General features: G+C 39.8%; 46 protein-coding genes and 4 pseudogenes (1 of these 50 running past the window's edge). 14 read left to right on the top strand and 36 right to left on the bottom strand.

The annotated features are described in order from the left end of the window. Positions 1 to 369: pseudogene (locus tag H5123_RS16225) on the top strand (transposase); the annotation flags it as partial. 186 nt (positions 370 to 555) lie between these two features. Here the strand turns inward: H5123_RS16225 and H5123_RS16220 are convergent. From H5123_RS16220 to H5123_RS16200, 5 genes are all read right to left on the bottom strand, one after another. Then, positions 556 to 765, bottom strand: a complete 210-nt coding sequence (locus H5123_RS16220; protein ID WP_182698636.1) for a hypothetical protein — start codon at positions 763 to 765, stop codon at positions 556 to 558. Positions 766 to 886: 121 nt separating this feature from the next. After that, a complete protein-coding gene (locus tag H5123_RS16215; protein ID WP_182698635.1) occupies positions 887 to 1,507 on the bottom strand; it encodes a hypothetical protein in 621 nt (206 codons plus the stop codon). Between the two features lie 125 nt (positions 1,508 to 1,632). Continuing rightward, positions 1,633 to 1,926 carry a hypothetical protein gene (locus tag H5123_RS16210; RefSeq protein WP_182698634.1) on the bottom strand — a complete coding sequence of 98 codons (294 nt, stop codon included), beginning with the start codon at positions 1,924 to 1,926 and terminating at the stop codon, positions 1,633 to 1,635. A 127-nt stretch (positions 1,927 to 2,053) separates the two neighbouring features. Next, positions 2,054 to 2,407, bottom strand: coding sequence for a hypothetical protein (locus tag H5123_RS16205; RefSeq protein WP_182698633.1), 354 nt, complete (start codon positions 2,405 to 2,407; stop codon positions 2,054 to 2,056). A gap of 149 nt (positions 2,408 to 2,556) precedes the next feature. Beyond that, positions 2,557 to 2,970, bottom strand: a complete 414-nt coding sequence (locus H5123_RS16200) for a DUF1090 domain-containing protein (RefSeq protein WP_220487668.1) — start codon at positions 2,968 to 2,970, stop codon at positions 2,557 to 2,559. A gap of 458 nt (positions 2,971 to 3,428) precedes the next feature. Between H5123_RS16200 and H5123_RS16195 the strand changes: the two are divergent. Both H5123_RS16195 and H5123_RS16190 read left to right on the top strand, forming a co-directional pair. After that, a pseudogene (locus H5123_RS16195) lies at positions 3,429 to 3,653 on the top strand (tyrosine-type recombinase/integrase); the annotation flags it as partial. An 867-nt stretch (positions 3,654 to 4,520) separates the two neighbouring features. Then, on the top strand, positions 4,521 to 5,561 hold the full coding sequence (locus H5123_RS16190) for an IS481 family transposase (RefSeq protein WP_182698632.1): 1,041 nt from the start codon (positions 4,521 to 4,523) through the stop codon (positions 5,559 to 5,561). Between the two features lie 121 nt (positions 5,562 to 5,682). On the opposite strand, the gene H5123_RS16185 is transcribed toward H5123_RS16190, so the two are convergent. The 9 genes and pseudogenes from H5123_RS16185 to H5123_RS16150 form a co-directional block, all read right to left on the bottom strand. Next, positions 5,683 to 6,306 carry a hypothetical protein gene (locus H5123_RS16185; RefSeq protein WP_182698631.1) on the bottom strand — a complete coding sequence of 208 codons (624 nt, stop codon included), beginning with the start codon at positions 6,304 to 6,306 and terminating at the stop codon, positions 5,683 to 5,685. Positions 6,307 to 6,351: 45 nt separating this feature from the next. After that, entirely contained in the window at positions 6,352 to 7,131 is a 780-nt protein-coding gene (locus H5123_RS16180; RefSeq protein ID WP_182698630.1) for a DUF2971 domain-containing protein, read from the bottom strand. Between the two features lie 581 nt (positions 7,132 to 7,712). Further along, positions 7,713 to 8,825 carry a hypothetical protein gene (locus H5123_RS16175; RefSeq protein WP_182698629.1) on the bottom strand — a complete coding sequence of 371 codons (1,113 nt, stop codon included), beginning with the start codon at positions 8,823 to 8,825 and terminating at the stop codon, positions 7,713 to 7,715. After that, positions 8,822 to 9,460, bottom strand: coding sequence for a hypothetical protein (locus tag H5123_RS16170; RefSeq protein ID WP_220487667.1), 639 nt, complete (start codon positions 9,458 to 9,460; stop codon positions 8,822 to 8,824). The genes H5123_RS16175 and H5123_RS16170 overlap by 4 nt, the downstream gene beginning before the upstream one ends. Positions 9,461 to 10,313: 853 nt before the next feature. Further along, the gene (locus tag H5123_RS16165) at positions 10,314 to 11,570 is read right to left on the bottom strand and encodes a Y-family DNA polymerase (RefSeq protein WP_182698628.1); all 1,257 of its coding nucleotides are present in this window, start codon (positions 11,568 to 11,570) and stop codon (positions 10,314 to 10,316) included. Then, a pseudogene (locus tag H5123_RS20690) lies at positions 11,571 to 11,693 on the bottom strand (S24 family peptidase); the annotation flags it as partial. It abuts the gene before it with no gap. 85 nt (positions 11,694 to 11,778) lie between these two features. Further along, positions 11,779 to 12,537 carry an IS21-like element ISShfr5 family helper ATPase IstB gene (gene istB, locus H5123_RS16160; RefSeq protein ID WP_182698627.1) on the bottom strand — a complete coding sequence of 253 codons (759 nt, stop codon included), beginning with the start codon at positions 12,535 to 12,537 and terminating at the stop codon, positions 11,779 to 11,781. 28 nt (positions 12,538 to 12,565) lie between these two features. Then, on the bottom strand, positions 12,566 to 14,110 hold the full coding sequence (gene istA / locus H5123_RS16155; RefSeq protein ID WP_182698642.1) for an IS21-like element ISShfr5 family transposase: 1,545 nt from the start codon (positions 14,108 to 14,110) through the stop codon (positions 12,566 to 12,568). A gap of 213 nt (positions 14,111 to 14,323) precedes the next feature. Continuing rightward, positions 14,324 to 14,617, bottom strand: a pseudogene (locus H5123_RS16150) (S24 family peptidase); the annotation flags it as partial. 186 nt (positions 14,618 to 14,803) lie between these two features. On the opposite strand from H5123_RS16150, the gene H5123_RS16145 reads away from it, so the two are divergent. Then, positions 14,804 to 15,070 (top strand): hypothetical protein, encoded by a 267-nt coding sequence (locus H5123_RS16145; RefSeq protein WP_182698625.1) that lies wholly within the window; start codon positions 14,804 to 14,806, stop codon positions 15,068 to 15,070. 588 nt (positions 15,071 to 15,658) lie between these two features. Continuing rightward, positions 15,659 to 15,910, top strand: a complete 252-nt coding sequence (locus H5123_RS16140; RefSeq protein ID WP_182698624.1) for a hypothetical protein — start codon at positions 15,659 to 15,661, stop codon at positions 15,908 to 15,910. A 111-nt stretch (positions 15,911 to 16,021) separates the two neighbouring features. Here H5123_RS16140 and H5123_RS16135 read toward each other — a convergent pair whose 3' ends face one another. From H5123_RS16135 to H5123_RS16075, 13 genes are all read right to left on the bottom strand, one after another. Then, positions 16,022 to 16,285 carry a hypothetical protein gene (locus H5123_RS16135; protein ID WP_182698646.1) on the bottom strand — a complete coding sequence of 88 codons (264 nt, stop codon included), beginning with the start codon at positions 16,283 to 16,285 and terminating at the stop codon, positions 16,022 to 16,024. Positions 16,286 to 16,672: 387 nt separating this feature from the next. Continuing rightward, positions 16,673 to 17,071: a hypothetical protein gene (locus H5123_RS16130; protein WP_182698623.1), complete on the bottom strand. Its 399-nt coding sequence runs from the start codon at positions 17,069 to 17,071 to the stop codon at positions 16,673 to 16,675. Continuing rightward, a complete protein-coding gene (locus tag H5123_RS16125; RefSeq protein ID WP_182698622.1) occupies positions 17,071 to 18,975 on the bottom strand; it encodes a site-specific integrase in 1,905 nt (634 codons plus the stop codon). Before H5123_RS16125 ends, H5123_RS16130 begins: the two co-directional genes overlap by 1 nt. 3 nt (positions 18,976 to 18,978) lie before the next feature. Next, positions 18,979 to 20,724 carry a hypothetical protein gene (locus tag H5123_RS16120; RefSeq protein WP_182698621.1) on the bottom strand — a complete coding sequence of 582 codons (1,746 nt, stop codon included), beginning with the start codon at positions 20,722 to 20,724 and terminating at the stop codon, positions 18,979 to 18,981. Further along, positions 20,721 to 21,926, bottom strand: coding sequence for a site-specific integrase (locus tag H5123_RS16115; RefSeq protein WP_182698620.1), 1,206 nt, complete (start codon positions 21,924 to 21,926; stop codon positions 20,721 to 20,723). Before H5123_RS16115 ends, H5123_RS16120 begins: the two co-directional genes overlap by 4 nt. A 199-nt stretch (positions 21,927 to 22,125) precedes the next feature. Further along, positions 22,126 to 22,896, bottom strand: a complete 771-nt coding sequence (locus H5123_RS16110) for an ABC transporter permease (protein WP_124017379.1) — start codon at positions 22,894 to 22,896, stop codon at positions 22,126 to 22,128. Next, on the bottom strand, positions 22,896 to 23,831 hold the full coding sequence (locus H5123_RS16105; protein ID WP_124017378.1) for an ABC transporter ATP-binding protein: 936 nt from the start codon (positions 23,829 to 23,831) through the stop codon (positions 22,896 to 22,898). Before H5123_RS16105 ends, H5123_RS16110 begins: the two co-directional genes overlap by 1 nt. 67 nt (positions 23,832 to 23,898) lie before the next feature. Continuing rightward, positions 23,899 to 24,429 carry a hypoxanthine phosphoribosyltransferase gene (gene hpt, locus H5123_RS16100; protein ID WP_124017377.1) on the bottom strand — a complete coding sequence of 177 codons (531 nt, stop codon included), beginning with the start codon at positions 24,427 to 24,429 and terminating at the stop codon, positions 23,899 to 23,901. Between the two features lie 7 nt (positions 24,430 to 24,436). Further along, positions 24,437 to 25,096, bottom strand: a complete 660-nt coding sequence (locus tag H5123_RS16095; RefSeq protein ID WP_124017376.1) for a flavin prenyltransferase UbiX — start codon at positions 25,094 to 25,096, stop codon at positions 24,437 to 24,439. A gap of 26 nt (positions 25,097 to 25,122) precedes the next feature. After that, positions 25,123 to 26,562, bottom strand: coding sequence for a UDP-N-acetylmuramate:L-alanyl-gamma-D-glutamyl-meso-diaminopimelate ligase (mpl, locus tag H5123_RS16090; RefSeq protein WP_182698619.1), 1,440 nt, complete (start codon positions 26,560 to 26,562; stop codon positions 25,123 to 25,125). 97 nt (positions 26,563 to 26,659) lie between these two features. Continuing rightward, the gene (locus tag H5123_RS16085) at positions 26,660 to 26,962 is read right to left on the bottom strand and encodes an AzlD domain-containing protein (protein WP_124017374.1); all 303 of its coding nucleotides are present in this window, start codon (positions 26,960 to 26,962) and stop codon (positions 26,660 to 26,662) included. Further along, complete coding sequence (locus tag H5123_RS16080; RefSeq protein WP_273058286.1) at positions 26,959 to 27,798, bottom strand: AzlC family ABC transporter permease; 840 nt, start codon at positions 27,796 to 27,798, stop codon at positions 26,959 to 26,961. The genes H5123_RS16085 and H5123_RS16080 overlap by 4 nt, the downstream gene beginning before the upstream one ends. Positions 27,799 to 28,859: 1,061 nt before the next feature. Continuing rightward, complete coding sequence (locus H5123_RS16075; protein ID WP_124017373.1) at positions 28,860 to 29,819, bottom strand: LysR family transcriptional regulator; 960 nt, start codon at positions 29,817 to 29,819, stop codon at positions 28,860 to 28,862. Between the two features lie 489 nt (positions 29,820 to 30,308). Between H5123_RS16075 and H5123_RS16070 the strand changes: the two genes are divergently transcribed. The 4 genes from H5123_RS16070 to nrfD all read left to right on the top strand — a co-directional run bounded on the left by H5123_RS16070 (position 30,309) and on the right by nrfD (position 32,940). Beyond that, positions 30,309 to 30,773 (top strand): hypothetical protein, encoded by a 465-nt coding sequence (locus H5123_RS16070; protein WP_182698618.1) that lies wholly within the window; start codon positions 30,309 to 30,311, stop codon positions 30,771 to 30,773. Between the two features lie 75 nt (positions 30,774 to 30,848). After that, positions 30,849 to 31,313, top strand: a complete 465-nt coding sequence (locus H5123_RS16065; RefSeq protein WP_182698617.1) for a cytochrome c3 family protein — start codon at positions 30,849 to 30,851, stop codon at positions 31,311 to 31,313. 2 nt (positions 31,314 to 31,315) lie between these two features. Next, positions 31,316 to 32,002 (top strand): 4Fe-4S dicluster domain-containing protein, encoded by a 687-nt coding sequence (locus H5123_RS16060; protein WP_124017370.1) that lies wholly within the window; start codon positions 31,316 to 31,318, stop codon positions 32,000 to 32,002. After that, a complete protein-coding gene (gene nrfD, locus H5123_RS16055) occupies positions 31,999 to 32,940 on the top strand; it encodes an NrfD/PsrC family molybdoenzyme membrane anchor subunit (RefSeq protein ID WP_182698616.1) in 942 nt (313 codons plus the stop codon). Before H5123_RS16060 ends, nrfD begins: the two co-directional genes overlap by 4 nt. A gap of 251 nt (positions 32,941 to 33,191) precedes the next feature. Here the strand turns inward: nrfD and H5123_RS16050 are convergent, their stop codons facing one another. The 6 genes from H5123_RS16050 to H5123_RS16025 form a co-directional block, all read right to left on the bottom strand. Then, positions 33,192 to 33,872 (bottom strand): Fe2+-dependent dioxygenase, encoded by a 681-nt coding sequence (locus H5123_RS16050; protein ID WP_124017368.1) that lies wholly within the window; start codon positions 33,870 to 33,872, stop codon positions 33,192 to 33,194. Between the two features lie 14 nt (positions 33,873 to 33,886). Then, on the bottom strand, positions 33,887 to 36,217 hold the full coding sequence (locus tag H5123_RS16045; protein ID WP_404948322.1) for a TonB-dependent receptor: 2,331 nt from the start codon (positions 36,215 to 36,217) through the stop codon (positions 33,887 to 33,889). Between the two features lie 212 nt (positions 36,218 to 36,429). Continuing rightward, positions 36,430 to 36,816: a VOC family protein gene (locus tag H5123_RS16040; RefSeq protein WP_124017366.1), complete on the bottom strand. Its 387-nt coding sequence runs from the start codon at positions 36,814 to 36,816 to the stop codon at positions 36,430 to 36,432. Positions 36,817 to 37,002: 186 nt separating this feature from the next. Next, positions 37,003 to 39,072 (bottom strand): PhoX family phosphatase, encoded by a 2,070-nt coding sequence (locus tag H5123_RS16035; RefSeq protein ID WP_124017365.1) that lies wholly within the window; start codon positions 39,070 to 39,072, stop codon positions 37,003 to 37,005. 227 nt (positions 39,073 to 39,299) lie between these two features. Beyond that, positions 39,300 to 40,556 carry a DEAD/DEAH box helicase gene (locus H5123_RS16030; RefSeq protein ID WP_182698614.1) on the bottom strand — a complete coding sequence of 419 codons (1,257 nt, stop codon included), beginning with the start codon at positions 40,554 to 40,556 and terminating at the stop codon, positions 39,300 to 39,302. Between the two features lie 461 nt (positions 40,557 to 41,017). Beyond that, positions 41,018 to 41,503 (bottom strand): GNAT family N-acetyltransferase, encoded by a 486-nt coding sequence (locus H5123_RS16025; protein ID WP_182698613.1) that lies wholly within the window; start codon positions 41,501 to 41,503, stop codon positions 41,018 to 41,020. A gap of 313 nt (positions 41,504 to 41,816) precedes the next feature. Here H5123_RS16025 and H5123_RS16020 point away from each other — a divergent pair, with 313 nt between their 5' ends. After that, positions 41,817 to 42,257: a DUF3429 domain-containing protein gene (locus H5123_RS16020; protein ID WP_124017362.1), complete on the top strand. Its 441-nt coding sequence runs from the start codon at positions 41,817 to 41,819 to the stop codon at positions 42,255 to 42,257. 80 nt (positions 42,258 to 42,337) lie between these two features. Here H5123_RS16020 and H5123_RS16015 read toward each other — a convergent pair whose 3' ends face one another. Then, positions 42,338 to 45,385: a transglycosylase domain-containing protein gene (locus tag H5123_RS16015; protein ID WP_182698612.1), complete on the bottom strand. Its 3,048-nt coding sequence runs from the start codon at positions 45,383 to 45,385 to the stop codon at positions 42,338 to 42,340. A 267-nt stretch (positions 45,386 to 45,652) separates the two neighbouring features. On the opposite strand from H5123_RS16015, the gene H5123_RS16010 reads away from it, so the two are divergent. The 3 genes from H5123_RS16010 (at position 45,653) to H5123_RS16000 (ending at position 48,504) form a co-directional block, all read left to right on the top strand. Further along, positions 45,653 to 46,501, top strand: coding sequence for a DUF72 domain-containing protein (locus H5123_RS16010; RefSeq protein ID WP_182698611.1), 849 nt, complete (start codon positions 45,653 to 45,655; stop codon positions 46,499 to 46,501). Between the two features lie 132 nt (positions 46,502 to 46,633). Then, on the top strand, positions 46,634 to 47,515 hold the full coding sequence (rluF, locus tag H5123_RS16005) for a 23S rRNA pseudouridine(2604) synthase RluF (protein ID WP_124017359.1): 882 nt from the start codon (positions 46,634 to 46,636) through the stop codon (positions 47,513 to 47,515). Positions 47,516 to 47,871: 356 nt separating this feature from the next. Then, a complete protein-coding gene (locus tag H5123_RS16000; protein ID WP_124017358.1) occupies positions 47,872 to 48,504 on the top strand; it encodes a response regulator transcription factor in 633 nt (210 codons plus the stop codon). Positions 48,505 to 48,719: 215 nt separating this feature from the next. Here the strand turns inward: H5123_RS16000 and H5123_RS15995 are convergent, their stop codons facing one another. Then, positions 48,720 to 49,325, bottom strand: coding sequence for a hypothetical protein (locus H5123_RS15995; protein ID WP_182698610.1), 606 nt, complete (start codon positions 49,323 to 49,325; stop codon positions 48,720 to 48,722). Between the two features lie 520 nt (positions 49,326 to 49,845). On the opposite strand from H5123_RS15995, the gene H5123_RS15990 reads away from it, so the two are divergent. Further along, complete coding sequence (locus H5123_RS15990; RefSeq protein WP_182698609.1) at positions 49,846 to 53,256, top strand: PAS domain S-box protein; 3,411 nt, start codon at positions 49,846 to 49,848, stop codon at positions 53,254 to 53,256. A gap of 148 nt (positions 53,257 to 53,404) precedes the next feature. Here the strand turns inward: H5123_RS15990 and pyrC are convergent, their stop codons facing one another. Further along, a protein-coding gene (gene pyrC, locus H5123_RS15985; protein WP_182698608.1) for a dihydroorotase crosses the window boundary here: on the bottom strand, positions 53,405 to 53,911 show its final stretch. Its footprint extends 531 nt past the window's final position; 507 of the gene's 1,038 nt are visible here — the last part of the coding sequence; the start codon falls outside the window, past its right edge; it ends in the stop codon at positions 53,405 to 53,407.

The following is a 53,911-nucleotide window of genomic DNA, read 5'->3' as shown; positions in this document are numbered from 1 at the left end:
CTAGAACCCTATATCGGCAATGTGATTGTCGGCGTTGAGTGCATGCATTGCTGGTATTGGGTGTCAGATTGGTGTGCTGAACTTGGGATTGATTTTGTACTAGGTCATGCGCTTTATATGAAGGCCATTCACGGCGGTAAAACCAAAAATGATAAAGTCGATTCCTTTAAAATTGCCTCATTACTGCGTGGTGGTAACTTTCCGATAGCTTATGATTATCCAAGTGAAATGCGCGCTGCACGCGACTTGTTACGTCGCCGAATGAAAATTGTCCGTCACGGTGCCATGCTCAAAGGTCATGTGGTTAACACCAACAGCCAATACAACTTAACCGCGACTGAGTTAAACCTTAAAAACATCAGGCAGCGATAAGATCGCATTAAGAGAGCCTCTATATGTGTTTGCATGCTTTGATTTCTAAGAGCACGATGATTTGACAGCTAACCGACATACGAAGTAGATGAATTTGTTGATTGATTTGAATTTGACTGCAAGAGCAGTCAAATAAGTTAAGCTCACCTATTGACTGGCGGGAGGCTCATATGTGTTATGTGTTTATTTTTGAAACCATTTCTCAATGTTTTTGGCATTAGATTTTACATACTTTTTAATAAATATGGCAACGATAAGATAAAAAGCAGTCATTATTATTGAACCACCTATGCCAATATTATCAAATGCCCCTTGAGGATAGATACTTGCAGTAGCTCCAAAGCAAAACATAATAAAGATAACCCAAAATGCCTTTTTCTGATTATGACTCATGATTCAACTCCATTGAAAACACATAACGCCTTGCTAAGCGGCGAAAAATTGTTGGCTATAATTAGCGAAGAACGAGCAAAAGCCAACTGTTTTTTGTCCGCTTTAGCAACTTGTTAGCTTTTTATAAACCACCCGTAATATACCGTTCAAAACCATCACAGTTTTGGTAATAACTAGGTTTTTCCCAGTTATTTCTGTCATTTACTTCTTTTTCAAGGCGCTTCATATCTATTACCTCTGCACTTGGATACTGCTGATAGATATGGAAATACTCTCTTGTGACAGAGCGCTCTTTGTTAGGACCAAAAAAACAAAAACTTAAACCCCCCTTATCTGCACCTTTTGGATAACCATGCCCGTCAATAATAAGTTTATCAAAGAAAATAGCTCCACCATTAATAGGTATATTATTAACTTTTGTTACACCATTAATACTAAGTGAAAGTAGCTTTTCTTTTTCTAACCATACCTTTATGGTGGCATTATCTAATTGGCAAATACTTGTATCTATTACTCCTGGATATATTACACCTTTATCTTCTAGTTCTTTCCTAGCAGCGTTAGGCAAATCCTTTGTAGTCTCGTCATATAATTGTTCAGGATGATTAACATACTCAAATTTAAAAGTTACGAAATCTAGCGATTTATAGCAGTTTTGAAATATGAAAGGTACCCCATAATCTGCGAATGCAAATTTAGGTATAAAAGTAATTATACAAAGTATTAGGAATGAAAATTTCATCAATAAACTCCTTTTTATGTTGATGGTATCGGCTGAAAAGCTAACGCTTTACATATGGGGATTTTAGGAGCGCCTTTTCAGCGAGTGAAATTCCCACCATGATGTTTTTGTTATGTTTTTGATTACTATGATATACCGATCATCCAAGGCATGGCGGCACCAAAAGTGACAGATAAAACTCCAAGAATAAATTTTATGTGATTCATTGAACTACATTTTGAGTACATAAATATACCTGTAAAAAAAACAAACACTGACCACATGACAGACCCCATAAAATAAATAGCAAGAGCACCTTGATTTACTGAGGTTGTATAACCTGGCCCAGCGATAAAATTTAAAAGGAATGTAATAATTAATCCTAGAACAGGAAAGAAACCTAGCATAAAGATTCTTTTATTAGACAACCATTTATTCATGCACGAATCCTTTCGATAAAAAACATAACGCCCCTCTAATAAGTGAACCAAGTACTGGCTGGCGATTTGCTCTGCAAATGGCATGAAAGCATTGGAAAATCTTAATTCAGAGGCTTGTTAACTTACGTCACGCCATATCAATAACTGGTTTAGCGACAGTGACACCGATAATTAGTAACATCAAAAAAGGGACTGCATGGCACAATATCATCGGATACTTGCCAACAGAATCCTTCGTTGGGATGAAAAAATAGGGGTCAACTTTAAGTAAACATTTATAGAAAGGCATCAATATGGGCTTAAACCAAGTATGAAAATAATACCCACTTACAGTCACTATCTGTACTTCAATAAGTAATAAGAATATATCAAGCCCAACAGCGTCAACAAACAAAACTAAAGACACTAACCCTGGGTTAAGTAGCAATACACAGACAACCGATATTGTCGCTATCTCCCACATCCACTTTTTAATGTTCATAAATCCTCCATGATTAAGTAAGTTAACGCACGCTTAAGGGGCAGACAACGCGACTACTGACCTTCCGCAAACACCGTAATCACAAAAACCAACGCATAATAAAAATGCCATGCGTTGGCTGTCCCTCTTGAAGCGTTTGTTAGCATTATCTAACCTAATTCGGATAACTCTTGTAGAAGCGACTCCAATTTACGCTCTTCTTCTTGAATCTTATTTTGGTATTTTCTGACTTTGTTATCCTTGCCACTTCCCTTTGCTTCTTGTAAATCTAAGTTATATTCGGCAATTTTATCTTTAGTTTCTTTAATTTCGTAAGCTAAATCTTGCTTAAGTTTTGTGTCACTACAATTGGACTTGGCTTCCGCTAGGGCAACTTTTAGTCCTTCTATCTTTTTTTGATTATTAGCTAACTGAGCACTTTCTATTTGCTGCTCAATCTCACAATACTTTCTTTCACACCCAGAAAAACCTGAACAGTTCAATGAAGCAAAACTATAAAATGACAATATAGACAGTACAACACCGGAAGATTTAAACATTAAATTTACATTTGCTCTTTTCATTAACACAACTAATTTTAATTAATTTTACAAGGGATAATTAAACTACAAAATGGTGAATTGTCACACAACTATTATACGCGATGATTGATTTCTATCATTTGAATATGACCATTTAAGTCCTCAGAATGCTAACAGCTTATTGAACGGCTCGACCGATAAAGCCGCACGTTTAAGTTATTGATTAATATCATCCTACATTTGCTATGTCTTTGAAGTAAAACAATTTAATGACTCTTACATTCAAATATAAAACTTAAATTGCACGTTAAACGTGTCGATGGCAAATGTAAAAAATAAACCAAGTAAGATCAATATATTAGAGCAGCCCTATTTTTCTCAACATAGTTCTTTAGACTGCTTTTTATTCATATATTATTGTTATTCCGTCAAACCCATTATGAAGATATATCAACACAGTGTAGGTAACGTAAAGGGGGAAATGATGATGGGAACTGGATATTGAGAAGCAATTAGACAACAACGTTCAGAAAGCGACTATCACTAAACGCATTACCGCTCATACTTTTAGGCATTCTTTTGCGACCAACTTACTGAGGCGTGGTCACGATATAAGAACCGCGCAGGAATTGCTTGGCCATAATGATGTAAAAACAACTCAAATCTATACCCATGTTGCAGATTTGCACCAAACAGGTGTACAAAACCCAATGGATTATAGTTAACTAATTAGTTACCGCACGCAAACTAAAATATTGATATTCATTGTTAATTCAAAGGTATAAATTCGTTTTCGGATTTATCTATGAAATAACGCCCATAAAAAAGTACATGTAACTAAAATATAGATAGGAAAGTTAGTAAACCCAATGATAACGGTGCTTTCAAGGTGATTATCTAACTTTCCTTCAATACATCTAAGTTTATGCTTATTTTTAAGTACGAATAGGTAATTAATAACTACTATTTTTTAGATCCACTGCCGCTATCATGAGTCTAAGTTGTTTTTGTATATTTCAATCATAGACTCTACCTCTGAAACCACCTCCATGGGCACTCTAATGACCTTTGTTTCGACAGCACTCTTTTTCCTACCAGAACCTGCTCTCTTTCCACCATGCCCTAGCTTCCAAGCTTCAGAACCAGGTATTTCATCAAGAGATAGTTGGTTTTTTGTGGGGTTTTGTATTGAGCCATAGATAATCCCTAAATAAAATAGACAACATGCCTTGAAGGTTGCATTTTGGTTCTTGTTACAAAATTCAAGTTGTATGACCATATTAAAGTTTAATAAAAAATTAAGGTTGTCATGAGCGGTAACAACGCAATAGTTTGATAATTTATCTGAGGACGAATGTCATTTCTTGATAATAAAGTTTGATCATTTTCAAGCTCACTTTTGGACAGAAACGAGCTAGAAATTTGTCTCTAGCTCATGAGGTTTTGATTAGGAAAAGTATGGCAATCGGATGTGCGGTAACGCCTAATTTGTATTAGTCTCGACTTGATCTGACATTTCACTTGAAAAAGTGAGAGTTACCCGTTTTGATAAAGGTGTCGAATCTTTTAATCAAAACCAAAAGGTAACTCTCATGTTGCATACTAACAATCCAATCATTAAACACAAAGCAGGTTTACTGAATTTAGCTGAAGAACTCGGTAATGTATCCAAAGCTTGTAAAGTCATGGGGGTATCTCGAGATACCTTCTATCGCTATCAAGAACTCGTTCAAGATGGTGGTATTGACGCCCTAATAGAAAAAACACGTAGAACACCCAATCTTAAAAATCGTGTTGATGACACCACCGAGCAATCGGTTATCAAGTACGCTATAGACTTCCCAGCACATGGCCAGCACAGAACAAGCAATGAACTTCGAAAGCTTGGTGTTTTTGTTTCAGGCAGTGGTGTTCGTTCAATTTGGCTCAGACACAATCTAGAAAACTTTAAAAAGCGGCTGAAAGCGTTAGAAGAAAAAGTCGCAAATGAAGGGATCATCTTGTCTGATGCTCAGGTTACAGCACTTGAGAAGAAAAAACATGACGATGAAGCCTGTGGTGAGATAGAAACCCAGCATCCAGGCTACCTTGGCTCACAAGATACCTTCTACGTTGGCAACCTAAAAGGCGTGGGTAGGATATACCAACAAACCTTCGTCGATACCTATAGCAAGGTGGCATTCGCTAAGCTTTATACGACGAAAACACCGATTACAGCTGCTGATATGCTCAATGATAAAGTACTGCCTTATTTCGAGCATTATGAGCTTCCTATGCTGCGAATATTGACCGATAGAGGCACAGAGTATTGTGGTCGAGTTGAACAGCATGACTATCAGTTATACCTTGCAATAAATGATATCGATCATACAAAAACAAAGGCGATGTCACCGCAAACCAATGGTATTTGTGAACGGTTTCATAAAACTATTTTGAATGAGTTTTATCAAGTTACGTTCCGCAAAAAGCTCTATGACAGTTTAGAAGTGTTGCAAAAAGATCTAGACGAATGGATAAATTACTACAACAATAACCGAACTCATCAAGGTAAAATGTGCTGCGGAAGAACACCGCTTGAAACATTACTCGATGGAAAACAGATTTGGGCCGAAAAAAACTTAGCTCAAATCTAAGCTGACAGACACCATTTAAAATGGGTAACTGTCAGATCAAGTCTGAGCTAGTACACCTAATTAAGCGGACAAACTTAGCCAACTATTTCTGTTCCGTTTAAATTTCTTATTATTAGGCATTTTATTTAGTATTACGCCAAAGTACATTAGCAACATTTTCCATAGCTTCAATTACCTCAAGCAAATACACTTGTTTGATATTGAGGTTAACCCTTGCGTATTCTTCAGAATCTAAATTTGAACTTCTAGTAACTATTTGGAGTTGTTTTTTGTGAACTTCTTTGTCTAAATGCCCAGCGTTATGAGCAATGATATTTCTAATATCTCGAGCATCAATTATTTGATTCCAGCTCTTTGTTCCCGTTGGGACACTAACTCTTGCAACTTTCACTAAGTATTTTTTAGCCCGCTCAATCCCAGAACCATTATACTCTTTCAAGCTACAACAAAATTCGCTTTCAAAATGCAGACTGTGGCATAGTTGATTGAGGTAATCTTCAAATAAAGATACCAGCATGAGCAAGTATGATTGTTTTTGATATTGAGGAAATATTTCCTGAAAATGAGTACTAAGATCACTACGATATTGGTATCTATCCCAACAAGTCGTTTCATCAGTTTCTATATCCGACTCATTGTACTTAATTGATTCCTCTTTCCAATGTTGCTCCGATAATTCGATAAAAATACGAAATCTCTCTAAATCATACAAAAAATATGGCGATACCTGACCTGATTTCTGCACTCTACCTCCCGATGTAACGTTGATGAATCACTCTAAAACGCTTTGTTATGCTAAGCGTTTTAGTTGTAAACCACTGTTATCTGGAGATATGACCACTTCTTGAAAAGTAGTACCTTCCAGCATTTTACTACGTAAATAATCCCTAGTTTCAACGGGCATACGGTAGCCAAAAATTATTGACTTTATCCATTCTGGTTGGAATTTGACCAAAGCGAATTTTCCGAGGTCTTTAACTACAAGACTCTGAGCTTTATGACTTAGGTTAATTCTATACTCTTGCTCATATTCCCATTCCATTAGCTTTACTTTTAGAGCAGCCCAAGGCTGAGAAATAATTTCCTCTTGTGTCCGTAAACCTATTGTAGATTCCAATAGTTCCAGTAAATCTAATGTAGGAAGCTGATGTTGATATATCACTTTATCTAGTGTCATAGAGTCTGTTTCCCACTCGATACAAAAGCCATTATGTGAATTGGCATAATGAGACCACATAAGGTTATTAATGGGATTATCTGTTACGCAATAGAAAAGGTAGGAATCCAAAACACCTTCAATTTTTCCAACTAGAAGGTCAAAGTTAGCCTTGGCGTCAGCCCCCATATATAATTGTTTGAAAGTGCGCTTTGATTCACCAGAAAGCTTTTGATAGGTTCGCCTGACTCGATCTCTAGTAGGCAATTTTATCAACACTTTAGAATCAAATAGATCATTGAAGTTCTCCCTTCTAGAGAAGGTTGCCTGATTCGAGAAAAGATTGATCAACGAATATTCTTTATCCAAAGATTCATGAGAATGGATTGGGCAATATTTAAAAAAACTTGTCATAAAACTCCGGAGCTTGAATGGCATAACATTTGTTTACACGCCTTGCGCGTTTATCAGGTTAGACCAGTAAAGGTGTATACTCATAATCTTCTCATTTATAAAATTTTCAACGGTTAGTCCAAACACACCTTCTGGGAAAACGAGAATGCACACTTTGCTTATCTAGTATCTCTTGCAAACCGAACATGCGCATTTTAATTACTTGAATTTACGCTGTTTTTTATTATCACTCAATAGGAAATCGTAAACTGAATACGCAATATTCGGTAGATATCCGTAAAAACTAATAATATTGTATAAAAACACTGGTTAACTAAGACGTTGTAGCTAAACAGTAACATTACCTTTTCCGACTGATGAGAAAAAGTATTATAAATAGGTTAGTGCTGTATTGGGTGGATTGCAGGTGCTAACTCATAAAGGGGCAGAAATGTGTTGGCCACGCTAACTTGAAAAGGGACAAAACTGAGCTAGATTCCTATCTCTAATTTGTGAACTTAGGATTAAAATTTCTATGATCTAAGAGTGGAAGCTTAACTCCATACTGAGAGCCATACCCATCTAAGGATGGATATTTTTTCTTAAAAAAACACCACTTGTCTATTCTTTAATACATCGCCATCATATTTTTCTTTCAATGGGTTGATAGCTTTTTGAACGGCTTCAGCAAGCTCGTTTACTTCATTGTAGAGTATCCGTAGCGCCTCAACCTTTTCTTCGTTATTGAATATCTTTCTTGACTCATCAGGGACTATTAACGAGTTTCTTCTGTCATCGATATACGAAATGATTAGTAAATATGACCGTAAGTTTTCGAGTAGTGTCAACGGTAAGTATTGGCTGCACAACAAACTTTCGTTCATGGAATAGGCAATTGCAGCAATGTCATAACTTGTCAGTTTTATTGCTTTAGTTTTTTTGTATTCAGGCATGTCGGCTATAATGTTTTTCATTAGTCGAGTTACCTTTTTAAGGTTGCCACTGTACTGTGCGTCCCTGTCATTAACCTTCTTAATGTGTAAAAAAGGCTTGTTCTCAATTAGAGCATGATTGTCTTTGTCATAAATGTTTACTGCTCTGAAGTACTCCAATTTTGTTCTTTGGTAATCATGCGTGTCATGCCAACTGCTTGGCACAATATCAACCTTTCGTTTCAGGCTTCCCCCGCTAAGGGCAATCGATTTTGCACCGCTAGTGTTTACTTTAGCTGCGTGATATCGAGTTGTGAGTTTCGCTTCAGATTGGAGTCTAAGCTCTTTTACAATCTCAACCATTGGTCTGGTATCGCTGGGGGCTGAATAGTTGGTTTCAGGTAATGCTGGGCCTTGGATAGTAATTATGTCCGACTTTAGTATCAACATATCTACATCTGAATGACCTTCAATATGAATATCCAATGCGACAGAACCTTGCATTTTTGCTTCAGCATAGATTCCTGATGTTCTTAACATTTCTAACAACGTTGATGAGACTCTTTCACCTTCGTCCTTTGATACTCGTGTGGACTCTGGGCTAACTGCTGCCATTGAGCCAATCACATATTTTATCGCGGCATTTTCGTGTAACTTTTCATGTGCTTCTGTCGGTCGAAGATCACCATAGAGCGAATACATGCCTTTTTCTAGTCGATCTCGCTCAGCTGTTCCTTGGCGACGGTTTTTTAGATTTTCGAGTCTTTTTTCAAAGTTGATCATTGCAGAGCTCTCCTTACAACCATTTTCCCGAAAGTCCTTCTGCCGTTACTGTTGAAGTAAGCGGCTTCCCCTTGATTTAGTTCTTTGTTAAAAACTAACTCGCAATAACCTTTGTGGGAATTCAATTCATGGTATTGATTGGAGTCAGGGTTATTCGTATAGCTATAGTGGAGTATCCAGCCACCTTTTGTTCCTGATTTTTTACCGAGAGTTGCAGTATAGCTTTCGCTTGAACTCTGTGCCGTTTTTAGCGTTATACAGATCTGTTCCCATGTTTGTTCGATATCTATTTCAGCTTCCCAGTTGTACTTTGTAGAACCGTCTTCATTAAGAGTCTCGCCTTTTACAGACCATATGCCACTGATATCTGGGATGCTAAAAAACGGAATTTTCCAACCAAACTTATCAAAGCAATAGTGAAGAACGAAATAAATTATGGCTGGTGTTATTATGGCAGTTGCGAATGCTTCTATGTTTGTTGCTTCGTATAGCCAAACCAATAACGATGAAATAGCACCTGTCACAATTACAGATGCGACACCAAGCCATCGTCCTATGGTAGCCCTATTGTGCCCAAATATTGCGTAATCGTGCACTTTTTGCTCCTCTTCATTCAATTTTTCTAAGCTCGTCATGAAGTTCTGATGCGCCACGCTATTTCATCTCATCTCATCGAGGTGGCCACATTCACTATGCCACTGCACTTTGGCATATATTGAAACTGAGATGATATCGAAATCTCACTTCAAGAAGTAAACGCGATGCGTTTACGCCGCGACGAAAGCCTTCTAACATTAACTTTCTCAGGGTTTACGTTAGTCTGCTTTAGTGACAACCACCCGCAAAAACACTATATATTGTGCTCTCAGGTTTGTTTTATACCAAGATAATGAGGTTCACGGTGATTTGCAAGGGGGGGATGTTCACTATTTGTGGATTAGTCAGTTAAATTTCCATCTAACCTTTAGTAACCCCAGTAAATACGTGGGATTGCAACAGGTGTTCAATAATTAATCAATTGATCGTAAATATCTGATCGCCAAATTAAGCAGCACATGTGACAACCAATTGATCTGCATCCGCAGATTATGCACATTCATTGCTGAAGTTAGATGAATACATGACTGTTTACGCCTAACTTTGTGAATTGCTACTAACTTCGTAGCATTACTAAAATTTGGTCGACTTAGGCTAGATAGGCTGTTTGGGCTAATCGAGCTGAAAATCGTTATGGGGCAGAAATGTGTTGGTCCTGAACCCGTTTCCTCACCAAAAGTGCCAAAAAATATCAAACTATATTATAAAATATCAAACACTATTAAGAATTATCAAACTTTAATATAAACGCACAATACGGTCATCCAATAAACACTTTTTCCTCATCAAATTTTGCTTCACGAGAAACTGTTACATATAACACTTTTAGTTGTTATCCATTTGAGTGGGCCTGGTATCAAGAATGATATTCAGCGTTCCGAAATATCATTTTCAGCACTTTATATGAGGTACACAAGCCCAATTAGTGGTGTATTGAGGTGTTAGTAAGTCACGTCGCATAGCCCATTTATGTTCTATACCTTGTGCAGCTAAAAAGACAGTATCACTGCCATAGCGATGGTTGATACTATCAAGTGTGTTCATTAACGCTGGATTCGCTCTTTGAGGATTAAATAAGTCGAGCTGATTATAGGTTTCACTAACGAGCTCGATGAGCCCGATACCAATCTTATAATATCGTGTTCCTTCACGAAAAAGCTGGGAAGCGGCACCACTCATCCCTTGAGTTAACTCTACACTACAATTAGTTAAGCAAGGAAAATGGACTATCGCTTTGTAGCTGACTGGATGTTCATCATGTGGTGAGCTACTAGCAAAAATCATCATGGTTTTACAGGTTGAGCCTTGTTTGCGGGCTTTAGCGGCTGCAATGCCGACATGTTTGCTTAACGCCTGCAATAGCAATTCAGAGTCTGTTATACGCTCTCCAACGCTCCTGGTAGAGAAAATCTGTTTTTTATCTGCTCTTGCTTCATCCCACGCTTTACACGCTTGTCCGTTGAGCTCACGAACCGTACGCTCGATTTCAATACTGAACAACTTTCTCGCCAACATAGGTGGCATACAAGCCAAGTGATAAGCTGTGTGGATATTCATTAACTCAAGCTTTTTACTTATTCGACGTCCAATTCCCCAAACATCACCTGCACTTAGCTGCTTTAAGATTGAAATACGTTCTTGTTCATTACTCATGAAGCAGACGCCTTGGTAATCCCTAATTTTCTTCGCTGCGTGATTAGCAATTTTAGCCAACGTGAGAGTTTCAGCTATCCCCACACAAACCGCTAATTTCGCTTCTTTCCATACTGCACGACGGATTAACTGACCTTGGGTCTGTAAACACTTAATCGCGGGGTAAGTGTTCTTAAAAGAAAGGAAACTTTCATCAATAGAATAAATATGTTGTTCTGGAGCAAAACGGCCAATGATATTCATCATTTTACTAGAAAGGTCAGCATAGAGTTCATAGTTAGAAGAACAAACAATAACACCGCGCCTAGTGCATAACTCTTTGACTTGAAAATAAGGTAAAAACTTCTGAATACCGGCTTCTTTAGCTTGCCTATTAGCGGCAACAATACAACCGTCATTATTACTCAGAACAATAACTGGCTTACCGCGCCAATCTGGACGAAAAACTTGTTCGGCACTGCAATAGAAGCTATTAGCATCAACAAGGGCAAACATTTACTTTGCACACAATAGCGGACTTTGACGATGGCATCGAATAGAGCGAGTAACCACGCCTTCAATACTAAAATCATCATATTCATGAATAATGACTGGCTGATATTGCTGATTGGATGAGAGTGCGTAATACCATGATGCCGATCGGTCAATACCATTCAAGCCGATCACTTTTTTGTTCGCCAGTAGACCTCCGTAAAATCTAGCTTCAGTGATCGGCTTCAGTCAAGGTATTTAGTTTTTTTCGCATTGATTCGCCTTTTAATTCCAACTTTATTGCTCCGTGAACAAGTCGATCTAGAATCGCATCAGCATGTGTCGATTCTCCTATCATTTCATACCAATTTTCTATCGGTAATTGACTGGCAATTAATGTCGATTTTGTATCATATCTTGCATCAATTAATTCCAATAAATCACTACGTTGTTGAGCCGTTAATGGCTCTAATCCCCAATCATCTAAGATCAGTAAATTAACAGAGCTAAGCTTGTTGATCAGTTTTCGATAACTACCATCGGCTTGCGCTAAGAACATCTTTTCTAATAGCTCCTTGAGCCTAAAATAATAAACGCTACTCCCTTGTTGGCAGTGGTTTTGACCAAGAGCGCAAGCGAGGTAAGTTTTGCCACACCCCGTTGCTCCCGTAATCAAAATATTTTGGTGAAGGCGAAGCCATTCACCTTGTGCTAATGAACGGATCTGAGTTTTATCGAGTTGTCGTGCTGCGCCATAGTTGAGTTGAGCAAGCGTGCCGCCAACTCTGAACTTTGCTTGTCGAGTTAGGCGGTCAATTTTACGCTGGTCACGCTGCGTTATTTCATGCTCAAGCAATAAACTTAGCCGCTCTTCGAAGCTTTGTTCTACGTATAGATTAGGTTGTTCAAGTTGCTGTAATAGCGCATCACGTATGCCGCTTAGCTTTAAGTTACTTAACTGGTTATTGACTTGTTGATTGATATTTTTCATAAGATTTCCTTTGATTGGTTAGTTTTTATTAATGGTAATAGTTATTGCCGCGGATATTTTTATGATCAATATCTTGTAGTAAATCACCCTGAGCTTGTGGCAAGGGTTGCTTATCCAAGCCTTTTTCTAAGATGGTTTTAACTTGTTTTACGCGAGTAACACCTGTGGCTAATGCACGATGACAGGCGGCTTCAAGACGTTGGTCTGTAAACTTCTTGCCTAGGCTTAATAACCCCATACAAGCACGGTAGCTTTGCTCTGGATGCTTTTTAGCTTGCATCAATTGCATAACAAACTGCTCGGTTGATTTACCAAACTGACTTGCCCAGCGCTCAAATCGCTGCGGTGTCCATTGCTGTTGTTTTTGGTGAGCGATAGGCATATGTAGCTCAAGTGTTGTATGCGCACCTTCTCGGTATGATCTGGGGTGAACAGCGACTCGTATGCCTTGATGGTAGAGTGTCACCAATTTTCCTGAGGCATGTGCTTCAAGTTTTTGCTTGATCAAGGTATGCGGCACTGAGTAATAGTGCTTTTCAATCTCAATATGATAATCAATATGTACGCTCACTTGTTTCACTAAGGTGTAGCTGTAAGGCAGCATGGGCAATGGTTTTAACGCTGGTTTATCAATGGCTTCAAATTGACTTAATCGTGAGCCAGGATGTTTTTTCATTTGTCGCTGATTTAAATCGATGAGTAATTCTTGAATCTTTAGATTTAATTGACGCAAGCTAAAGAAGGTTTCATTACGAAGACGTGCCATGATCCAACGTTCAACAATTTGTACACCCACTTCTGCCTTGGCTTTATCCTTTGGTTTATAGGGTCTTGCAGGCACAATGACGGTATCGTAATGCGTCGCTAGTTGTTGGTAGGTTGGGTTTAAGTCAGGCTCATATCGGCAGGGTTTGGTGACGGCACTTTTAAGGTTGTCAGGAATGATCTGCTCAGGAACACCGCCAAGAAACTCAAAACAACGGGCATGACTCATCACCCAATCTTCAAGTTTCTGGCTGTAAGTCGCTTCGGCATAGGTATAATTTGATGCCCCCATGACCGCGACGAACACTTGTGCAGTACGGCATTCGCCTGTACTTCTATCAACAATACTCATGGTTGGGCCACAGTAATCCACAAACAGTTTTTCACCAGCTTTATGGTTTTGTCGCATCGAGGGTTTTTGGCATTTAAGCCATGCCTTGTACTGACGGCAGAAGTGAGTGTAACTGTAAAAACCTTCCGCGTGCCGCTCTTTGTATTCTTCCCAAAGCAGCAACAACGTCATGGTTTTAGGCCGAAGCTCTTGTTGAACTAACGACCAGTCAGGAATGGTAAAGCCTTTTAAACGAGGCTTTGTTTTGAAAAACGCTTGTTGTAGAGAGTTATCATCCCACTTCTCATCAAGCGGCCAGCAAGTAATGTCTAGCTCTGCTGATTTACAGGCATATTTAGACACGATTGAGGGTGAAACAGATAAGCTTTTTGCTATCTGACGATGACTGAGTTTACAGCCGTATTTTAGTCTTAAAATTTCTTTGAGTTTACGCATTGAAATAGGTGCCGTTGGCATGGTCATTCTCATCATCAAAAATGAAAAGAATAACGGTTAAAAACACCTACTGGTAAACAAAAAAGTACAAAAAACGAACGGTACTATTCAAGCCGATCACTCAATACTATTTTGACCGAAAAGTGATCGGCATCGATGGTATTGAGTGATCGCGATGGATGGTATTAGGTGATCGGCTTAGATGGTATTAGGTGATCGCGATGCATGAGAATATGCAGAGAGAAGAATACGACGCTTGGTATCCAAGATTTTACACACAAACTCACCATTAAAGTTCGCTACGATCACATCACCGTTTCGTGCAGTTTCAAGACGATCAACAATGATCATATCTCCATCAAAGATGCCAACATCTTGCATCGACTCCCCCTGAGCAATGCCAATAAAGGTCGAGCTTGGATGCTCTACTAACAAATCATCCAGACTAATACCTAACTGGGAGTATTCAGCAGCAGGGCTTTCAAAGCCAGTAATGCCCGCATGGGCAGGTATAGGTATAACGCGCATAACACAAAACCACTGTATTTAATTACAGTTATATTAGCAGTAAACCATCGAGGTGCAAGTCTATTTTTACAATCGAATAATGCATTGCTGTTTGACTTGTGGAGCAACAAACTTATAAAGCCTTATTTGATTATGTAACTAAATCAAGCTATCTTGATATTGTTACGCAATCAAGAGGTTCTAAGTATGTCAGATAAAAGTGAAGAGCATAAAGGGGCGCATGGTGGTGTACGTAAAGGTGCTGGCCGTAAGACTCGATATGAAAAAACAATAGTGATGAGAGTACCTGAACAATATAAAAATGCGATCAAAGCATTAATCCAGCACATAGATGAATGCGAAAAAGTTGATCATCATTATTCTCCTGTCGTTTCTAAACCAATCTTTACACGGTCGTTGCAGGGCAAGCCTCAACAAATTACTTTTACGGTGAGTTCAGTAAAATCAACTTGATATCGTTACAAAATCAAAGATATTCAGAACAGTCTATGTATCGGACCTAAGTCCCAATACTCGGTGACTAACTTATTTATTTTTGGATGCCTTCAAGACCCCATAATCATCCGTTAATAGAGATTGCTCGCCTCTGAGTGACGTGAGTAAAGTGTTAGTTTATCTAGTTTGTTCGATCAGCTCTTCAAGTTTATTTTTTGTTCCAAAGATCGCAAAAGGCAATATGAACCAAAGTATCGCTAAAACAAACAAAAAAGGGTTATCCCCCCAACGCCGCCAGTTAAAAATGTACCAATAAAGTGTCCCTTTCAGCGAGTAATAATATCGCTGCCGTTCGTATAAAAATGTCTATTTCTAGTGTCGTAGAAGAAAAAATGATCAATAAAAACCAAAAACCATCAAGCATACTACATCAATAAACCACTACAGATTCAGTCACAACATGGGTTACTTTTGCAGTATGCACTTAGCATGATTGTTTACGCCAAAAAACTTCTGTGAAACGCAATTAAATTTGTTACAAATACAGGTGTGTTTTTAATTAGAATAGACCTTATTTAAAACTATATAACCTTTAAAGGCGGATCGATGAATACAGCTCATACCGACTATCAAGAGTTAAAAAGTGCCCTCCAGTATTTTTTTACTGTTGAAGAACAAATGTATCTAATCCCTCTTTTACTGAGCTGGTCGGGAAATGCAGAGAAAGCTATGTTTTGGTTTAACCATCGAAGGATACCTGCATTTGGCGGTCAAACAGCAAAGTTTATATGTGAGAATGGTAATCAAAAACTATTCATCGAGTACATTCATTCTGCTGAATTGGGTGGATATACTTGAAGACTTGAGCCTGTAAATACTATTCTTTAAATGGCTACAAAATTTGATAAATTTTAGAAACATTCGATATTAGATCCATGTAAAACTGAAAACATGCTGTAAGTCATTGATTTATGGTTTTTGAATGTATGTTTTCAGTTTTTTCATGGATCTAATAATTGATAATATAAAATCATTAACAGACAATTGACGATATATGGAGCAGTTTTTATCTATCATTTCGCAATCATCTAAATCCTGAATTAACATTTTTATTGCGACTTTGTATTTTTCAGGAACTCTCATCACGACAGTTTTTTCGTATTTAGTTTTTCTACCGGCCCCGGTTCTAAATCCGCCATGCGTTACCTTGTATTCAACTTTTTCTTCAGACATGTAAACTCCAAGTTTGATTTTGTTACAGTATCAAGCCACCTTGAATAAGTTACAAAATCAAATTCCTTGATAATTTTAATGATGATGGATAGCTTTACATATACAACATGCTGTTAAATTAGGAAGATTGAGGCAAATATTTATGGATGGCTGTAATCTTTTGATGAGAATTGCACTTTTATTACGCTAACAAGTAATCGTCCCGACATGAGTATTCTTCAATCTCATTATTGGACAGAAATGTGTTAGTCCTTAACCGGCTTCCTCACCAAAATCGCCAAAAAATATCAAACTATATTATAAATGATCAAACACTATTAAGAATTATCAAACTTTAATATAAACGCACACAAGTTAAGCAATATAACTTGGTTCTTGTTACAGCATTCAAACTTTAATACTTCTGAATTTGTCGCTGTTACCCTTGGTCGCTGTTTTGTATCGATGCAGCTCCCACGTTAACTGAGCCACGGAGGTAGCCATAACTTTCATTTCCTCCCTGAATTGGTCATTCTCAGCCCGTAGCCGCTTGTTTGACTCGACCAAGTCGTCATGTTTCTTCTTATCAACCTGCTTCTTCTTTGTGGGCAGCCCCTTATTAACCACTTGAGGATTAGCATGAAAATGAGCTTTTTCCGCTAAAATCATATCCAGCAAGGCTGGGTGATTTTTACATGACCCGTTTGCCACGCCAGCGCGTTTCTCTACAGCGTAAGGACTGATTTTTTTGCCTTCTTTCTTCAAGGCTTCAAAGGCATTCATTAGCTTCGTTTTTACGTTCGCCATCACAATGCTCCCAGTTCAAACCGTTCAAATCCAATACTGTGATCACGCATCACCTTTTCCGCAGCACGAATATCAGACAGCTCACGAGCAAGTGTGTTCTGGTTATAGAACCCCAGCTCTTTCATTTGTTGCATCTTCATCCCAATCCTTTGATGACGATCTTGCCAACGAGTTGCTTCGGCTTGATTGATATTTAAGCTTTCACACTCACGACCAACACAAGTCGATGGTTCAAATAAGTGACCCATACCGCACTTCTCACCCGCAAAACATGTACCATAACCTGTTGATTTATTTGACCCTTTAGTTTGTTTGATAAGTTCATTAAATTTTGCTTCTGGCATTACTCTAGGATCGCCATCAAATGATTTAATATACCCTCCTGATTGTTCATCAGGGTTATCCACTATGTCCTTCAAGTAGATTATATGGTTTTCCATTTCAGCGTCTTCAATCGCTTTTTTAACGCTGGCAGGGTTCTCTATCCCTAGCAGTGTCAACACATCTGCATGACTGGCGTAAATGGCGGTCATAGACAGGTTGATATGCTTAAACTGATGCTTTAATGCAGCCAATGTTACCAAGCCATTTCCGACGACAAAATGAGCAAAAGTCCGCCTGAGTGAGTGAGTCGAAAAATGCCAATAAAACGTTCCGTCTTCTCGCGCTTTAATTGGATTGGATCGAGCTGGCACAACGGGATTTAATAAACGATAAATCTCATCCATTTCATCGGGTGCGTATGTAATATCAAGGCTTTTTGAGAAGCGCGTAAATAATTGTCCAAGGTTAGTGGTGTTTAAATCAGCATCTTTTAATTGGCTGTTGATGTTATTGCCAGAACCCCTATTTTCATCAAAACGGAAGCGTGGTGAGCAATGAATGTCGCCTTTGTTTGAGCGATATTCGTCATTTAGTACGATTAAGACTTCCAGTGCCTCTTTACAGATAGGCGCACATGCCCAAGCATCTTCTCTTGGCAACTTCTCCAACTTGCGCGTCCAAGAGCGCAAGGTACACAGCTTCAAGCCATCAAGTTCCACTTCTTTGTAAGAGGTAGCATTGATTTGCGTCAACTCACTGATACGCATCCCTGTAAATGCTGAGAGTGACATAAAACAAGCCCCCTCTATCATCTTAAATTCATCTACAGCTTGTCGCTCTGTTTGTCCGTATTTTTTTGCATAGGATTTCACATCCCTAAGGTCTGCCAACTTTTTGTGAGCCGCTGTCACATCTTTCATTAACCGCCCCATGAGATGCTCATAAATGACAGGGATGATCGTAGGATAATGACCTTTTCCTGTTGATGAGTATAGCTTGGCGATTTGGTTGAACAACTTACCCTCTGGAATGCCTAGTGAAAAGTGTGATTGCTCTGGAAAGTGCTTATTGACTTGCGTTAGTACGCTTAAACTCTTTAGTATATTTCTAAGGCTTTCTTCGCTGAGGGCTTTTGAATCATGGAGTAACTGATTAAAAACCAATTCATTGCTTAATAAAGAAAAGGAATGAATAGCAGTGCCCTTAAACACTCTCAACGGATTATTTACCTGTTTTTGTATGAGTTGGCATTGACTGAATTTGCGGAAAGTATCTCCTGCCATGCTCAACAACTCTCCTTGAGCGCCCCAAATCAGAAAATAGACACGCTGCTTTAACTCTAGGAGCAACTGGGGGTTATGTTTATCTGAATGGAAGTTGATTTGGTATTTTGATTTGATTTCTTTGGTGAGATTAAAGAACGCATTATAATCCCATTTATCCTGCCAAAAATATGAAACAGGGTTTCCGTTTTTATCCACACTGACCACCGTTTTATCATTGGGCATCACAAACTGGCCTGATGATTGTGGTAATGCGTATTGCTCAAACTTGCTCAAGTCCATACTGATACTGTGCATAACTTACCCTCTAAATATATCCATTACTGAATCTTCATCCCATAACGGGTGACACTCGCGCTCTAGCAGCTTCATGGCTGCCTTTAAATGCGCTTTCTTGAATCGTTCCTTGAGCTTATTGAGGTTGGCTTTTACTTCACCAAAATTTGTGATGAAGTGTTCTACACTTCGGTGTGCACCCAGCGCTTCATTCAGTCGCTTCTCAAAAGACAGTAATCGCCATATATCATGAGGCTCATCTACCACCCCAAAGTTCGTGCAGGAAAAACACTTTACGACAAAGCCACAACCCAACTTGGACTGCTCTTCTTTTGAAAGGAGACCTGTACGCGCTATGTTCTTTTGAAACTCCTTTTTTTCGGGCGTATCAGCCCCTTTACAGAAGCCGCCATTATTAATCTCAACAGCTTGTTGCTCAGTATCTTTAGACATCTTAAGCGCTTCCCATTCCTCATGAGAAATAACGACACCAGTTGACTCTTTAGCCTTTGCAACGGCAACAACAGCTCCGCCGTCAGGGTTCTCACCCAAATAATGTAATGCGGTCAAACCAAACGCCAATTGCTCCCTGGCTTCACCCTTTGAGACTTTGCCATAGTTTGAACTATCGTAGGTGCCAGGTGCATTACGGGTGTTTTCAGCGGCTTTCTTTCTTCCCATCTTGTGTTCAGCATACTGCTTAATGGATGACTTCAATAAATCACAGTTCAAACGGAAATCAGGATTTTTTTCGATTAAGGATTGGATGCGCGAAGAGTGCTTGACCAAATAGGTTTGAGCATAAAGCGATAGGTTAGCTTTTGATGGCGCTGCACCGTTCATTTTTCTAAACAGGTAATGATTATCCAATCCTAACGTGGCAGAGTGGGCTTTTGATAGGGCAAGGTGTGATTCGAAAAAGCTCTTACACGTCGCCCTTGGTGTGAAAGTACGAAGCTCAACTATGTAGCCACGCGTTTTAAGCCCTTCAATACTGATGCGACCTGCCCCTGATTTTTGGCACACCCATTCATCTTCCAAGAACATATTCAAGGTTTCTGTTTGACCCGTTCCTAAATAATAAATCGTCAGGAATACCCCATTGCAGACCAATCTATCAAAGGCTAGGTTTCTTTGATAATCATTTAGCGAATCATCCTGATGCCGCTTTAACAGTGCCTTGCGGTCTTCTAACAACGAAAAGCCAATGGAGCGAAGTACCTTGGGTGTGTAGTTAGCGCAATCCAATGAGGCTGATGCAGTATCAAGGTTCCGAGCCGCTTTAGGGATTTGCCCGAATCCAAATTTTTTACAAATTGAATTTAAGTTCGAACCCATCCAGCCAAGCGTCTTTGCGCTGAAGGGTTTTCCATGCACCCCTTTGCCTGTACTGGCCATTGATAGGTATGTTGCATGGATATACTGAGTACATGTTTCAGGCGAAAACTCGACTTTTGCTTTTCGCTTGCCACTTTGAGCATTGAAAGCATATTTAATAATCTTTCCAATATTACTGAAATGCGAAGTCTTGCTTGACTCTCGCCAGCCAGATTGTTGAAACTTAGATATCAATAAACGAATGTGTTCATCTGTGGCATAGGCTTTTAAGACTGCAAAGTCACACGTTGAACGACCCCCAGATCCATTTTTCCAGACATATTTCCACTTGGTAATGGTGGTCAGAGTATTATCTGTGACCATCTCAGACGTTGGTGTAGAGCGATAGCGGCGAGCATTATCCATAACGTCGGTATCGACAAAATCAGTCATGATAACGCCTCATTCTCTAGTAAATTCGTCGTTATCTCAGGGACTAGATTCTTCTCAGGGTTACCCTCGTAGTGCTTTAGATACAACATCGTAGTGTCCAGGTCTTTATGGCCCATTTCGTTTTTAAGTGTTGTTAGTGCTTCCAGCGGAGATAGGCCCGCTACTTTAGATAATGACTCAAACTTATTAGCGCCAAAGGTCGCCCTACAGTCATGCTCTTTGTGTTTAAAGTGAGGGTTACTGTTTTCTTGTATCGCGGCTCTTAACTTACTCCAGAGTGTATTAAGGCTTTGAGTGCTAAAAGCGTCTCCATCTTTATTGATAAAAGCAGGAGGACTCATATCTCCCGTATTCATAAAATAAATTTGCTTCCGTTTTTTATATCTATCACTTTGATGATATTTATTCATACCTTCCATCAACCAAATAGGCATTGAGACCTGACGGTCAGTGTCATATTTTGTTTTGCAATCATGGGCTGGGCCAATCCAAATACCTGTTAGTGTTTTTCCTTTGAACCCCTTGGGAATAGAAAAGTGCTTAGGTTTTATGTCCGTAATCTCAACAGAGCGCAGCCCTACTGAGAGCGCTACGCACACCATCAGACGAAACTCCCTAGATAACCCATTACAGTGCCAGTTCTCTCTAACATGCTGTAGATCAAGGTCATTTAAGGGTTGTAGATTGGTTTCTTTTGTTTGGCTACGGATTGAGCAATCCGTTAAGTTTTGACCATATTTAGTTACGCCCGTGACGACAAAAGGCAACTGAGATATATAACCGTGACGGAGGCAAAATATGTAAAAACGCCTCACAATAGAAAGTGCTGCCACTGCTGTACTGCGGCCCAAGTTACCTTTCTCAATACTATCGTTCAAATAAGCTCTATAAAGGAAAATGGGGTAACGCTGTAGCTGTTCTTCATGATCATTCCACTTAAGGTTATTAGCCTCCAAGTAACGATAATATCTCAAGAGATGAAAGCAAGTGGGTTTTAAGTCTTTAGTTCCCTCAACGATACGACGACTTAGGAAGTAAGCATTTGGTTCAAAGACTGGTCTGCCTGTGCTTGTAAAGAGCATCAGAAGCCCTTTGAATGACATTGGCCTATCAACACTAAAGGTACTTCCATCTACAGATACGTCTACGTCACCAATGCCAATATTATCGTTTGTTTCTACGAGGTGGTAAAAATGTTTCATCACTTACTCCAGACCACCCATATAAAATCTAAGTTTTAGTATAGGTTGCAATCTAAGTAAGTCAACATAAAATAATATCTAGTTATAATCTAATTATTACTACTTTATGCGTAAGGTGGGTGTAAAAAAGGACTCTTACGAGCCCTTTTACACTGAGATGATAACAACCGCTTTAGCTGCGGCTTACCGCCTATGAGACTTAGCTACGCAAACCAATTCCGCGCGAAATCAAATAGTAAGCTACTGCCCACAAGCTGACGCAAAAGCCAACCATGATGGCGATAGATAACGGTACACTAAGGTCGGCAAAACCTAAAAATCCGTAGCGGAATACGTTAATCATGTATACCACAGGGTTTAAACCCGATACACCTTGCCAAAAAGGTGGCAATAACGATAACGAGTAAAATACACCGCCTAAGTAGGTGAGTGGCGTAAGAATAAAGGTCGGGATAATACTGATATCGTCAAAGCTTTTGGCAAACACGGCATTAATCAAGCCACCGAGTGAGAATAACACTGAGGTTAAAAACATGGTGATAACGACCAAGCCAACATGATGTAAGGAGATATCAACAAACAACATCGCCACTGTGGTCACAATTAGGCCCACGCATAACCCACGGGCGACACCGCCACCGACATAACCGGCTATCATCACGTAATGCGGTACTGGAGCCACCATGATTTCTTCAATGTTGCGTTGAAACTTGGCGCTGTAAAACGATGAGGCCACATTAGAGTATGAGCTGGTGATCACCGACATCATGATTAAACCAGGAGCAATAAACTCCATGTAGGTCACGCCGCCCATTTCACCGATGCGGCTACCAACTAAGTTACCAAAAATTAAAAAATATAACGTCATGGTAATGGCTGGCGGCACTAGTGTTTGGATCCAAATACGGGTGAAGCGATTAATTTCTTTGGTTAAAATACTTTTAAAAGCCACAAAATACAGACTTTTCATTATTTTGACTCCTTGGCTTTCTCTACCAGCTCTACAAACAATTCTTCTAGACGGTTGGCTTTATTGCGCATCGACAAGACTTCGATATTGGCTGAAGTAAACTGAGTAAATAACTCATTAATGTTATTCGATTTGGCCACATCGACTTCTAAAGTATGTGCATCAGTTAAGCGGCAATTCATATTGGTTAACTGAGGGGCAACATCGAGATCATGACGTAAATCGAAAATAAAGGTTTCAACATCTAGCTTGCTCAATAAAGCCTTCATGGTGGTGCATTCCACCAGCAAACCGGTATCGATAATACCAATGGTGCGACACAGCATTTCGGCTTCTTCAAGGTAGTGTGTGGTTAAAATAATCGTCACACCTTGTTTGTTAATTTGCTTTAAAAACTCCCACATTGAACGACGAAGTTCAATGTCGACGCCAGCTGTTGGCTCATCTAATATTAGCAATTTAGGTTCGTGCATTAACGCACGGGCAATCATTAAACGGCGTTTCATGCCACCAGACAGTTCGCGCGCTTGAGCATGGCGTTTTTGCCATAAATCAAGTTGGGTGAGATACTTTTCAGCACGTTGTAATGCTACGGCTTTTGGCACGCCATAGTAACCCGCTTGGTTAACCACAATTTGTTGCACGGTTTCAAACTGGTTAAAATTAAATTCTTGCGGTACTAACCCGATACATAACTTGGCATGTTCGAGATCTTTATCTATATCGAAACCAAATACCGAAACCGTGCCAGCGGTTTTCTGCACCAATGAGCTGATAATGCCGATGGTGGTAGATTTACCTGCACCATTGGGGCCAAGCAAAGCAAAGAAGTCACCTTGCTTTACCGTCAAACTAATTGACTTAACGGCTTCTACACCGCCTTTATAGGTTTTTTTAAGGTTATCGATCACCAATGCATTGGCGTTATCGGCCATATTGAAATCCTCAACTTACAATGAAAAAAAACTCCCACATCGGCGGGAGTTTATAAATTATGTTTGCTTAATCCAGTGGTACAACTTTAGCGATATAAGGCAAGTTGCGGTATTGCTCTGCGTAGTCGATACCGTAACCGACAATAAACTCGTCAGGAATTGTGATACCAATAAAGTCGACGTGTACATCAACCTCGCGGCGTTCTGGCTTATCTAATAAGGTACAAAGCGCTAAACTTTTTGGTTCGCGCAGTAGTAACATCTCGCGCACTTTATTTAAGGTGTTGCCTGAGTCGATTAAGTCTTCAACAATTAACACGTCACGGCCAGAGATATCAGACTGCACGTCTTTAAGCACTTTAACGTCGCGTGAGCTAGTGGTTGAATTACCATAACTTGATACTGCCATAAAGTCGATTTCAACATGGCCTTTGATACGGCGACATAAATCGGCCATAAACACTACAGAACCTTTTAATAGGCCAACCATTAATAAGCGTTCACTGTCAGCGTAATGAGCATTAATGCGTTCAGCTAACTGGTCTAAAGTTTTATTGATTTCTTGCTCAGAAATCATCATTTCAATGGTGTGCTTCATAAATCTCTCAATTGTCGATGTCGTGTGACTGAGTACGTCCATATCCCCAGCGACTCGTTAAGTCGTGTTCAATACCCAAATGATCAAGTATTCGGGAAACCATGAAGTTTACCAGATCTTGAACCGATTTGGGATTATGATAAAAGCCAGGTGCCGCTGGCATGATGGTCGCACCATTGCGTGTAAGGCTTAACATATGCTCTAAGTGTATGGCACTAAAAGGAGTTTCACGCGGAACAAGGATTAACTGCCCACGCTCTTTTAATACTACGTCTGCTGCTCTTTCGAGCAAATTATTACTCATTCCAGTGGCGACAGCAGCTAATGTGCCGGTTGAACACGGACAAATCACCATTTGTTTTGGTGCCGCACTGCCTGATGCTGGCGGCGAAAACCATTCATCTTTACCTAACACCACTAATTCGCCTTTTAATGGCTCATCAGAATTATGCAGTTGTTCAAGTAATTGAGCCTTGGCTTTATCTGGATTTGCGCTCAGTTGTAACCCATGCTCGGTGGCTAACACCACACGTGCTGCGCTGGATACCATTAAAAAAACTTGGTAATCAGCCGCGAGCAAGCATTCAAGCAACTTAATACCATATGGTGCGCCAGATGCGCCAGTCCAGGCGAGACTAATTGCTTTGGCTTTTTTGGCATAGGCCATGTTGTACCCTCTATCGGCTAAAGCCGTTACGCTAGAGCCTTAATTATTTTCTGGTGAATACCATTGAAGCCACCATTACTCATAATGACCACGGTATCACCTTTATTGGCGGTGGTGGCTACTGTGTTAATAATGTCTTCTATATTGTTAAACACAGTCACAGGAAGTGGCGCATTAGCCATACTGGCATGAATGTCCCAACCAATATTGTCCGCTTGATATAAGTAGCCAACATCAGCCAATACCATCGAATTGGCCAGCGTATCTTTATGTACACCGCTTTTCATGGTGTTCGATCGCGGCTCTAGCACTACAATAATCTTGCCATTGGCATGATCACTGGAAGCCACTTTGGCCCTTAGCCCTTGCAAGGTGGTGGCAATAGCGGTTGGATGATGAGCAAAATCGTCATACACAGACACCCCATTGACGGTAGCCAATAATTCTAAACGACGCTTAGGTGGACTGAACTGTGTCAATGCCTCTATAGCATGGCTTGGTGCTACGCCAACATGACGTGCCGCAGCGATAGCCATAATTGCGTTTTCGATATTGTGCTGACCTATCAATGCCCAGTGTAATATCCCTTGTGACTCGCCCTTAAACAGCACTTCAAACACATGGCCGTCGTCGGCAATAGTACGCGACTGCCAGGCACTTGGTTCACCTTGGCTTGCTAAAGGACTCTCTGAATGATTAGCTATATCTGTGGCTAAGGTTGGCGATTTAGAATAAATTTCTTGTTCGCTCCAACAGCCCATATCAATCACTTGCTGTACAGCTTCAACATCGCTAGGCCAAATAACCTTACCTTCGCCCGGCACAGTGCGGATAACATGATTAAATTGACGTTGAATGGCTGCGAGATCGGCAAAAATATCGGCATGATCAAATTCAAGATTATTGATCACTAACGTGCGTGGATGGTAATGCACAAACTTAGAGCGTTTATCAAAAAAGGCACTGTCGTATTCGTCGGCTTCAACCACAAAAAACACTGAGTTACCTAAACGGGCTGACACGCCAAAGTTTTGCGGCACACCACCAATTAAAAATCCCGGCTCGTAGCCGCAGTATTCTAAAACCCACGCGAGCATGCTGGAGGTAGATGTTTTGCCGTGAGTACCCGCTACCGCCAACACCCAACGGTCTTGCAAAATATGTTCAGACAAAAACTGCGGCCCAGAAGTGTATTTAATACCACGGTTTAATACCGCTTCTACACATGGATTACCGCGACTCATGGCATTACCAATCACCACTAAATCTGGTTGATTATCGCCTTCTTTGCCTAATTGAATGGGATCAAAACCTTGGATTAGCTCAATACCTTGTTGCTCAAGCTGGGTGCTCATCGGCGGGTAAACGTTAGCATCACTGCCGGTTACTTTGTGGCCCATTGCGCGGGCTAGTAGGGCTAAACCGCCCATAAAAGTGCCACAAATACCTAATATGTGTACGTGCATATTCAACTCTAATTGGTCCGTAATATGGCGGTTATTCTAATCTATTGCGCAACAGAATGTCAGTTAACAATGATTGAAATTAATCTAGGGCCAGTTGCTAATACAAAATAAAAAACAGTCCCATACTGAGTACGGTTGTGAGTAAGGTGTTGCGGGTAACGTAAGCCAGCACTGTGGCCACCAGAGCACAAGTTAAATAGGGGTTATATACACTAATAGCAAGTTGGCCTTCGGGCACAAACACAATTGGCGCTAAGATAGCGGTTAATACCGCTGGGGCTGAATAGCTTAAAAACGTTAAGGTATTTTTACTTAAGCGAATAGGCAATTTAGGTTCTAACAACAAGTGTCGACTGATAAACACCACCGCCGCCATGGATAAAATAATCAGCCAGATCATAGCTTGTGATCCTTATTTGCGGTCACTGAAGAAGTAGATTCAGCGGTATTCGAATTAGCGATAGCAGAATCAATGTTACTCGAATCAACTCTAGCTGAAACCACAGCGTCTTCGTTAGTCAATTTGGCGTAAGTCATGCCTGCTGCCATGCCCGATATTGCCGCAATTAATAGCCCGGCTTGAATCGCAAATACTGCGCACACGACAGCTAAGGTAAGCGACACCAGGACACACACTAATATTGATGGCTTTTTTACTGTGGGGACTACGATGGCGATAAAGGTGGCAGCGATGGCAAAGTCGAGTCCGAGTTCGCCTAAGTTGTCGATAGACTGCCCTGCGACAATGCCAAGCAAAGTAGCAATATTCCAACCAAGATAAAAGGTTAAGCCGCCGCCCAAAGCATACCAGCGATCAAACTGATGTTGCGCTGGCGAGTCGCCTTTATGAGCTTGATTTGCGATAGCAAACAGTTCATCTGTGAGTAAAAAACCTAAGCCTAAACGCCATTTAAGGGGTAAAGGGCTTATATGAGTGCGCATCGCCATGGCATACAGCAAATGTCGAGAGGTGATCAGTAAGGTGGTGATCAAAATGCTGCTAATACCAATACCGGCTTTTATCATACCGAGTGCAACCAACTGGGCACTACCCGCAAAGATAATTGCAGACATCGCTTGGCTTTCAACTGGCGTTAGGCCCACTTCCAGTGCAAACGATCCGGCAAGTATCCCCCAAGGGATCACCGCAATCGTCAACGGCATAACGGCAAGCGCACCAGCTAAAAACGATTTAGTTTTGGTGGGGGTAACAGAAGTTAACTCAAGGGTGTCCACGTTATATCCTTATTGACTGATATTGTTATTCCCTCAAATACAGCTTGATAGGAAACAAGAAGATTAGCTTAACGTGAATAAGTTAGTAAAGCCCTTGAAATATGATCATGAATCTTACTAGGGTATCAGTTGATCTATACGTTTTTAGCTGTGATTAATCGCTCAATGAAATATACAAGTATGAGCGTTATTCACTGGTTCAAAACATAGTGTGTAGCATAGGTTTTAAATGCTAAATGCAGCAATACCGAACTCACTAACGCAGGCACTCATGTGCAACCACAAACTTAACCACAATCAAGCAATAAAAAACCTATATTTAAATTAAAATCAATTACTTATAAAAACAAATGACGACAAAAAAAAGATTACTAACAAATTCCCCTGATTGGTGGCAAGTAATTGATGCTTTAATACTGATTTAACCTGTTTTTAAGCGGTAATTATCACACCACTACATTAGCTCAGCCTTAAGTAACGTTTATGATAAAATGACTAATCTCATATTTTTTGCTATAAAAAACATTAAATATAGTATGTAGATTTTTATATTCATCATTTACATTTATCAAATAGTATTAATTGCGACGATATTACCCAAAAACGTTTTGCACTTCTAAGTTGCAAAAAAACATATATTTTATATTAAAATTTAGTATCGAGAAAAACAAACGCCAAATTATACATTTATGCAATTAACTAAAAGTCTCGCATGAACGACTTTTAAACAAGTAAAAAATATACACAAAAAGGAATTACATTAAATGTAATTCCGATACGTATTAAATTCGAGTATATAAATCGAAAAGTGAAAAACACATGTTGGATTAAATAACTAAGAAAGCAACCTAGGCTATCGTGAACAATGTGATTGAAAATATCATCTATTAAAAAATACCAATAACCGCCTACACCAAAGCCAATTTTTACTCAATAAGCATTAAGAAGTAAAACTATCAAGAAAACTCATACTAAGGTCTAGATACAACACCCAAGTTCACATCAAAACATATATTTATAATGCCCATATAACTAAAACAACATCTGTATAGACTTTATTGTTAAACAAGCTCACTGGTTAACTCGCGTATCTGCTGTTTTAACCAAGTAGCATCTTCATTATCTGCATTGGGATGCGTCACCAATACTAACTTTAATGGTTCTACAACGTTAAAAAGACGATTCACTTCGTATTCAGATATCTGACAAGCATGTAAACCTGACTCCTCATCTACCATGTCGTAAACGGCCTTGTAAGGTGTTAATGCCAACGACTTACAATCAGAAAGGTAATCAAATAAAGAAGATACATTTGTAATAGTCATTTCAGTTTCAAGAGGTAGATTGTTGAGTTGACAATACTCTTGAAACGGATTGATTATTGGTGCTTGGGCTCCCATAAGCGTATTGATGTATGGATACTCGGCAATACTTTCTAAAGTGATTTCTTGCTTTAAAATGCGATGATTTTTACAACTTAACAAGTACTGTGACCCCATTTCGGCAAGCACTTCAACGTGTAACTTTTGATCAAAGCAATGAATTTCCTCAGGGCTTTTACAACCACACAAGACAATACTATTAGGATCGTTAGAAACGCTTTCTAGAGCATGTTTATCCCAATTGTTCACATTGATATGAATATCTTTATGATGCTCTTTAATTGAATTCATTAATGCACGTGGGTAAGCATGAGCAATCATTCCTGGCATCACTAATTCAAAATGTCGACTATGTGGCAATGAGGTACTATTCAGCCGATTGAAATTTTTAGCACAGTCCACAATTTCTTTTGCAATAGGGTAGATCCTCCCTGCATAATCGTTCGGTACCAATCCATATTTACGTCTAATAAAAAGCTCATCACCGAATAGCAATCTTGCTGAATGTAAACAACGACTAATCTTTGATGCTGGTACATCCAGTATTCTAGACACATGAGTAGCCGATTTGTTTTCGTACAAACTTACTAATATAGAAAGTGTTAATAAGTCTAATTTATCTAAGTCAATCTTCTTCATCACAGATACTCCCTTAGAGGTATTTAACATATCATATTATCGATTTATATAATATTTCATAACTTTATTTTAAGTATTTGATGATTACTTAATCCAGATCATAAAAATCAGTTATCAAAAACAACTCATTTTACAAAAACACTTTAAAGAGGAAATAGCTTAAGTATGATTACTACCGAGGTGACGATTAAGCTTGCACAAAAATTATAAAGAAAAATGTCAAAATTAGCATTTCAACTTCTGCAATATTCAATTCAGCATTTTAAAAAACTCTATTGTAAACTTAAATATTAATATAGTTAAATAAATACTTTCCTTAATTTAACATGCTAAAAATAACAATAAGATCCAAATCATAACTACAATCAAATAAATAATAATCACCTCATTTAATTGATTACGATCAATTAAAAATGAAAATACAAGGATAGTATTAATCGTACGTCGACGACGTACAGTTAATAAAACAATAAGTGTTTGGAGGTTGGTATGTTTACTTCAGTCTTTTTAAGTTATGTATTTATATACTCAGTTTTATTTATCGTTGTTCCATTTATATTAGTTGTTTTCATTATGACTTGTATAAAGTTCTTCAAAACTAATACAGAGGACCACACAGTAAAATTTAAAAAAATGCTTTTTGATACTCAAAGTTTTGACTTTTTAAAATCACTAAAAACCATGATTGGCGAAAAATATGACGTTTGTTGTAACGTTCCAATCGATACCGTGTTTGAAATGGATTCACAAACTGCTGCCGAAAATCATACACGACTCGATTATGTCGTCATTGACCATGATTCGTCAGAAGTGAAGTTAGTTATCTCTGATTTTAGTAATCAAGATGATGCTAACTCAAAAAGTTTGTTCGAAAAATTCAACATTAAATTAGTTGAAATGGCTCGAGGCAAACCTTGTGACATGCAAATGTTAAAACTATCCCTACCGGTATGAAGACCTTATCGGGTGACGACAAGCTGTTTTCACTCGATATTTTATCTTTTTAAATTCTGATCGCGAGGATTCATTATGTCCGTGAATAAATGGCTATTGCCACTCGGCATAGGATTGCTATCACTGTTTCTTAGCCAAGGCGCTCTCAGCGATGAACTTACTGGCAAAATTAACAATGATTCATGCATGAAATGCCATAAACGAAATGGAGCAATGCAGGGATATCATAGCCATGACTCATTAAAAATGAGTTGTAGCTCTTGCCATGGTGAAAAAGGCAATCATCCTAGAAAACCTAATGATTTGATGATGTTTTCTTCGGACAATGACATCCCTGTCACGGCTAAAAATGCTGTATGCCTTAAATGTCATACGCCAACAAAGTTAGCTGACGCTGAATGGACACATAACGTACATGCGCAAAAAACCAGCTGTACATCTTGTCATCAATTGCATCCTAAATTAGATCCGATGTTGGGGTTAAGTGCCTCAGAGCGCAGCAATAAATGCCAAAATTGTCACTCGGTGCGAGGTAAGTAATCATGGAAAACTCAAGAAGGCATTTTCTTAAAAGCACCTGTGCATTGGTTGCAGGCGTGTCGGTATATCCACTCAGTGGCAAAAATGCCAATGCAGAAATGGAAGCCGATATAAACAACATAAAGTACGCTTTGTTACATGATGAAACCAAATGCATTGGCTGTAATGCCTGTGTTGAAGCATGTCGAGAAGTGAATCATGTCCCCGAAGGCGTTACACGACTAAGCATTGAAAGAACTGGACCATTTGGAGAATACCCAAATCAATTTTATCACTTCTCTCGGCATTCTTGCGAACATTGCGAAGAGGCACCCTGCGTTTCTGTTTGTCCCACCGGTGCCGCCTTTATTAATAAAGAAACCGGTATTGTTGCAGTCAATGCAGATAAATGTGTCGGTTGCCAATACTGTATTGCAGCCTGCCCTTATGAAGTACGCTTTATTAATCCTGTGACTAAAGCTGCCGACAAATGTGATTTTTGCCGCGAAACGAATCTCAAACACGGTAAACAACCTGCCTGTGTAGAAATATGTCCGACAAAAGCATTAGTGTTTGGCAATCTTAAAGATCCCGAGTCCGAACTGGTTGCACTATTGAAGGCTAATCCGACTGAGCGCTTTAAGCAACGTTTAGGTACCCGGCCTAAAATATTTCGCATTAAAGCGAAACTAGGGGAGATTATATTATGAGTGCTTTTCATTTTGATACCTTGGTTTGGCACTGGCCCATTGCAATATACCTCTTTTTAGCGGGGGTATCCGCAGGCGCCATGTTCTTCTCTGTTTTATTGAAACATTTTTGCCTAAAGGATAAAGCACATCAGTCTGGATTTATTATCGCTGCGTGTATTATTGCGGCAATTTCCGTGGTAGCAGGCTTGGGAGTGTTGGTATTAGATTTAACCAAACCTTTGGACTTTTGGAAGATCCTAGTGTTTTACAACCCTACATCGGTAATGTCGATGGGTGTGCTTATATTAATGCTTTATCAAGTATTTATGTATGCCTGGATTGTAATTACATTCAGAAAAATCATTGATGATTTTTGTGAACAACGTTTTCCGATTGTTTGTAAGCTAACACGCATTATCGCGCATTATGAAGCAGGTATAACCGGCTTACTGGTTATCTTCTGTGTATCGTTAGGTGCCTATACCGGTTTTTTATTATCCGCTCAACCTCACTTCCCTATGTGGAATACTGGCGTGTTACCTTTGCTGTTTTTGGTTTCAGGCTTATCTTCAGGTGCTGCGGCAACGTTATTAGGTGGTGTGTTACTCAAAGGCAACCCCAATGGTGCAGAAGTTCGTTTCATTCATAAAATAGAGATCCCACTGATTTTAGGCGAGATACTACTTATGTTCACCTTCTTCCTGGGTTTAGTCTTCAGTGGTGGCCAAAGCAAGGTGGCGGCATTCAATGCTGTCGGAGTAGGTTTTTGGGGCTTTATATTTTGGTTTGGGATTATGGGATTAGGATTATCGGCCCCATTAGCGATGAACTTATTTATGACCGCCACTTCAAAACGCAAGTTTGCCTATGTTGCCGGAACGGCATGCTTAAGTTTATTGGGGGTTATATTGTTGCGTAACTTCATCCTTTACACTGGTCAAATGGTAGTAAACTAGTCGCACTTTTAACGGTGATAGCACGCATTAGCAACCGTACTGTCACCGTATATCTAACAGAGACTAACTCGCTTGGCGTTACACCTATTTCATCACTTGCCATTACCGCCTAACTATTTTCGACCAAGTGAACATCAGCAATCATTAGAACAGAGTGATTAAAACAGCGTCGTTCAAACTCAGTCATATAGCTCAGTCATTTAAGCTTCGCAATACTCCCTACCCCTTAGATCCGATATGAGTATTTTCAATTACAGCTGAGTAAATTGTCTAATTAAATTATGATACACATTATGCAAGTTATCTAATTCAGCACGATCGGTATGTTCAGCTTTAATTAAATTTTGAATGCTTTGATCGAGCTGATACAAGGTTTGACGTAAAGTCACATCGGCAACCATACTTTGCATCCATGTAATGGCTGCAATCCGCTGCCCTCGAGTTACCGCAGTCACTTTATGCAAACTACTCGACGGGTATACTACAGCGTATCCTGCCGGTAATTTAATGTGTTGCTGACCAAATTCGGTGGCTATAACTAACTCACCACCGTCATACTCTTCGGGTTCACTCAAAAATACCGTCATTGATACATCACTGCGGATGACTTCTGCGGTATTAGGGATCCGCATAATGGCTGCATCAACATGATAGCCATACTCTTCGGTTTCGCTATAACGATTAAAGCACGGCGGAAATATCTTGTGCGGTAACGCCGCCGATACAATTTTAGGCGTTTCGCCAATACGCGCCAGTAGCTGATTAGCGAGTTGGCGCACATTAGCATGTTGCGCATCTGCTTGATTGTTATTTTTAACCGACGCCGCCATCCCCATTGCGGTTTTACGACCGTCGCCCCACGGACATTCAGCCAGTTGCAGACGATAAGCGCTGACGTCCTGTTTCGAGAGAATTTGTTCAATAACAATCATGCAAACACCTTTAATTAAAACTCATATGTCATCGATAATTTAGCATTACGGGCATCACCTAAGTACATAAATGAGCCAGAACGATAAGCTGCAGTCCAGTATTCTTCATTGAGTATGTTGCCCACGTTTATACGGAAGGTTAAATCCTCGGAGGCATTGTAACTGGCAAATAAATCAACTACCTGATAGTTAGGTACCACAATGCTGTAACGGCTATTGTCGCTATCATATCCTGCTGCAGTGTCTGGTTGTCCACCATACATTTCACTTTGATAAGTGTAACTACCACCAAATACGAATGACTCTGTTAGCTCATAACGTAGCTGTAAATAAGCGCTTTCGTCTGCAAAGTTACTCAGTACTAAACCAATGTTAGCTGGATTGTAAGACTCTAAAATTTCTGAATCCATTTTAGCTGCCGAGAATTGTATGCTGAGTTTGTCAGTAATATTGCCGACCATACCAAACTCGATACCTTTAACGCGGTTTTTACCTGTATTAAGTGTCCCCAAAGTTGAGTAGCTGTCGCCAACACTTTCCATTACATCACTTTTCGTGATTTGGAAAATCGATGCTGAAAACATCATTTTGTCGTCGAACAACATCCACTTGGTACCAAGCTCCAAGTTTTCAACTAATTCAGCGTCAGCTTCAGTTGCCTGATCTGGCGTACCACAAATACCACCATAACCGCAGTTAGCCCCTAAGTCAGACTCCCCGCCATTGATGTTAGTGGCAGTACTGTAATTAGCGTAAATATTAGCATCTTCAGATAAGTCATAAACTAAGCCAATATTACCGTTGTACATGGTATCTGAATAGGCATAATCCACTTCGCCACCACGACCCGTTGTGTCGTTACTGTAATCAAAGCTGTCTTGTCTAAAACCAAAGAATAAGGCTAGCTGATCGGTTAATTCGACCGTATCCATTACGTATGCCGATACGGTTTCGATGTCGTATACAGCATCTGAGCCACCATCAACATAGCTGCGATTCATTAATTGGCCAATATTATCGACAGCATTTCCGTTACCATCAATAATACAATATGACTCTGATACGCCACCGCGACCATTAGTTAAACAATTACCCTGATTGTTGTTGGTGATGCTATATACGCCGTTGTCGACATTTTCATCTGTATATTCAAGGCCAAATACTAACTTGTGATTAAAACCAAGTGCTTGGGTATTCCAAAATAGATTGAACTGAGTACTGACATAATCAACATCTTGATTACCTTGATGAGTACTCAACGTTAGAGTGCTAGCACCAGGTGCTGTTGGATCGGTAGCTGCACGCGTCGAGCCGCCCATACCTGTTGTAATGTAGCCGTTTTCGGTATGACCAACACGTGTCGCATTGTACAAAGTAATGCTGTCATTTAACTCATATTCGGTACGTAAGGTGAACGTGGATACTTTTGAATTTAAAAAGTCACCATCTTGAGCGTACACAGGAATATCTTTGATCGGTTCACGGGTTTCACGATCAAAATAACTGCCTAAATCTGGTACATCTTTCGCGTCTAGGTAGTAACCGTCGGCAGTAAATGACAATGCATCGGTGGCTTCGTACACACCTGATAACTGCACACCTTGACGTTCACTCGTAATACCTTCGCGACCGGGCTTGTCTTCTTCAGCCGTTAATCCGTTAAGACGCACTGCCACTTTTTCAGATATCGGTAAGTTATAGTCAACCGTTAAACGAGTATGATCGTCAGTGCCAACACCAAGATCGACGCGGCCAAAATCGTAAGCTACTGAGGCTTTTTTAGTCACACTGTTAATGGCACCGCCTGATGAACCACGGCCAGCAAATGTTGAACTAGGACCTTTGGTTATTTCAACACGCTCGGTAGCAAAACTTTCACGAGTGGTCATGCCAGGATCGCGTAGTCCATCAACAAACACGTCACTACGAGCTTCGTGGCCACGAATAATATAGCGATCACCGAACGCATTACCGTTTTCACCGGTACCTAGGGTCACACCGGCTTGGGCTGACAAAATGTCTTTTAAATCAGTATTACCTGACTCTTGAATTTGATCTTGAGTTAACACGGTAATCACTTGCGGCGTATCGACAAGTGCAGCCATCCGACGTTTATCGGCAGAGTTATTAAACATGTAAACCGAGTTTTGCACGCCATGAACACGAATTCGCTCTATAGATTCGTCCGTTTGCGCTGGTTTACATTTCGCCAATATATCCTTATCGCAAGTTTCATTTTTAGTATCTGCAGCATATAGCGCTGGGCTACTGAATACTAATGCTGCAGCTACCGCTTGAGCACCTAATGATAACTTACTGTAATTATTAGACTTCATGTTTAACATCATCCTGTTATTAATAAGCATTAACTAAATTTCATTTATGTGCTGCACTTTACATAAATGAAACAAAGATCGCAAATACAAATCATTATCATTTATGTAAAGATTCATGCGGAGTGCGATTTAATTAACAAAATATAGAAATAAACACACAGGTAGGCGTTATTAGTAACCGTTTGAATACCGCTCAGAAAGAGCGGTCTGGTCGAAATAAGTTAACTGACTTGATAAAGCTCTAACGGAAGTCCATCTGGATCGCTAAAAAAGGTATATTGTTTGCCGGTATATTCGTCAATACGTACAGGCTCAACTGAAATATTATTCTGCTGCAAATGAGTAACTACAACATCGATGTCATCAACTTTGAACGCTAAATGGCGCAAACCTTGAGCCTCTGGATAACTGGGTCTTGGCGGTGCGCCATTGAATGAAAACAGCTCAATTTGACTGCCATCGGGCAAGCTTAAATCGAGTTTGTAAGAATCACGTGCTTGGCGATAATGTTCCGCAATAACTTTTAAGCCTAATATTTGGCTGTAAAACGCTTTTGAGCGTGGGTAATCGGCACAAATAATCGCGACGTGATGAATTCCATTTAGCATGGTTGTCCTTATAAACCTATTCTTTAAAAAACCTTTTAAACTAAACACTTAATAAAATGAATTATCAATAGTATAAAGGTAAAAAAAATCCTGATAGCATAAGTCTATCAGGATTTTTATCTACTTGAAAAGTAGTCAGAAATCAGTCTAAATCTAATCGATTATCTTTAATGATAATCACTCAGACTAGATACCCACTTCACCACCATCGTTTTTACGGATCATCACAGTTGCCGCACGTGGACGCACTGTAATCCCTGCAGGTGTTATCTCGTCAGCCTTGTCTGAATATGGCCAGTTGCCAGGATGCTGAATATTAGCAAATACCGTTTTATAATCTGGCGTAATCGCAAAACCAGTAACCTCACAGCCATTAGGGCCAACAAAGAAACGCTTAAGCTGAGTTTGGTTGTCTGCGGTCAACACTTGTTGTTTACCATCGGCATCAAGCATGCTTGATGGAACAATTGCCAACATTTGATCGTTGGTTTCTTCGGTGACTTCCGAGGCTCCATTATCAGTTTGTACCCACAAAATACCGCGCTGGTCGAACGATAAACCATCTGGGCTAGCAAACTGGTTTAAATCCGTTAAGCCAGATAAGTTGGTCTCGGCATCACCATCAGCTGGTGAACCAAACACAAAGATATCCCAAGTAAACTCTGTTGCAGTCTCACCATCATCCCAACGGATAATATGACCAAAGTTGTTATTTAATCGTGGGTTAGCAGGGTTAGTGCTGTCGGTACGTTTACTATTGTTCGTTAAGGTTAAATATACAGTACCAGTAAATGGATCTACGGTTGTCCACTCTGGACGATCCATTGGTGTTGCGCCCACTAAGTCTGCTGCGCCAGCTGTATTGATGATAATGGCTTCGAGTGAATCAAAGCTGTCTGCAAGAGTTTTGCCGTCAGTCGTCATGCCATCTAATGTCAATGGTAACCATTCACCGATGCCATCTTCACTGAACTTAGCTGCATATAAAGTCCCAGCATTCATGTATTTGTCGCCTACAGTTAGGCGATTAGTGCTATTTGCATCTGCAGGATCCCATGGAGCATCAGAAACAAACTTATACAAATATTCAAAACGTGAATCGTGGCCTGAATAAAATGAGATTGGTTTGCCTTCTTCAAGCTTACCAAACACACAACCTTCATGGCGGAAGCGACCTAATGCAGTGCGCTTAATCGCACGAGAATTGGGATTGTATGGATCAATTTCAACAATATAACCATAACCATTAGCTTCGTTTCGATAATCGTTTGTGGCACTTGAACCTGTTGGCGTTATATCAAAACGAGAAAATTCATCTAAACGTTCCTCGTCATCACCAGCTAAATGGGTCCAACCATAACGAGTATCAGATGTTGAAATACCAATGCGGGTTTGATCTTCCGTTAAGGTGCCGTTATTAACAAAATAACCAGGCCAGTTTTCTTCACACGTTAAGTAAGTTCCCCAAGGCGTATAACCATTACCACAGTTATTTAACGTACCGCGCGTTTGGCTACCATCTGGTGAATAGCGGGTTTCAAGGTATGAGCTGTACGCTAATGGCCCTGCTATATCCATCACAGTTGCAGCTGTAAAACGGCGGTTGTGGCGGTCATTTTCAACCACTTGCCAAATACCGCTAACTAATTTAATTCGTACAACAGAAACACCATGAGCATTGATTTCTTTACGTATTTCATCAATTACTGTGCGTTTGCCATCAGTGCTATACGTCGGACCATTTGGATGCAGAGCATCTTCATCTATGTATTCGTGGTTGATACACAATAAACCATCATCTGCGGCATCGTTAAGCGGGAAGAAATGCATGCCATCATGGTGCATCCCGACTGAGTTTTCTTGATCTACCGCGGTATTGCTGCCATCGGCTTTCCAGGCTGCTGCTTTGGTATTTAACGGCGTTCCCCAAGGTGCTAATACATAAGCTGAATACCCTGCAGGAATTGCTACTGCATCAGTTTTAGAACCCGCAATAGACTCAAAACCTAATACTGCTGAGCTTTTAAGCGGTGGAGTTGGCGTAACTGGTGCGGTAGGCGTTGTTGGCGTTTCTGCTGCAGAATTATTATCAGAACCACAAGCACTTAACCCGAACCCACCAAACGCAGTCATCGCACTAAGGCCTAAACCACGCTTAACAAAATTACGACGCGATAAATGATTTTCCATCACTTCATTGAAAGGTGTATTTTTGCTGTTGTTAAAACGAGTTGGATCAAATGTCGCCTTGCTCATAAATAGTCCTTAGATATGCTCTGAAAATAACTGATTAAATGTAGGTATAATTATTTGTCAGTTAAGATAAGCGTCTAATGTGACAACAAGGTACAAACTGGATGACAAAAATGTGGCAATAAAAAGACAATCACCACACCGCCAAATGTGATGATTTTCAGATACTCATTTTAATATTAAATAGGCGGCTAAATAACACATCACGATTCAGCGAATAAAATAGATTTTTAACGCTTTTTACCGTGAGATGCTGCCAACGCCTTTTTACGCGCTTGTTGTTTTAATGAAGACTTAGTGGTTTTACGGGTTAGCGGAGCGATCACATCAAGATCAGGCTCAAATCCCGCCAACCATTGTTGTGGTAAACGTCGATCTAAAAAAACTTCAAGTTTGATCAATAACGGTTCGTCATCAACACTGAGTAAAGTAATGGCTTGCCCTGGCTTACCGGCCCTGCCTGTTCGGCCGATACGGTGGACATAATCTTCAACTTGAAACGGCAATTCCATATTAACTACATAATTTAATTCGTTAATATCGAGTCCTCTGGCCGCAACATCAGTGGCAACTAATGCGGTGACATCGCCGGCTTTAAAGGCGGCCAATACTTGCTCGCGCACTGCTTGTGATAAGTCTGCGTGAAATGCTTCTGCTGCAACTCCCGCTTGTTTCATTTGCTTTACCAGTGTGTCGGCGCCTTGTTTGGTGCGACAAAATATTAAACTTTGTTGCCAACCTTCTTGGGCAATTAAATGACACAAGATGGCGCACTTTCGTTTGGCATCAACATTAAATACCCGCTCAACAATACTGCTGGCTGTAACATTGCGTTGGGCCACTTCAATCACTTGTGGCGATCGTAATAAACGGCGACTAAAACTGAGCATACGGTCATCTAACGTGGCTGAAAACAACAGAGTTTGCCGGGCACTTGGTAAACGCTTAAGTACTTCGACTATTTCATCTTTAAAACCCATGTCCAACATGCGATCAGCTTCATCAAATACTAAATGAGTTAACTGCGACAGCGACAATGCGCGCTTACGTAATAAGTCCAATAAACGCCCTGGTGTTGCCACTAAAATATCAGTACCTGCGGCTAACTGTTGTATTTGCGCACCAATACTCACCCCGCCATAAACCATCACACAGCCAATATCACTGCCTTTAGCATATTGCTCGATACTCGACTGAACCTGTTGGGCCAGTTCACGCGTTGGTACTAACACTAAACCGCTAATGACGGCCTTGGTATTGGGGGTTTCTGGTGTTGTTGGTACTGTGCGCTTGCTTAAAATGTGGTGCAGTAAAGGCAAAGCAAAAGCGGCCGTTTTTCCCGTACCAGTTTGTGCCCCCGCCATCACATCTTTACCGCTTAAAATAATCGGAATAGCACGTAACTGGATAGGTGTAGGCTGCTGATAATTAAGCTCAACTAAACGATCGATCAAGATGGGATGTAGCGACAAATCTGCAAAAGACATAAAAACTCCAAACAGGTGGATGCGCAGTTTATCACGCTCATTCTGGTGAAAACAAAGGCTCTATGTTTTGATTATATGGATTGTGGTTAATGAAACTAGCCGTTTGATACGATGCTGAACACATCTTCAGTACAATGAACCTATTGTGACAGAAAATACTGAGTGAAATGAATCTGACATATACAGCTGAAGACATTAAAATAATCAGCAGCTTTATTCATTACAACGATGTTTTCACTAAATGTTGCCATGAGCTCGCGAAACGGTGAACTTCTTGCTAATGAGCGGTATTTTCAAGCCTGCCAAGCAAACTGAACTGGTTAACAATGTAGCATCTAAAATCAATGACACTGATGCAACAGAGACTAAAACATCTCAGGCTGAAAATACTGCCAAAAAGCACGTTAATAAGTGGCAGTTGAAGCGGTGGATCAGGTGGTAAGTATTAAACTGCTAGCATATTACACATTACCACGCCTAAATAAACGTAAATTATCTTTGCTAATTAGCTTGGGATATTGAGCGGTGACGTCGAAAAATCCATTTGAATACGCTAGTGCTAGTGACGCTTGGTTTTGCTTATCGATGTAAGCAAATACAGGGGTCGATATAAATTGCTTTAAAAACATTTCTAACGCTTTGGTAGCAATACCTTGGCCCCAATATTCACGGCCAATCCAATAGCCAACTAAACGCATTTGAGGATCAGATTTTGCTGCCGGGTCGGTATTGATCCATGATAGAACATTACCCACTAGCACATCATCTAGCCAAATACCTTGGGCGGTGGCTTTCTCATTGGTCAATATTTTTTGCTGCCAATGTGCATTAAAAGCCTTGCGTTTACGCGCTGGAAAATCAGCCATTTTATTCGCAATAGGGTCGTTCTCAAATTCAAACAATATATCTAAATCTGCTTCAGTAATGGGATGAAGAGAAATATTCATTTCGGGTTCGCCTTTTCTATGTTGTGTCACCAAGATCATTTATATTATAGATAACCTCAACTCTGAATAAGAGATGGGATAAATCGTTAAAAAACGGTTTTATTTCAAGTTTGTAATAACAAACTGGCCGCGTATTGCACTAACAAGGCATATTGACACATCAATAACTTGCCTATTATAAGTCGATACAGGGTAGATAGTGGCTCAAAGGGTAATTTGATAACCGTTTATTATCCAGCGCTGAGGTTATGTTTATTCATCGACGCACTATGACGATGAGTTGTCGTATCAACATGCATTTAAGGAACACAGGATGAACAGCATTAAAACATGGCAATGGTTAGGCTTTGCAGGCCTATTACCTTTTATTATTCTCAGTGTATTGGCATTCAATCATAGCCTATTAGCACCCGAAATGACTATGTTAGGGTTTGTTAGCTATAGTGCTGTAATTTTAAGCTTTGTTGCCGGTACACTTTGGGGCAAGGCAGTCATATTAACCTTAGATGACAATATAGCCAAATTACTGATTATTAGTAACATAATCGCTCTTGGATGCTGGATTGCACTATTAACCCCCTTTGTATTGTCCGCACTTATTCTGCTCGTTAGTGGTTATCTGTACTTACTCTATGTTGAATTTAAAGCTAAACAATTATCAACCACCACCAGCTATATCACATTACGCACAATATTAACCAGTGTCGCGGTAGTATGTCATATTGTGGTGATGCTGAGCCTCTTTAGTGTTTAATGCCATTGAATTAATTAAAAAGCTCATGCTTAGTCGCATGAGCTTTTTTCTAGCTTACTCAAAGACACCTAATAAACCCACTATAAGCCAGTTTGACACTGCTCAGTTTGATTTATCATTGGCGCTAAAATAGGCATCATACCTTTAAGCACTTGTAATGGCAGTGCGGAAGTAAAGCTGAAATCGTCGGCTTTCTCTCCTGGCACAAATGCCGTTAGGGTTCCAAAATGATGATCGCCCAAATAAAACACAAATGTCGCAGTACGGTTTATTGCCGTTGAAGACACTTTACGACCATTACGAATTTCAGTCGCAATACGGTTATCACCGGTCCCGGTTTTACCGCCCATAATCACAGGTTGGCCGTTGTTATCTAGCAAGCTGCCTTTAAGCCTTCTGGCAGTTCCATTTTCAACCACATTAGCCAACGCCCGTTTAAGGGCCCGAGCGACTTCTTGATGCATCACTCTGGATACTGTTTGCTTGTTATTAGCCAATGTCACTTCATAGGGCGTATTTTCTGCAAACTGTAATTGGTCAATTCTCACAGTGGGATAACGATAGCCATCATTTTGAATAATACCCATTAGCTCCGCCAAGGCTGCAGGCCTATCACCGGAACTCCCTAAAGCCGAGCCTAATGATGGCACCATATAATCAAATGGATAACCCATTCTCACCCAGCGCTGATGAATACTTAAAAATGCTTCGACTTCTAGCATCACTTGAATTCGAACATCACGTGCATTTTGATGACGAGTTCTAAACAACCAACGATACACTTCTTGTAATTGTGGCTGCGCGTCATCTAATACTTGGGTCAATTCGGTTTGTGGGTAGTCATTTAAATAACGTAACACCCACAGCTCCAATGGATGAACCCGAGCAATATAACCTTGATCAGCCAGATTAAACTTTTCTTCGCCGTACTTGCTGTATAACAGATTAATTTGTTTATCGGTAAATGTTTTGCTCGGTAAACGCTCAGTTAAAAAGGCTGTTAACTCACGGACCCCGTCATAGGGTTTTAAATAACGATAAACGGCAGTTAGCTTTTGTTCCTGTTGCTGAATACCATCAAAAAACATATCAAGACGCTGTTCTGGCGTTAAGTGACGATACTTACGATAAAAACGTTTTACAAACGAACTGCCTTCCCGTTTAGCAAATGCTTTGAGGTATTCTTCTCGACGAGGATCTTTATCATTACGCAGTAACTGTGACACGCTGCCTTCACTGTTATAACTACTGCTGTAATTAACAATATCTTGCATTAAGCGCACAAAGGGTAAGTTTATCGACTCTTGTAACGCTTGATATAAGGTTGGTACGCGGCTGTCTTCTTTCTTATTAAAATTGTTAAATACATGCAAACCGCCGCCAGTGAAGAATCGTTCTTCTGGTGAGGCCGAATATTCGCGCTGAAGAGCGGCATCTAACATTCGGGTTAAATTACGGTCACGGGTGGTAATTAAATAATCGACCACCCAACGGGTAATTTTGTCTTTGCGCTCCACATCCACTTGGCGTAAATCAACCACTGTCATGGCTGAAAATCGCTGTTGTAACTCTGCAATAATATCTAAATATGTGGCTAGTACTCGCAGTTTCGCTGTCGAACCTAACTCTAATTTACTGCCCTCATTAATATCAAACGGCTGATCAATGCTGTCGGTTTGAATGCGGACGCGATTAGCACTATCGGTGCTTTCATATAAAGTAAAACTGTAGAGCACTTTGTCTAACTGCGGTACCGACAGTAGACGTTCTCCCAATAATCCTATGCGCTGTGCATTTGGCTCAAAAGCTAAGCTGCGTAAGTAATCACTAACTTGCTGCTGTAAGTCGCCATGAAATGTACTCTTAATCGATAAGTCGTAGCGATCAAGATCAAACAAACTTAAGTCGAGCATGCCCGCGGTGCGGATTCTTACTGCATTAACCCCTTTATTGCTAGGCAAGTTAGTGACTGCCAACTTACTATTATTAAATGTTAGTTTTTGCTCAAGAGCAGACACCATCAATTGCGTTTCAATCAAGCCATCGCCACCCAATAAACGCAAATAACTGTCTACAAGCGACTCTAAATCATCATGACCTTGGCGTAAGTAATATGACGGCCGACGTTGGGCTATCATAAGTGCCACAATTTGACGAAACACCTCGCCACGCTGAGCACCATTTTGTGGTGTATGACGGCTCAATAGTAATTGGTTGGCCTGATTAAAATCAGTTTTAAACCAAGCCCATAAACCATCCCCAATACCATGGACTTCACCAAAACCGGGAGCCGATGATAATGGTACTGTGTTGAGATAATCTTGTACTATGCGATGCCGAGCGCCAACGGTGCTCTCGCCTTGCTGATACACTCGTACAATGGCCGAACCAATTTGCAATAATTTGTCTTTAATACTTAAGGTTAAGCCATGATTTGAATGCCTAAATTTTTCAATTTGGGTGGCTAAGGTACTACCACCAGCTTTAGACATATCAGCACCAAAAATATCCGCAACCTGGCTTGCTGCAGCCAACACAAATCGAGGCCAATCAACGACAGGATTATAGTTAGCTTCAGGGCTTAACATTTCTCGATTTTCAATAAACAACAAAGTGTTAACCACTTGATCTGGAATTTTATCTTGATCTCGATAAACACGTTTAGGGTACAAGAAGTCGAATACCGTCATGTCACGACAATCTTTTATACTTAACCCTGATTGGGCTTTTTCATGATACGGCGGGAAAAAACCTTTTTGGGTATAATCCATCAACATCGGCGAAAACGCGACTTGCTGAGTAATTTGGTAATTGCGCTCAATTAATCGAGCAATTTTCTTCGGTAATTGACTGTAACCATGGCGCTCATCAAACGGACCATATTGCGGATAGATGACCGCATCACTGCGATAATCTCGGGTTTTGTAGGTTAACTTACTGGCATATTGGTGCAAAAAATAAGATTGATAATACGATGTTCTTACCTCAAACTCGACCAGATAAGCGGTTGCTAATAATAATACTATCAACAGCCAACCCGCTTTACTGCGACGAACCGGTAGCGGTTTGGCGGGAGACGTTTTAGGCCGATAATTGTCAAACTGACTGTCTGTATTTGGACTAGACACGAACTCTCCATCTAACGCATAAGATCACAATAACGCACCATTTTATTTGTCGTTGATATGTTAAACACATCGCGGATGTATATTGTGTTAATTTTATCAGATGGGTAAAGCCATTAGATATAGACAAAATAACTAAATATTGTTTTTTAAACGTTTATTACCACAATATCGCTGTTTTGGCACAAGAAGCATTTATCAAGTCTAAGGATTGTTTTGGATAACAACATATCGCACACACAGTATCCACCATTGCGACTAGGTTTGGCCATGTGGTCACAAAATCAGTGGCAACAAACTATCTACGGTAATAGCCAAGCTCACCGGCTAGCACGCTATGCAGAAATATTTAATAGTGTCGAAGGCAACACCACTTTTTATGCCATACCATCGTTACAAAACGTGCAAAATTGGTACGCAGCAACCCATGACAATTTTAGTTTTACCTTTAAACTGCCCAAGCAGATTACGCACGAATTACAGCTACAACATACAGGTCCTGCCTTGAAACATTTTTTCAACGTCATGGAACCACTGATTACTCGCACTGGGATATGGAAAATCCAACTTCCCGCCAGCTTTGGGCCGCAATCGTTACCGCAATTAGCACAATTTTTAACTCAAGTTCCTCAAGGGTTAACTTATGGCGTAGAAGTGCGTAACAGTGCTTTTTTTGCTAAAGGAGAAGCGGAACAAGCATTAAACCGTTTGCTTATCACCCATCATTGTAATCGAATTATTATGGACACTCGGCCGGTTTTTGCCGCCGCACCAACTACACCTGCCGTCATTGATGCTCATAAAAAAAAGCCCCGAGTACCTGTACACGCTATTGCTACCGCCAACAATCCAGTGGTGCGCTTTATTGGTCACCCACAAGATGAAGCCAACGTACATTTTTTCCAAAACTGGCTTAAACAGTTACCACTTTGGATAGCTCAAGGTAAGCAGCCTTATTTGTTTGTCCACACTCCAGATAATCATGCGGCACCGCAACTTGCGGTAGATTTATACCGCTTACTCCAACAGCAACTAACACACAGTGCATCGCCGCTGCCAGATATCAATTTATTACCGCAACATCAGCACAGCACAACGCAAATGGGCTTTGATTTGTAACATTCACTTTTATCCAACACCAACAGCATACTAAGCCACAAATAGCGGTGAACAGAATATTGTATTTTATGATATTATTTGCGCCGATCTAGCTTAGCCATACCGCCCGTTTATATTGTTAAAGGAACCACTATGAGTGAATCTGCAACCCGTCTAAATAAGTACATTAGTGAGAGTGGTATTTGCTCACGTCGTGAAGCAGACCGCTATATTGAACAAGGTAATGTATTTATCAATGGTAAGCGTGCCAAAATTGGTGACGGTGTCGAATTCGGCGATAAAGTAAAAGTGAATGGTCATGATATCGCCCCTCGAGATGAAGCAGATTTAGTGTTTATTGCACTCAACAAACCTGTGGGTATTGTGAGCACTACTGAAAACTCCGAGCGTGATAACATTGTCGATTTTGTTAACCACAGCGAACGTGTATTTCCAATTGGTCGTTTAGACAAAGATTCGCAAGGATTAATTTTTCTTACCAGCAATGGTGATTTAGTTAATAAAATCCTCCGAGCCGGTAATAATCACGACAAAGAATATGTGGTCACCGTTAATAAACCTATCACAGAAGCCTTTTTACAAGGAATGCGAGCGGGTGTGCCCATGCTAGGGGTAATCACTAAAAAGTGCAAAGTTGAACAAGTTTCAACATTTGTATTTAAAATTATATTAGTCCAAGGCCTTAATCGTCAGATCCGCAGGATGTGTGAACACTTCAACTTTGAAGTCACTAAACTTGAACGCCAATCGATTATGAACGTGTCGCTTAAAGGGTTGCCAGTGGGAGAATGGCGGGATTTAGATGAGCAAGAGCTCAGTACCTTAATGAAATTAATTGAGCATTCCTCGTCAGAGGTCAAAAACGCCCCAAAAAAAGCCAAGAAAAAGCCCACCCAAAGCTTACGAGATAAAATTGAAGGCCCTGAGCATTTTATGCAAAATAGAGGAGCTAAGCCTAAAAAGCCGACAGCAAACAAAGGTAAAGTTAGCCACTCAAGAAAACCGAAACGCTAAACTCAAGGGCTTACAAAACTCACATTTACTACAGCATAAATGACATATCACTTAAGATATCTTCAGTCTGTAAATTAATCATTTTACAGTATTCAAAGAGGTTGTAATGCTGTAGAATTGAGATTGTACCAAATTTAAAAAAGCCAGTTTTATATAAAAAACAATTAATATAAGCACTTAGTGTTTGATTATGTATTTATAGAGATAAACATTTGATATGCATAATGTTGATCAAAATTAATACAGAATGGTTTTTTTATTTATGTTAGATATGCTAGAATTTTACCCGCTTTATTACGATAAAGACTGATAGATGACAGCAACAGGACGCTGTGTTTTTAAACAAGGAATGTGACATGTTCAACAATAACCTTCTAATTGTAGATTTCCCTGTCCTTCTTCATGGGCAATTTCAGCACCTTGCGAACCTTATCCAATTTAACTTAATTCCGACTAGTGCTAGTGATGCATTATCAGAATTATCCAACGCGTCTAGTCTGGAAAATGACACCAATATTATGGTTCATTATCTTGAAAATCCATTACAAGATATTGGCTATTTATGCGTCGAATTATTTAAAAATGATTTGCATATCGCATTTTGTCCTGCATTAAATGCGGAATTAGAAGTTATTCTTATTTCATCAGGATTTCATGGTGCAATCAGTGTCGATGACGATATAGCCCACCAAATACAAAGTATCAAAAAAGTACAAGATGGAGAAATCAGCTTCCATCCCAAAGCGGTATCCAAATATATCTTGCAAAGAAAGCGTATTCCATCATCAGGTAATCGCGCCAAAATACTTGCGGTCACCACCAAAAAAGAACAACAAGTCTTGTCACTCATACTGCATGGATTAACCAACGAAGAAATGGCCAAAGAGCTCAACATTTCGGTTAACACAGTCAAAATGCACGTCCAAAATATTTATAAAAAGACCAAGATTAAAAACCGCGGCCAATTATTTGCCTTTGCTGCCGGTTAGCTTTTTATAAATACTCAATAATATCAGCCTTATTGTATGACCCCCATAGGTTCCGCTTATGGGGATTATCTATTTAGCCGCGACTCTATCTCGCTTAATCATATTACCTTGTTTATCTTTAATGCTACTAACAGCAATAATGATAAAATCGATAAGTGATCAAACGCAAAAGAATCCACATACAAACATTAGACAATAGATCTACACTCTCAGCTTTACTGCTCATCATCTTCTTCCGCTTGCATACGCTCAACATCTTGCTTGGTGTAACCCATAGCTTCGGTTATGTAACACATCTTCACCAGCTGGAACATTTGTACAAAAGAGCTAACCCGCCCAGCATGCATTTGTACATTTAATAATGCCATGGTGGCACCTGCATCATCGCCGGGTGATACTGTCGCGCTCAATTCAGATAACGACTGGTTATTAGCAGAGAGCTCATCAATGAGGCTATTATATTCTGTGACGTTTTCTGGCGTATAACAGGTAGATGTTTCAGGTAATTGCGATAAAAACTGCTGATACTCTTTGACAAACAACCTAGCTTGCACCAACGTCTGCTCACCGAGTGCTTGTAATTCTTGCACCTTGCCACTTTGGAATACAGCCGACGCATTGCCAGAATCCATAAGCTGATTAAACTCTTGCATCAAGACTAGCTGCTTATCGGATAGCACTTTTGCATCTTGTGCTATGGGCTTCGTTTTAGCTTCAAATGCATCAATAGCAGCTTGGTTACTAGCCAATGCAGCAAAACTCATTGTGGTAATGGCAGTAGTAATAGCCACCAGTAAGCTGGCTTTTTTCATCATATTCATCGATAACATCCTGTTAGTTGTTCGTTAAATAAGCCATTAAAATCGGTCCATTACAGCACTTAAAGTACAACATTAACCTGCTGTGAATGGTATAGCTGTAAGTTATAATTTATCTACCAATCACGGTTCATCGTAATAAAAGCTTTTGACATTAAAGCTGACTAACCCGGTAGCTCATAGAAACCAAATATCAATGCAACGGTGCCAAGTACAAGCAATGGAATGGCCAAAAGCAAAATCGCCGCGTTGAGTTGGTGATACGCTCTGACAATAAATAACCGACATATAAACCTTACATAGTAAACAATTGTAAGTTCCCCCAAAAAGGTAGCCTTGGCTACCTTTTTGCTCTTTGTATTTCTCATCCATTGATAAAATACATTTATAGACATTATTACTCAGCATATTAATACGGTGCAGACGCACGTTAGGAAAGATAATCATATTAAGTAGATATTTTTTTTATTGGTAGATTTGGACTAAAGTAAAACAAGGCAATGCGATTTTGTGCGGAGAAGCAATGGATAGTTTTTTCAGTTTGATGAGCAACGCCGTGTTATTACTGGCTCTTGTGGTTATTTATGATGCAATTACGCTACAAAACATCGTTTCCCCAAAATATAAAGATGTCTTAAGTGGCATTTTTATCGGCATGATTACGGTGAGTTTAATGATCAATCCTTGGGAATTTCGTCAAGGAATTTTTTTTGATGCTCGCTGGATTTTATTGAGTTTAAGTGGTCTGTTTTTTGGTTTTATTCCGACATTGATTGGCTCTTTACTCGCTGCATGGTTTCGTATTTATCAAGGTGGTGCGGGGGTATTTGCTGGTACATTAATTATTTTCATCAGTTCTGCCATTGGCTTAGGTTGGCGATACTGGATTCAATCATCAAACAAGCAGATAAACTGGAAAAACTTACTACTAATGAGCCTGGTAGTAGAATTAGCCGCGTTACTCAATGTATTATTAATACCTGTTGAAGATAAATACGACATCATCCTCACTATCAGCCCTACCATACTTACAGTGTATACCTGTGGCTCCATGTTATTGGGATTACTGTTAAAACAACATCAGCAAAGACAGCAATTAGCACAAGAACTGCAGCATAATAAATCCCTTCTTGAAACCGAAAAAAACCTATTACAAAGTATCATTGATGGCATTCCCGATATTATTTTCTATAAATCGATCGATGGGATCTATTTAGGCTGTAATAAAGCATTTGCTGAACTATTAAAACTAAAACCTGAACAAATTAAATATCATAAAGATAGTGACCTCTTTGATGAGCAACAAACAAATAAGTTTATCGAAGCAGACCGTTTTGTTTTACAGAAAAAACAACCATGGAGAAATGAAGAATGGATTACAACATCTGATGGTATTGCACATATATTTAGCACCCAGAAAACACCTTTTACAGACTCATTAGGACACATTAACGGCATTGTTGGTGTTGGACGAGATCTCGCCTATCGAAAACACATTGAAAAACAATTACGTCGCAGTGAAACAACTTACCGCAACATTATTAGTACTGCCCAAGATGGCTTTTTAATTACCTCACTTGAAGGCAATATCATTGAAGCAAATCAAAGCTTTGTAAATATGACCGGTTACAGCATGAAAGAGCTAATAAACATGCCCATTAACCAAATTGAAACCAGTAACCAACATCAATTTTCTGATGAAAATATCGACAGAGCTAAGCGAAAAAAACGTTTACACTTCACTTCGCTTCATCGACATAAACAAGGCCATTTATTTCATGTTGAGGTGAATATTAGCTTTTGGGATAGTGATGAAGGAATGTTTTTCTGTTTTGTTAGAGACATCTCAGAACGTATTAATGCCGAACAAAAGCTATTACGCAGTGAATCTAAATTCAGACAAATTTTTGAAAAAATCCCCGCAATATCCGTCCAAGGTTATGATAAAGATCGCTCGGTCATTTTTTGGAATCATGCCAGTGAAAAACTGTATGGCTATACCAAAGAACAGGCCATGGGTAAAAAACTAGAAGATCTCATTATTCCTCTGCCATATCGGGAGCATGTGATAAATAATGTTAATGCGTGGATAAATGATGGTATCCCGATCCCAGCGGAAGAGTTACTTCTAAGGCATGCTGATGGCAGCAATGTTGCCGTTTATTCATCTCATGCATTAATGAACAATGCCGACAACGAAGCAGAAATGTACTGCATCGATATCGATTTAAGCGCCCAAAAAAAGGCAGAAGAACAAGCTCTCACTCTGTCACAAGCAATAGAACAAAGCCCCATATCAATGATATTAACTAATATCGACAGCAAAATTGAATATGTTAATAGTGCATTTGAAAGGATTTCAGGCTATAGCGCCAGTGACGTTATTGGTCAGGATGCAAGTATATTGAAGTCAGGATTAACCCCTAAGTCACTTTATAAGGAATTATGGGATACCATTTCTAGAGGGGATGCGTGGCAAGGTGAACTGCAAAATAAAAAGAAAAATGGCGATATTTTTTGGGAACACGCACATATCGCACCTATTTTTGATAACGTTGGCGTCGCTAAACATTATTTAGCTCTAAAACAGGATGTGACTCAATATAAGCTGCAAGAAGAGCGAATTATCCAACAGGCTCACTACGATAGCTTAACAGGCTTGCCCAACAGACTACTCTCACTCGAGAGATTATCGCAAATGCTCAAAGATGCGTTTCAAAGCCAAAATAATGTCGCGGTATTATTTTTAGATTTAGACGATTTTAAAAAAGTGAATGATTCCTTGGGCCACTCTATTGGTGATGAACTATTAGTCCAAGCCGCTGCTCGATTAAAAAACACGATATCAAATAATGATCTCGTAGGTAGGTTAGGCGGCGATGAGTTTATCATTATATTGGGCAATATTAACTCGCCCGCTGAAGTTGAAGTTATTGCCACTAAAATGCTCAAACGATTTTACCAACCTTTTGTGCTCAACAATCGTGAGTTAGTGTCTACCGTCAGTATTGGTATAGCTCTTTATCCGCATAACAGCGAAGATCCTAAAGAGCTACTTAGACAGGCAGATTCTGCCATGTATTATTCAAAGGACCGCGGTAGAAATACCTATAATTTCTATACCCACCAAATGGACCAGGATATAAATCGACGTCTAAGAGTTGAAGAGCAATTACGTAATGCTTTGAAACGAAAAGAATTCGAGGTTTACTTTCAGCCACTTGTAGAAATAAAAAGTCGTAACATTATTGGTGCTGAGGCGCTTTTACGCTGGAAAAATGCATTACTCGGCCAAGTAACACCAGATGAATTCATTCCTATTGCGGAACAAACCGGACTGATCATCCCTATCGGTCAATATGTTATTGATATTGCATTTAATGCCACGAAAAAATGGCAGCAACAGTTTCAGTCTCAATTTAAAATTGCTATCAATGTTTCCCCTAAGCAATTTAGGGAAAATACCTTTATTGATATGCTTAAAATGCAGCTTGAGAAACACCAGATCCACGTCAGTTCTGTAGAACTTGAAATCACCGAAGGGGTATTACTTAATGGTGACCCGATTATCAATAGTAACTTAACCAGCATAAATGATATTGGTGTCAGCATCTCGATGGATGATTTTGGTACTGGATATTCGTCACTCAGTTATCTGCGTAGTTATCCGTTTGACACCTTAAAAGTAGACAAAAGTTTCATTAATGATATTACCGTTGATCCTGGCGATCTGGAACTTGTCGGGGCAGCGATCGCCATGGGACATGGACTTAACTTAAAGGTTGTTGCTGAAGGTATAGAAACTGAAGAACAGTATCATCTGCTACGTTCATTAAAATGTGATTATGGCCAGGGTTACTTATTCAGTAAGCCATTACCTAGAGCTGAATTTGAGGAACTGCTACAAACACAGGTAAAATCAGCTGATCAATAACATGTTTAATCATGCAAAAATCAAAAATGCCTGTCAGCTCGCTGACAGGCATTAATAATTCGATTCGACAATTAAGCTATTTTCACTTAACTACTCACGATAATAAACAGCATGCTGCGTTAATTACCTGGCTAGCTTAGTGATTAAATTACGCAGTTTTCACTTTCCAATTGACCGTTTGACCAGCAAAAAATGGCACGATAGGGCTACCGTTAGGTAAAATAATCTCTTCTGGTACTGTCCATTCTTGTTTGACTAACGTTACGGTACCTGTATTACGTGGCAAACCATAAAAGTCTGCGCCATGTAAGCTGGCAAAACCTTCGAGCTTATCTAAGACACCCAAGTTATCAAATACTTGTGCATATAGCTCTAACGCACTCCAGGCACTGTAACAGCCTGCGCAGCCACAAGCAGACTCTTTGCGGTGTTTTTCATGTGGTGCTGAATCGGTGCCTAAAAAGAACTTACTTGACCCTGACGCTACCGCAGCTTGCAAAGCATGCTGGTGAATGTTGCGTTTTAATACGGGTAAACAAAAGTTATGCGGACGAATACCACCTACTAACATATCGTTACGGTTTAACAATAAATGCTGTGGTGTAATGGTTGCGGCAACATTAGCAGAAGCACCAGCAACAAATTCAGCCGCCTC

It is taken from the genome of Shewanella sp. SR43-4, assembly GCF_014163845.1.
Taxonomy (GTDB): domain Bacteria; phylum Pseudomonadota; class Gammaproteobacteria; order Enterobacterales; family Shewanellaceae; genus Shewanella; species Shewanella vesiculosa.
Note: the sequence above shows the minus strand (reverse complement) of the source record. Positions and strands in the feature narration are given on the sequence as shown.

What these genes read in the sequence shown, in the direction of transcription:
- istA (WP_182698642.1), bottom strand. Translation starts at nt 14,110, where the DNA reads ATGCCAACGGCACCTATTTCAATGCGTAAACTCAAAGAAATTTTAAGA.
- istB (WP_182698627.1), bottom strand. Translation starts at nt 12,537, where the DNA reads ATGAAAAATATCAATCAACAAGTCAATAACCAGTTAAGTAACTTAAAG.
- H5123_RS16170 (WP_220487667.1), bottom strand. Translation starts at nt 9,460, where the DNA reads ATGACGAGCTTAGAAAAATTGAATGAAGAGGAGCAAAAAGTGCACGAT.
- H5123_RS16200 (WP_220487668.1), bottom strand. Translation starts at nt 2,970, where the DNA reads ATGAAAAGAGCAAATGTAAATTTAATGTTTAAATCTTCCGGTGTTGTA.
- H5123_RS16045 (WP_404948322.1), bottom strand. Translation starts at nt 36,217, where the DNA reads ATGTTAAACATGAAGTCTAATAATTACAGTAAGTTATCATTAGGTGCT.
- H5123_RS15990 (WP_182698609.1), top strand. Translation starts at nt 49,846, where the DNA reads ATGGATAGTTTTTTCAGTTTGATGAGCAACGCCGTGTTATTACTGGCT.
- H5123_RS16220 (WP_182698636.1), bottom strand. Translation starts at nt 765, where the DNA reads ATGAGTCATAATCAGAAAAAGGCATTTTGGGTTATCTTTATTATGTTT.
- H5123_RS16120 (WP_182698621.1), bottom strand. Translation starts at nt 20,724, where the DNA reads ATGACTGATTTTGTCGATACCGACGTTATGGATAATGCTCGCCGCTAT.
- H5123_RS16115 (WP_182698620.1), bottom strand. Translation starts at nt 21,926, where the DNA reads ATGAAACATTTTTACCACCTCGTAGAAACAAACGATAATATTGGCATT.
- H5123_RS16140 (WP_182698624.1), top strand. Translation starts at nt 15,659, where the DNA reads ATGAATACAGCTCATACCGACTATCAAGAGTTAAAAAGTGCCCTCCAG.
- H5123_RS16070 (WP_182698618.1), top strand. Translation starts at nt 30,309, where the DNA reads ATGTTTACTTCAGTCTTTTTAAGTTATGTATTTATATACTCAGTTTTA.
- H5123_RS16000 (WP_124017358.1), top strand. Translation starts at nt 47,872, where the DNA reads ATGTTCAACAATAACCTTCTAATTGTAGATTTCCCTGTCCTTCTTCAT.
- H5123_RS16190 (WP_182698632.1), top strand. Translation starts at nt 4,521, where the DNA reads ATGTTGCATACTAACAATCCAATCATTAAACACAAAGCAGGTTTACTG.
- H5123_RS16040 (WP_124017366.1), bottom strand. Translation starts at nt 36,816, where the DNA reads ATGCTAAATGGAATTCATCACGTCGCGATTATTTGTGCCGATTACCCA.
- H5123_RS16135 (WP_182698646.1), bottom strand. Translation starts at nt 16,285, where the DNA reads ATGTCTGAAGAAAAAGTTGAATACAAGGTAACGCATGGCGGATTTAGA.
- H5123_RS16085 (WP_124017374.1), bottom strand. Translation starts at nt 26,962, where the DNA reads ATGATCTGGCTGATTATTTTATCCATGGCGGCGGTGGTGTTTATCAGT.
- H5123_RS16020 (WP_124017362.1), top strand. Translation starts at nt 41,817, where the DNA reads ATGAACAGCATTAAAACATGGCAATGGTTAGGCTTTGCAGGCCTATTA.
- hpt (WP_124017377.1), bottom strand. Translation starts at nt 24,429, where the DNA reads ATGAAGCACACCATTGAAATGATGATTTCTGAGCAAGAAATCAATAAA.
- H5123_RS16175 (WP_182698629.1), bottom strand. Translation starts at nt 8,825, where the DNA reads ATGATCAACTTTGAAAAAAGACTCGAAAATCTAAAAAACCGTCGCCAA.
- H5123_RS16010 (WP_182698611.1), top strand. Translation starts at nt 45,653, where the DNA reads ATGTGGTCACAAAATCAGTGGCAACAAACTATCTACGGTAATAGCCAA.
- H5123_RS16205 (WP_182698633.1), bottom strand. Translation starts at nt 2,407, where the DNA reads ATGAACATTAAAAAGTGGATGTGGGAGATAGCGACAATATCGGTTGTC.
- H5123_RS16075 (WP_124017373.1), bottom strand. Translation starts at nt 29,819, where the DNA reads ATGAAGAAGATTGACTTAGATAAATTAGACTTATTAACACTTTCTATA.
- H5123_RS16145 (WP_182698625.1), top strand. Translation starts at nt 14,804, where the DNA reads ATGTCAGATAAAAGTGAAGAGCATAAAGGGGCGCATGGTGGTGTACGT.
- H5123_RS16050 (WP_124017368.1), bottom strand. Translation starts at nt 33,872, where the DNA reads ATGATTGTTATTGAACAAATTCTCTCGAAACAGGACGTCAGCGCTTAT.
- H5123_RS16125 (WP_182698622.1), bottom strand. Translation starts at nt 18,975, where the DNA reads ATGCACAGTATCAGTATGGACTTGAGCAAGTTTGAGCAATACGCATTA.
- H5123_RS16095 (WP_124017376.1), bottom strand. Translation starts at nt 25,096, where the DNA reads ATGGCCTATGCCAAAAAAGCCAAAGCAATTAGTCTCGCCTGGACTGGC.
- H5123_RS16065 (WP_182698617.1), top strand. Translation starts at nt 30,849, where the DNA reads ATGTCCGTGAATAAATGGCTATTGCCACTCGGCATAGGATTGCTATCA.
- H5123_RS16060 (WP_124017370.1), top strand. Translation starts at nt 31,316, where the DNA reads ATGGAAAACTCAAGAAGGCATTTTCTTAAAAGCACCTGTGCATTGGTT.
- H5123_RS16165 (WP_182698628.1), bottom strand. Translation starts at nt 11,570, where the DNA reads ATGTTTGCCCTTGTTGATGCTAATAGCTTCTATTGCAGTGCCGAACAA.
- H5123_RS16105 (WP_124017378.1), bottom strand. Translation starts at nt 23,831, where the DNA reads ATGGCCGATAACGCCAATGCATTGGTGATCGATAACCTTAAAAAAACC.
- H5123_RS16025 (WP_182698613.1), bottom strand. Translation starts at nt 41,503, where the DNA reads ATGAATATTTCTCTTCATCCCATTACTGAAGCAGATTTAGATATATTG.
- H5123_RS16130 (WP_182698623.1), bottom strand. Translation starts at nt 17,071, where the DNA reads ATGGCGAACGTAAAAACGAAGCTAATGAATGCCTTTGAAGCCTTGAAG.
- H5123_RS16035 (WP_124017365.1), bottom strand. Translation starts at nt 39,072, where the DNA reads ATGAGCAAGGCGACATTTGATCCAACTCGTTTTAACAACAGCAAAAAT.
- nrfD (WP_182698616.1), top strand. Translation starts at nt 31,999, where the DNA reads ATGAGTGCTTTTCATTTTGATACCTTGGTTTGGCACTGGCCCATTGCA.
- H5123_RS15995 (WP_182698610.1), bottom strand. Translation starts at nt 49,325, where the DNA reads ATGAATATGATGAAAAAAGCCAGCTTACTGGTGGCTATTACTACTGCC.
- H5123_RS16110 (WP_124017379.1), bottom strand. Translation starts at nt 22,896, where the DNA reads ATGAAAAGTCTGTATTTTGTGGCTTTTAAAAGTATTTTAACCAAAGAA.
- rluF (WP_124017359.1), top strand. Translation starts at nt 46,634, where the DNA reads ATGAGTGAATCTGCAACCCGTCTAAATAAGTACATTAGTGAGAGTGGT.
- H5123_RS16030 (WP_182698614.1), bottom strand. Translation starts at nt 40,556, where the DNA reads ATGTCTTTTGCAGATTTGTCGCTACATCCCATCTTGATCGATCGTTTA.
- mpl (WP_182698619.1), bottom strand. Translation starts at nt 26,562, where the DNA reads ATGCACGTACACATATTAGGTATTTGTGGCACTTTTATGGGCGGTTTA.
- H5123_RS16180 (WP_182698630.1), bottom strand. Translation starts at nt 7,131, where the DNA reads ATGACAAGTTTTTTTAAATATTGCCCAATCCATTCTCATGAATCTTTG.
- H5123_RS16215 (WP_182698635.1), bottom strand. Translation starts at nt 1,507, where the DNA reads ATGAAATTTTCATTCCTAATACTTTGTATAATTACTTTTATACCTAAA.
- H5123_RS16210 (WP_182698634.1), bottom strand. Translation starts at nt 1,926, where the DNA reads ATGAATAAATGGTTGTCTAATAAAAGAATCTTTATGCTAGGTTTCTTT.